Consider the following 57,401-nt stretch of genomic DNA (forward strand, 5'->3'; position numbering starts at 1 on the left):
CCCTCGATCACGTCGATGATGTCCGACACCTTCTTGGAGCTGGTGTTGATGGCGTCCATGGTGCCCACCACCTGCGCCATCACCGCGCCGCCCTGCTCGGCCACCTGGCGGGCCTGCGCGGCCAGGCCGCTGCCGGAGTGGGCACGCTCGGCGTTGAGCTTCACCGTCTCGGTGAGCTGGCTCATGCTGGCCGCGGTCTGCTGCAGCGAGGCGGCCTGCTGCTCGGTGCGGCGCGCCAGGTCCACGTTGCCGCCGTCGATCTGCTTGGAGGCCACGGCGATGGTGTCGGTGGAGCCCTTGATGCGCGTGACCAGGTCCGTGAGCGTGTCCTCCATGTTGCCCAGCGCGCCCAGGAGTCGGCCGAAGTCGCCGCCGCGCTCGGTCTTGAACTCCTGGCTCAGGTCGCCCGCGGCCACGGTCTCGGCGATGACGATGGCCTCGTCCAGCGGCCGCGTGATGGCGCGCACCAGCGCCACCGTGCAGCCCGTGCCCAGCAGCAGCCCGGCGCCGGCCAGCAGGCCCATCAGCCAGGTCAGCGAGGACACCTCGTCGTCGATGGCCGCCACGGCCGCGGTGCGGTCGTGCTCCAGCCCCTGGTGCATCACCCGGCCCACGTCGCGCAGGCCGCTGATGCCCAGCGCCGCCTGCGCCAGCATGAACAGCAGCAGCAACGTAAAGGCCAGCGGCAGCATGGTGCGGGTTTTCAGGTTGGTGAAGGTCACGCTTGTCTCCTGATTTCTTAATGAAAGCTGACACGGCGGTATCGGCGACGCGCCGCAGGAGTTGAGGTCACTCAAAAAGTTTCCCGATGGGGACAGGGCCCCAAGGCCGGGTCTGGCCCAAGCAATGGGACGCGCGGGCGCTTTCAGCCGCGCCGGCAGCCCGGCCCCGGCAGTTCGGCACATTCCTGAAACACCCGCACGGTGCAGCGGCGGCAGGTGTCGCAGTCCAGGCGGTGGGTGATGGCGGCGATGGCGCGGCGCTTGTCGGGGTAGACGTGGTCGGCACCGAGCTCGTCCAGGAAGCCGTCACGCCGCCACTGCGCCAGCACCGGCGGGCGCGGGCGGTGGAAGTACAGGTCGCCGCCCAGGGCACGGCGCGCGCGCAGCTCCTGGCGCCACAGCTCGGCGCCGGCCACGTCGATGAAATTCATGCTCTTGGCCATGACCAGCAGGTGCTTTTGCGGCTGGCCCGCGTCGCGCAGCGCCTGCAGCCGGTCGGCCACGTGGGCCGTGGCGCCGAAGTAGACCGAGCCCTCCATGCGCAGCAGCTTCAACTGCGGGCACTCCGGCAGCGCGTCCGCGGTGTGCTCGACGACCACGAAAGGCCGGTGCCCGTCCTCGCGCGGGAGGTTGAAACCCATGGTGCGCATGGCCGGGCGGGAGGTGCGGTGCAGGTACAGGCCCAGCGACAGCGCGCTGCCGATGAGCACGGCGATCTCCAGCCGCACGCTCACCGTGGCGGCCAGGGTGATCAGGGCCACGGCGAGCTCGGAACGGCTGGCGCGCCGCAGATGCCGCCAGCGCGGCAGGTCCAGCAAGGTGAATCCCACCAGCACCAGCAGCCCGGCGATGGCGGCGAAGGGAATGAGCGCCAGCAGCGGCGCCGACATCGCCACCAGCGGGATGACCAGCAGCGCCGAGAACACGGCGGCCAGCGGGCCGCGCGCGCCGGCCTCCAGGTTGGGCAGCGAGCGGTTGAGCGAGCCGCAGGACACGTAGCAGGAGAAGAAGCCGCCCGCGAGGTTGGACAGGCCCTGGCCCAGGAACTCGCGGTTGGCGTCTATGCGCTGCCCCGAGCGCGCGGCCACGACCTTGGCGATGGCGATGGACTGCGCCAGCGCCACCACCGTCAGCGCCGCGGCGATGCCCAGCAGCTGCGGCAATTGCTCCGGCGCCACCGCCGGCGGGTGAAAGGGCGGCAGCGCCGAGGGCAAGGCGCCCAGCAGCCGCACGTGCCAGGCGGCCGGCGCCAAGTGCGCCAGCAGCGCCGCCAGCGCCGTGCCCACGGCCAGGCCCGCGAGCATGAAGGGCGAGCCGCGGCGGTGGTGGCGCAGCCCCGCGGCCGTGCCCAGCGTGACCAGCGCCACCAGCAGCGCGCCGGGCTGCGGGGCCTGGGAGAAGGCCGCCTGCAGCACGGCGCCGGCACTTGGGCCCGGCGGCAGCGTGAGGCCCAGCGCGTCCTTGAGCGCGTGCACCACGATCAGCAGCGCCGCGCCCGCGGTGAAGCCCAGCAGCGCCGTGGGCGAGATGAAATTGGCCACCGAGCCCAGCCGCAGCGCGCCGGTGGCGAACTGCAGCAGCCCAACCAGCACCGTGACCGCCAGCGCCAGCTCCACGTAGGCCGGCGAGCCCACGGCGGCCAGCGGCGCCAGCATGGCGAACAGCGCCAGCGAGTTGGCGTTGGTGGGCCCGGAGACGACGTGGCGGCTGGAGCCCGCCAGCGCCGCGACGATGCAGGGCACCACCGCCGAATACAGGCCGTACTGCGGCGGCAGCCCGGCCAGCGTGGCGAAAGCGATGCCCTGCGGCAGCACCAGCACGGCACCCAGCAGGCCGGCCAGCGCGTCGGCGCGCAGGTCGTCCGTGGCGGGGAAAGCGGGCAGGCGGGAACGGACGGAAGCGGCGAAACGGCGTCGTTGAAGCATGGCAGGGCAAGGGTAGCGTGCGCTGCCACCGGGTTCGCACGGGGCCCGGGTGCGGCCCGGGCGCAGGCCCGGGGCGGTGCGGGGCCCGCGGCATCGACTCGCCACGGGGCCCCGGGCGCATCGCGGGCCGCCGCCCTGGCGCGACCTGCAGCAAGGCCAACGGGTGGAAGCGCGCGCAACCATGGGCCACCGGGGGCGCGCCATTCCCCCCCTATCAGCATTGACGCATTCGCACAAGCGCACCGTGGGCTGCGAACCACCCTGGCCGTATCGGATGTATCGGTTGCTGAGCCACCCGGTCCGGGGGAAACGGCTGGTTGCGCCCACCGCAGAAATGCAGCGGCTGGCAACAGGGCACCTTGGAAGCGGCTGGCCTACTGCGCCGCTTTTCAACTTCGCAGAGCTTCATGTTTGAAAAGCCACAGCGCCCTGCGCCCAGCGCGCAGGCCATGGATGCCGGGGCGTGGCCGGCGCGGCCGCCCTGCCGCGCCCTGCCGGCACCGTGCCGTGCCTGAGCCCGCGCATGGCGGCGCTCAGACGCAAGGGCCCTGGCGTGCTGGCACGCGTGCTGCGCTCGGCCCGGCATTGGGCGCTGGCCTTGTGGGCCGCCCGTGCGGCCCGCTTCGGACGGCGCCGCGCCCAGGCGGTGGACCTGCTGGCGCTGGCGCGCCGGGTGCATGAGCTGGAGCGGCAGCTCGGCCGCGCCCGCGTGCAGGATGCGGGCCGGCACCTGTCGCGCGCGCAACTGGAACAGCTTTGCCAGCGCACCGTGGAGGAGGTGCGAGGCCTGCTGGCCCCGCTGGACTGGTTGGGCGACACGCTTGGTCCGGCTTGGGCGCGCGAGCGGCTGCGCGCGCAGATGCGGCATTGGTCCTCGGACGCCGCCCTGCCCGCGGGCCGGCTGCGCGACGCCAGCGAGCTGCAGGCGCAACTGCTGGCGCTGTGCACGGCGCTGACGGTGTGCGCGCGGGTCAATGGGCAGGAGGGGCGGGCGTGAGTAAACGCCGCCAGCACGCCTTGTAGGCGTGCCCGCTGGCGGGCCGAACCGTGGCCTGGCTGCCATTCGGCCCGCCAGCGGTCCTCCTGCAGGCCGGCGGGAGGGGCCACCTTCGTTCAGCCGCAGGGCCTTTTCACTCCACCTGCGCAATGCGCAGCAAATTGGTCGTCCCCGGCGTGCCGAACGGCATCCCGGCCGTGACCACCACCGTCTGCCCAACTTGCGCGAAGCCCTGCTCGCGCGCGATGGCGCAGGCGCGCTCGGCCATGTCGGCCTGGTCGGAGACGGCGCCGCAGGCCACGGCGTGCACGCCCCAGGCCAGAGGCAACCGCCGCGCGGTGCTCTCGTTGGGCGTGAGGCCCAGGATGGGCGCGCGCGGGCGCTCGCGCGCCATGCGCAGCGCCGAGGCGCCGGTGCTGGTGAAGGCGGCAATGGCGGCCACGTCCAGCAGCGCGGCCACGCGGCGCGTGGCACAGCCGATGGCGTCGCCGGGCTCGGCGCGAGCGGGCGTGTGCGAGGCGTCCAGCGCCTGGCGGTGGTGCGGGTCGTCCTCGGCGGTGCGGATGATGCGGTCCATCATGCGCACGGCCTCCCCCGGGTAGCGGCCGGAAGCGGACTCGGCCGAGAGCATCACCGCGTCGGCGCCGTCGTAGATGGCGGTAGCCACGTCGGACGCCTCGGCCCGCGTGGGCACGGGCGAGCTGACCATGGACTCCAGCATCTGCGTGGCCACGATCACCGGCTTGCCGGCGCGGCGGCAGGCGCGGACGATGCGCCGCTGTATGGGCGGCACGGCCTCGGCGGGCAGCTCCACGCCCAAGTCGCCGCGCGCGACCATGAGGGCGTCGCAGCGCTCCACGATCTCGTCCAGGTGGTGGATGGCCAGGGGCTTCTCCAGCTTGGCCATGATGCCGGCGCGGCCCTGCACGATCTCGCGCAACTGCTCCACGTCCTGCGGCTGCTGGACGAAGGACATGGCCACCCAGTCCACCCCCAGGCTCAGGCCGAAGTCCAGGTCGGCCAGGTCCTTGGGCGTGAGCGCGGACAGCGGCAGCAGCACGTCCGGCACGTTGACGCCCTTGCGCTCGGAGACGGTGCCGCCCACCAGCACCTCGGTGTCGGCGTGCTGCACGTCGCAGGCCACCACGCGCAGCCGCACGCGGCCGTCGTCGATGAGCAGCTCCGAGCCCGGGCGCAGCGCGGCGAAGATTTCCGGGTGCGGCAGCGCCACGCGGCGCTGGCTGCCCGGCAGCTCGCGCTGCAGGTCCAGCGTGAAGCGCTCGCCCGCGGACAGCGTGATGGGGCCGTCGGCAAAGGTGCCTATGCGCAGCTTGGGGCCTTGCAGGTCCAGCAGCACGCCGATGGGGCGGCCCACCTCGCGCTCCATGGCGCGAATGGCCTGCAGCCGCTCGCGGTGGTCGGCCTGCGTGCCGTGGCTGAAGTTGAGCCGGAACACGTCCACGCCGGCATCGAAGAGCGCGCGCAGCGTCTGGGGGCTGCTGCTGGCGGGACCGACCGTGGCAACGATCTTGGCTTGGCGATGGCGGCGCATGGGGGCAAATCTCCTGGTGTCTCGTCTTGGCGGGGCTGGAGGGTTCCAGCGCCGCCATGGTCTGGACTTGTGCCCTCCAGAGGAACGCCAGCGGACAGATATGAGCTATTCCGGCGCCGAATCCACGGCCGGATGGCTGCGAATCCTGGGATTGATAAGCTTTATTATCAACACCTACAAAAAAATCAGCCAACTGCTGCGGCCTGACGCGGCAAAAAGGAAATTCATGGCGCGGCAAGCACTTGGCGGGAAATCTGGCGGGCATAAAAGGGGTGCAGCCGAAGACGTCCTGCCCGTGCATCGCGGCGATGGAGGCCCTGCCGTGGCGGCGGGGGCCGCTTCCGCGCCGGTGCCGGCATCCGCCCGCGCCGCGCGGCGGCGCAAGCTGCATGGTGGTCACTTCGCCTTCATGCGTGCATTGGTGCAGGGCCTGAACCTGCGCGAAAGCTGGGACCGTTACCTGCGCGCCGAAGGCGAAGCCACGGACCTGCGCACCGTGCGCGCCACCATCGCCTGGCTGCGCGACGAGTTCGCCGCCGCCGCGCGGCGCGAGGACAGGCACGGCGTGGCGCGGCTCGTCAGGCTGGACACGTCCAGGCTGTTCGACGCAGCCGCCCTGCCCTCGCTGGACAGCTTTGCCGAACAGCACGGGCTGCAGGACTTTTCCCAGCAGGAACAGGCCGAGGCCTATGCGGCGGCCTATGGCGCTCAAGGCCGCCGGCTGCGCCGGCGCGCCCGCCTGGTGGAAAAGCAGCTGGAGGCGCTGCGCTGGCTGGAAGCGCTGGTGGCCGAGCCGCCTCGCGCGGGCGACGCGCTGGCCGCGTGGCTCAACCCGGCGTTGGCGTCCCGCCTGGAAGCCGCCGACCTGTTCACCCTGCACCAACTGGCCGAGCGCATCAACGGACTGGGCCAAGGCTGGCATGGCGGGCTGCGCGGCATTGGCCGAACCAAGGCGCAGCGCATCGTGGAGTGGTTGCGCGCGCATGAAGACTCCACCGGGTTGCGCATCGGTGCCCACACCGCCCTGCCCCGATCGCACCTAGCCGAGCAGGCCTTGCACGGCGTGGTGATGGCGGCCACCGACATCCGGCCGCTGGAGAAGATCGTGGTGCCGGCCGAAATGGACGGCAGCCGCGGCCTGTACCGCCGGCCGCAGGCGCAATGCCTGCTGGCGGCGGGCAACGACTACGAAGCCATCCTGGCCTGGATCGGCGCCAAGCACGGCGCGACGCCGCAGCAGCAGGCGGCCGTGGTGGCGCGGCGGCGCTCGCGCGCCGCGGGCGATGCCTTGGCGGTGACCGGCACACGCGCGTCGCCGTCGCTATCTCCGTTGCCACCCGTGCTCTCCCACACCCAGCGCGCCTACCGCAAGGAGGCCGAACGCTTCCTGCTGTGGGCCCTGTTGGTGCGGGGCAAGGCCTTGTCCTCCATGACCCATGAGGACTGCGTGGCCTACCGCGGTTTCCTGGCCGACCCGCAGCCGCGCAGCCGCTGGTGCGGGCCGCGCGGGCGCGAGCGCTGGTCGCCGCTGTGGCGGCCGTTCGAAGGTCCGCTGTCGGCACGCGCCGTGGGCCAGGCACTGACCGTGCTGCGCAACCTCTACAACTTCCTCGTCCAGCAAAACTACCTGGTGGGCAATCCGTGGACGGGCGTGGCCGTGTCGCGTGGCGCCGCACCGCGCGTGGATGCCGGCCGCAGCCTGACCATGGCGCAATGGCGTTTCGTGCGGGAGCAATTGGAGCTGCAGCCGGCCAACGGCTCCACCCGCCGCCTGCGTGCCGCCCTGCTGCTGCTCTACGCCACGGGCCTGCGCCTGTCCGAAGCGGTGGCGGCCCGCGCGGGCGACCTGCATTGGGTGGAATACCCGGCCGACGGCGAGGACGCACAGGCCGAGGCCGGCTGGGTGCTGCGCGTGGTCGGCAAGGGCCAGCGCCAGCGCGAGGTGCCCCTGCCGCAACCGGTGGCTGACGTGCTGCTGGACTACCTGGCCTCGCGTGGGCTGGACCCCGACCCCGGCCACCCGGCAACACAAGACGCCTTCCTGCTGGGCTTGGCCAGTGACGCGGCCGAGCGCGCACCGCAGTTGCTCGGCGCTGGCATCGACCCGGCAGCCGGCATCGCGTCCAATACCCTTTACGACCAACTCAAGACCTTCTTTGGCCACTGCGCCGGGCTGCTGCGCGCCCAGGGCGACGAACGCGGCGCACAGCGCCTGTTTGCCGCCAGCACCCATTGGCTGCGCCACAGCCATGCTTCGCACGCCATCGCGCGCGGCATGCCCATAGAAATCGCGCAGCAGAACCTGGGGCATGCCTCGCTGGCGACGACCACCGTGTACGTCACGACCGAGCAGCGCCGGCGCATGAAGGCGATGAAGAAGTTCTGGCAAGACTGAGCTTGCGCAGCGCGCTCGACGGCAGAGCACGCAAAACCGAAAGGGGGGTGGGACGGTCCCACCCCCTGCCACCCAGCCGCTGGAATTGCATCGCGGCTCGGCTGTCTACGCGCGAATACTTTTCCGGCGTGGGGGTAGGACCGTCCCACCCCCTACGCCCACGGCCTGTGCATTGCAGTTTCCTTGAGGCTTCAAGCGGAGACGAAAAGCAAAAGAGGTGGGACCGTCCCACCCCTTCGTCTCAACAAGCCGTCCGCGCGGGCGCGGACCGCGCCCGCTCAGCCCACGAGCTTGCGCAGTGCCGCCTCCAAGGCCGGCCACTGGTCCGCGGGCAGCACACCTGCGCTCAGCTCCACCACGGTGCGACCTTTGGCGTCGCTGCGCAGCGTGGCGCTGCGGCCCTGGCCCAGGTCGATCTCGTGCACCGGGGGGTAGGACCGTCCCACCCCCTTGTCGCGCAGACAGGCCGTGAGCGTGGCATGAACTTCGGCGGCCGAAGGGTGGGGTTCGATCTGGTCAGCGGCACGGGCGGCGGCCAGCACGGCATCGGCGTCCTTTTCCAGCGCGCGCTGCAGGTCGGCCGCCCAGCGGAACTGGATGGCGTTGGGCGAGGGAAAGGCGCCGACGACTTCGGAGGGCAGCTGCGCAATGCGCACCGCCTTGCCGATGTCACTGACGCTGCGTCCAATGGCGTTGGCCAACTGGGTGTTGGAGGGAAACAGCCCTTCATCCAGCGCACGCAAATACATGCGCCCCTGCTCCCACGCCGAAAGGCTTTGCCGCCCGCGGTTCTCCCGCTCCATGTGGATGAACAGGTCGCGGTCCGGCAACTCCTGCACGATGGCCAGCACCGGCAGGCCCAGCTCCAGGCACGCACGGTGGCGGCGGTGGCCGAAGACGATCTCGTAGCGTGCCTCCACGCCGCCTTCGCCCGCACGCGGTGCCGGCAGCGGCCGCACCTTGATGGGCTGGACGTTGCCGCCCGCATCGCGAATCTCGCGCTTGAGCTCCTCGAATTCCGGCCCGGTGAAAGCGTCCGGATGCCGGTTGGCCCAGCGGCTGGGCACCACGCTGCGCGCATCCATGAGCTGTCCGCCGCGCTCGGACTCCAGTTTCTGCACTTCGCCCTGCAGCGCCTCTATGCGCTCCTCCAGCTTGGCAGTCTCGAACACGGTCGTGGCCAACAGGCCCACGCCGGTGCGCGGCGCGTTGGCCCGCGCCGTCACCGGCGCGGGGGAAGCAAGCTCCCCCTCCTTGCGCGCATCGGGCAACACGAAATGGATGCCGGACCCCTTCTTCTTCACAGGTGTTCCTTGCGAGGCCATGTCACGCTCCCAGTTGCTTGCGCCAGAAGGTCTGGGCTTGGTCTTCGATCAGCTCCACCAGCCGGTCATAGGCTTCGTAAGCACGCTTGAACGTGCGCGTGCTGGCATTGGCCGGGCTGCTGTCATACACGGTGCCGAACTCGGCGCTGGAGGTGCTGGCCGCCATGGACTTCGGTATCTCCACGGGCAACACCTTCTCGGCGTAGGCCGCGGCCATCCACTCGCGCACCACCAGGCTGGCCTGGTCGGTGGACTCCACCTTGGCCGGCAGGATGTCTATGAAGGCGAATTCCTTGCTGCCGCCGCGGTTCTTGACGAGCTGCGTGGTCAGGTCGGAGAACAGATCCCAGAACTGGGCGCTGGAAGCGAAGTCCAGCGCATTGGGCGGCAGCGGCATGATGATGCCGTCGCTGGCCATCAGCGCGTTGATGGTGGTGTAGGAGAGGGCGGGCGGCGTGTCGATGATGATCACGTCATAGTCCAGCCGCACCGGGTCTATGCCGTAGTTCAGCACGTTCCAGAACTCGAACTTCGGGTCCTTGCTCTGTTTGGCCGGCAGCACGAACTCGGCCGAGAACAGGAAGGACGCCGCCGCCACAAGGTCGATGCCGTCCCAGTAAGTCGGTCGAATGGCGTAGGCGATGTCGGCCTGGTCGCCAGTGAACAGCGGCAGCACCGTGTCATCCACGTTGACCTCCGAGTCCGGCAGCAGGCCGAACAGCGTGGTCAGGCTGCCCTGCGGATCGCAGTCGATCACCAGCACCCGATGCCCGCGCAGGTTCAGCCCTTGCGCCAGCGTCAGCGAAGTGGTGGTCTTGGTCACGCCGCCCTTGAAGTTGCCGATGGCGATGGTGACGGCCTCCGCGCCCTGTGGCCGAAGCTCCTCCTTGCGCACGTCCTTCACCCAGCGGCGCGCCTCCTCCAACGTGAACTCGCGCCGCGACCCCGTGCTGTTGAGCCGTCCGCTGGGCAGGTCACCCTTGCGCACGCGGTAGTCCACCTGCCCCTTGTCCAGCCCGGTCAGTGCCATGAGCTGCGTGGTGGAGAAGGTGGGAGGCTTCTTGCGCGCATCCGGCGCGAGCATGGCGCCCCGCACCTGGGCCACGATGGACTTCACCCGCTCGGCCTGCTCCGCAATGGCCTCCAGGCTGATGCTGCGCGCAGCGTTGCTCAAAAGTGATTCCACAAACAGTCCTTTCCCACGCGAATATTGCTGTAGCGGCCGATTCTATAGAGAACGCCGTTTTCGCAGTCACACGTGAAAGCCGCGTCTTGATCCAACAACGGCCCGGAGAATCCGGACACTTTCGGCTGTATGGAGTTCTTTTTTCCTCAACGTCATCCGATCTTTAGAAGAATTCAAAGATTCAAGACTTCGGGCCTGTGGGAAACCTTGAATTTTCTATATAAATCAACAACTTAATAAGTTTTACCGTCCGGCTTTACCCAAGCATCCGTCCGGGATGGCCTGCACATGCGTCCGGCATTGCGAGCCAACTGTCTGAGCTTGCGGGCAAGTGTCCCGGTTTTCCGGGCGTGGCTGTTCCATGCACCGAGTCCGCTTTGCCGGACGCGTGTTCCAAGGGCCAGCAGGCCCGTTTCTCAGTTGTGAACCGTGAAGTGTCCGGGTTTTCAGGCCTTCGCTGTCGGTCCGCAGGTAGCCAAGCGTCCGGCTTTTCCGGGGTTTCCTCAAGCTTGCGGCACTTGTAAATGTCCGGCTTTTCCGGGGGCTGGCTGAGCGGGCTCCACTTGCTGTCCGTTGAAACGAGGACAGCAGGGGGGCCGGTGTCCGTGCCATCTGTCCGAACGCGTGCGGACATATACTGCGCCATGGCCAAGAAGCTGACGTCGCTGAAGAAGGACGCTCCCGCCGGCATGCTGAACAAGCCGGTGGCGGCGCTGGCCATCGTTCCGCTGAACAAGAGCCTCACCGTCACCGCGCGCAAGGCCTACAACGTCATGCTGCACATCGCGCAGCGCCAGGGCGCGCAAGGTGCTGACGGCAGCACCGGCTTCAGTGCGCCGCTCAACGCCATCCTGCGCGGCTTCGGTGCCGGCTCCAACGTAGCCGTGGACGCCAAGCGCTACATCGAACAGATGATGTCCACCAAGATCGAGTGGCGCCCGCTGTCGCGCGGCGAGCAGTGGAGCCTGCTGCCGGCTGACGCGGCGGCGGCCAGCTTCGCCGAGGGCGGCGCGGCGGATACGCGCGACGAGCTGCGCATGTTCAACATGCTCTCCGAGGTGCGCCTGTACAAGAAGAACGGCGAGAACTGGGTCACGTGGTTCTACCCGCCCACCATCCAGCAGCAGATGCTGGGTCCGAACCGGTGGGCGCGACTGGAGCTGGAAACGATCGCGCAGCTGGGCACCTACACGGCCGTGGCGCTGTACGAAATCTGCGCCCGCTACCGCGACAACCCCGGCGGCGTCACCGCGCGCCAGCACTGGAGCTGGTGGGTGGCCGTGCTCAAGGGCTCCGAGCTGGCGCGCCAGCGCGAGTGGCGCAAGTTCAAGAACGAGTTCGTCAGCCCCGCCATACGCGACATCAACGAAATCAGCGACCTCGAAATCGAGCTGCTCGAATACAAGGAAGGCCGCGCCGTGGCCGAGGTGCAGTTCGCCGTGCGCCGCAAGCAGGCGCCGGAGGTGGCGGCTGCCCGCGCCGAGCAGCAGCCCGCCGACGTGACGCAGGTGGCGCGCGCACTGGCCCTGGGTCTGCGCGAAAGCGACGTCGATGCCTTCATGGAGCGCTACGGCGAAGCCGCCGTGGCCCGCGCGCTGGATGCCATGCAGCGCTACGCCGGTGCCGGTGCCAGCAAGCCCATCGTCAACAAGGCCGCCTACCTCAAGACCATCCTGGCCGGCCTGGAGAACGAGGCACATCCCACCGTGGCGCAGCCGGGCACCCCTGCGCCCGCGCCGGCCGCCGCTGCGCCGGGGCCGATGGCCGCAGCCCCACGGCCCGCCGCCGCGGTGCGGGAAGCCGGGCTGCAAAACCCGGCCACCGCCGCGCAGCAGGCGCAGTCGCGGGCGCTGGCCCAGGCGAGGGCGGTTTTTGAGGCCTTGCCGGAGGCCGAGCAGGCGGCCTGGATGGAGCGGCTGCGCGCCCACGTGGTGGCCGCCGGCACCGCCACGCCCACGCTCATGCGCCGGCTGGACGCGCGCCAGTGGCAGTCGCCCCTGGTCATGGCCAGCATGGTGCGCTTCTACATGGAGCAAAACGGCCTGGGCTGAAAGCCGCAGGCCCGGCGTGCGTTCGCCGCATGGGCGAACGCGCCGCGCTCAGTGCCGCGTCGGCTGATGCAGGAGCGCGTTGAGCTGGTCCACCAGCGGCGCCCAATCCGCGTCATCCAGGAATTCCTCCTTGAGGAACTGCGCCTGCGCCGGCGTCCAGAACGGCGCATCCGCCAGCCGCAGATCGTCCGGCAGCGGCCGGTGGCTCTCTATGAAGTGCTCTATGTCGCTTTGCTCGCTGGGCAGGCCGAGCTGGTCGAAGAGGTCTTTCAAGGCGTGGTTGGAGAGTTCCATGACAGTGTCCTTTCCCTTGGCTTGAACGGACTGTGGCGCCATGCGCCGCAATGGTTGGAGTGCCGCTGCGCGCCGGTCGGCGCGGTCGGTCCCGGCACGTGGCAAGTCTCGCGCCGCCCCCGGGGCGCCCAGGAAAGTCCCTCGCCGTGGCGCGGACAGCCGCGCGGGCAGGGTCTGCGCGTCCACAGCTTGGCGTGCCTGACGGCAAGGCCGGCGCAGGGGAGTGCGCCAAAGCGCGCACGCGCCGGCTCCAGCACTGGAGCGCGGCGCGTGCGCGCGATCTGGGGGAAAAGCGGCGAAGGGATTTACCGCGAAACAGGCCTTCCTCTCACAGCGCGGCCGGCGCTGCGCTGGCTGGGCAGGCTGGGCCATTCCACGTCGCGAGGCGGCCGGTCGCTGTAGCAGCGGCCCATGCGCTGCGCCGCGCCTTCGATGTAGCCGCGGTGCCAACTCCAGGCCTCCAGCGTGCCGTTGTCATAAGGCGGACGAGCCGGCTGCAGCCTTTTGCCGGCTTCAAATCCTTCTCTCCAGACTTCGATGTCCATGTCCTGCCCAAAAAACTGCAGCCCACTTTGGGCGACGGTCTTTCATCGGCGTCTGGTTGCGCCTGTTTACATCGGTAGCCGTGAATATTCCGCGTTATCCCTGACAAACAGACTTTTTTCTGCCGGCCCGCACCCGTTTTGTGGATAGGCGCGCCGGGCGGCGGACGGTGCTCAGTGTTCCTCGGACCAGTGAAACCCGTCGCGCGCCACCAGCGCGCTGGCGGCGGCCGGGCCCCAGCTCCCGGCGGCGTAGGGGCGCGGGCCCAGGCCGGCGGCATCGTCCTCGCGCCAGGCCTGCAGCACGGGCTCGACCCAGCGCCAGGCCTCCTCCTGCTCGTCGCTGCGAACGAACAGATTCAGCCGGCCGTGCAGGGCCTCCAGCAGCAGCCGTTCGTAGGCGCCCACGCGGTCCTCGAAAAAGGCCTTGTCGAAGTCCAGGTCCAGGCTCACCGGCGCCAGCGCCTCCGAGCCGGAGCTGCCCTTGGCCGCCAGCAGTTGCAGCTCCAGCCCGTCCTCCGGCTGCAGCTTGATCAGCAGGCGGTTGGCGCGGTGCGGCCCGGGAAAGATGGGGTGCGGCACTGCCCGGAAGTTCACGACGATGCAGGCCGCCCCCGCCGCGAGCCGCTTGCCGGTGCGCAAGTAAAAGGGCACGCCGGCCCAGCGCCAGTTGCGCACCTCGGTGCGCAGCGCCACGAAGGTCTCGCAGCGGCTGCCCGCGGGCACGTTGCGCTCGTCCAGGTAGCCCGGCACGGCGCGGCCTTCGCACACGCCGGCGCGGTACTGGCCGCGCACCACGTCGCGCCGCGCGCTCACGGCGTCGAAAGGTTTCAGCGCCTGCAGCACCTTGAGCTTTTCGTCGCGCAGCGCGTTGGCGTCGTGGCGCGCGGGCGGCTCCATGGCCAGCATGGTCAGCAACTGCAAGGCATGGTTCTGCACCATGTCGCGCAGGGCGCCGGTGCGGTCGTAGAAGTCGCCGCGCGTGCCCACGCCCAAGGACTCGGCCAGCGTGATCTCCATGCTGGCGACGCTCTCACGCCGCCACAGCGGCTCGAAGAGGGCGTTGCCAAAGCGCAGCGCGGTGAGGTTCTGCACGGCGGACTTGCCCAGGTAGTGGTCGATGCGCAGCGCCTGCGCTTCGCTGAAGGTGGCGCCCACGGCCTGGTTGATGGCGCGGGCGCTTTGCAGGTCATGGCCCAGCGGTTTTTCCAGCACCACGCGCACCTCCGGCCCGTTGAGGCCCACGGCGCCGAGCTGGCGGCAGATCTCGGGAAAGAGGTGCGGGCTGGTGGCCAGGTACAGCACCGCGCTGTCGGCAGCGCTGTTGCGGCCCTCGCCCGGCTGCGGCGCCTTGAGCCAGCGCCGCAGCCGCGCGTAGTGCGCGGGCAAGGACAAGTCCACCTGCAGGTAGTGCAGCAGCGCGGCGAAGCGCTTGAAATCCGCCGCGCCCGGCCGGGTTGGACCGGCCAGGTCCTGGAAGCGCTGCTGCAGCCACTGGCGGTAGCCATCGCCGTCCAGGGCCTCGCGGGCCACGGCCAGGATGCGCCCGCCAGCGGGCAGCTTGCCGTGGCGCCAGGCCTGGAACAGGGCCGGCATGAGCTTGCGCCAGGCCAGGTCGCCGGTGCCGCCGAAGATGACGAGGTCGAAGCTCATGGCCGTGTCCCCGCAGTGATCACCACCAGGCCTCGATCTGCACGCCGAACAGCGTGGCCGAGGTGCGCCCGCCGGCCGCGAAGCCGCCGGCGTTGGCCGCCGCGGCCGCGTCGTTCCACTTCACCCGCGTGGCGTACAGGCGCAGCTCGGGGCGGGAGAAGAACTCCGGCCCAAGCGCCAGGGCCGGGGCGATGGTCAGCTTGTGCAGCCGCTGCGTGGGCTGCCCGTCCACCGCGCGGCTGGTGGTGCCGGCCTCGGCCAGCAGCTTGAAATGGTCGGTCACGGCATAGGAGACACGGCCGCCCAGGGAGATGTCCTTGGTCACCACACCGTCGTTGGGCCCGCCATCCGCCTTGGCGTGCTGGTAGGCGGCGATGGTCTGGCCACCGAAGCGCCCCTGCTGCCAGCTCAGCGAGTCGATCACGCGCCAGCTCTTCTGGCCCGCGTTGGGCGTGGGCGGGTTGGTGACGGTGTTGACCACGCCGCCGGCGCCCACCACCAAGCTGGTCGTTGCCGGGTTGTCCAGCCCAAAGAACTGCCCGCTGAGCGCCGCATGCCCGTTGGCCGCCTGGACGAACAGCGCGTTCTTCAGGTTGGGAACGATGAAGTCCGCCTGGTTGTGCACCAGCGACACGCCCACGCCGTCGTGGCCATATTGGAAACCGCCGAACACCTTGGTGAAGGTCACGCGCAGCTTGCCGCCGGGGTTGAGCGCGTAGTCGGAGAGGTCCACGTTCAGGCGGCTGGCCTGGTTGGGGCGGCTTACGTGGTTGTTGATGCTGTCGCTGGTGAACAGGCCCACGCCCAGCTTCACCGGGCCCAACTGCATGCCGCGCATGCCCGCGCCCAGGTTGTCGCCGTAGTCGGCGAAGAACTTGTCCACGATGTGCACGTCCTGCAGGCGCAGGCGGCGTTGGCCGGCCCAGAACTCGGCCTCGGGCGCAAACGGCAGCCCGGAGAGCGTGCCGTAGGCCTCGTCGGTGCCGTGGTCGCCGTTCCAGACCGTGGGCATGTAGTAGGCGCCGAATTTCAGGCCGTTGCCCGCCTCGAAGGTCTTGCCTATGCCGAACTCCAGCCCGTGGTCGCCCTCGTTGCCCAGGCGGAACTTCTGCGCGTCGCCGCCCAAGGTGTAGCCGCCGCGCGGGGCGTCGCCGCTGCTGGAGTAGAAGCCGCCGCGGGTGTAGCCGTAAAGCTCCAGGCCCGCGACTTCCGCGGCCTGGGCTGCCGACAGGCAGGCCAGCGCCGCGGCGGCGGCGATGCTGGCCTGGCGCAGGCGCTGGGGGGCGTTGCTGGTGTTCATGTCCTTGTCTCCTCTGAGTAGGCGTCCGCTGGGGACGAGTTCGCCCGCCGCCTTGCCTTTGGGCGGATGGAGCGGGCCGTTGTTTGTTCTTTGGGCGAAGCCGTCCCCGCGCCGCGCGCTGGCGCGGCGTGTGGGCGTCTTGCGTTGGGCGGGCGGCGCGCGGGCCGCTTGAGCGTCAGGCCACGCGGGCCTCGGTGCGCGCGTCGAACAGGTGGGCGTGCTGGGGCTGCCAGCGCAGGTGCACGCTCTCGCCGGCCTGCGCGTGCAGCGTGCCGGGCACGCGGGCGGTGAGCATGCCCAGCGCCGTCTCCACCGTGGCGTAGGTGTCGGGGCCGGTGGGCTCGACGATGGCCAGCCGCCCCGGCACGCCGCTGTCGGCCAGGCTCAGGTGCTCGGGCCGCAGGCCGTACAGGATGCCGGCGCAACCGTTGGCGCGCAGTGCGGCCTGCTGGCCATCGGTGGTCGGCAAGGGGAGGCCGGCAGCGGTGGGTGCGTTGGCACCCTGCGCGGCGGACACGATGTTCATCACGGGCGAGCCGATGAACTCGGCCACGAAGCGGTTCGCCGGGCGCGCATAGATGTCCTCCGGCGTGCCGAACTGCTGCACCACGCCGTCCTTCATCACCGCGATGCGGTCGCCCAGCGTCATGGCTTCCACCTGGTCGTGCGTCACGTACACGGTGGTCGTGCGCGTGCGCTGGTGCAGCAGCTTGATTTCCGCGCGCATCTCCACGCGCAGCTTGGCGTCGAGGTTGGACAGCGGCTCGTCGAAGAGGAAGAGCCTGGGGTTGCGGGCCAGGGCGCGGCCCATGGCCACGCGCTGGCGCTGGCCGCCGGAGAGCTGGGCGGGCTTGCGGTCCAGCAGGTGGCCGAGCTGCAGCATCTGCGCCACGCGCTGGACGGTCGCGTCGCGCTCGGCCTTGGGCACCTTGCGGATCTCCAGGCCGAAGGCGATGTTCTGCGCCACGTTCATGTTCGGGTAGAGCGCGTAGCTCTGGAACACCATGGCGATGTCGCGGTCCTTGCTGGGCAGGTGCGTGACGTCGCGCTCGCCGATGTGGATGCTGCCGGCCGTGGGCGTGTCCAGCCCGGCGATCATGCCCAGCAGCGTGGACTTGCCGCAGCCGGACGGGCCCACGAGGATGAGGAACTCGCCGGCCTCGATCTCGATGTCGATGCCCTTGAGGATGCGGACGTTGCCCGCGTAAGTTTTCTCGACCTGGCGGATGGAGAGAGCGCCCATGGTGATCAGCCTTTCACCGCGCCGGCCGTCAGGCCGCGCACGAAGTATTTGCCCGCGATGACGTAGACCAGCAGCGTCGGCAGCGCCGCGATGAGCGCAGCCGCCATGTCCACGTTGTATTCCTTGACCGAGCTGGTCGTGTTGACGAGGTTGTTCAGGCCCACGGTGATGGGCTTGCTGTCGGCGCCGGAGAAGACGACGCCGTAGAGGAAATCGTTCCAGATCTGCGTGAACTGCCAGATCAGCGTCACGACCAGGATGGGCGTGCTCAGCGGCAGCACGATGCGCCAAAAGATCTGCCAGAACGAGGCGCCGTCCAGCATGGCCGCCTTGACCAGCTCGTCCGGCAGGCCCACGTAGTAGTTGCGGAAGAACAGGGTGGTGGAGGGCAGGCCGGCGAGCACGTGCACCAGCACCAGGCCGCTGATGGAGCTGGCCATCCCGAGCCAGCCCAGCACCTGGCTCATGGGCAGCAGCACCACCTGCATGGGCATGAACACGCCGAACAGCATGAGCGCGAACATCAGCTCGCTGCCGCGAAAGCGCCACTTGCTCAGCACGTAGCCGTTGAGCGCGCCCAAAGCGGTGGAGATCAGCACGGCCGGCACCACCAGCAGCACGGAGTTCAGGAAGAAGGGTTGCAGGCCGCTGCAGTCCGTGCCGGTGCAGGCGCTGCTCCAGGCGCGGCTCCACGCCTCCAGCGTGGGGCTGGTAGGCAGCGACAGCAGGTTGCCGTCGCGGATCTGGGCCATGTCCTTCAGCGAGGTCACGACCATCACGTACAGCGGCGCCAGGAACCAGGCGGCGAACACCAGCAGCACGGCCCACAGCACGAGGCGGTGCAGGTTGAGGCGCCGGCGCGACATCGCGGCGGGTGCGGCGGCACCGATCACGGAGGAGGAGGGCATGGTGGTGGCGAGGGGCGAAGTGCTCATCGCTTGCTCCTGAGCTCGGAGTACAGGTAGGGCACGACGATGGCGGCGATGGTGGCCAGCATCACGGTGGCGCTGGCGGCACCCAGGCCGATCTGGCCGCGCGTGAAGGCCATGGCGTACATGAAGGTGGCCGGGAGATCGGTCGCATAGCCCGGCCCGCCGGCGGTGAGCGCCATCACCAGATCAAAACTCTTGATGGCGAGGTGGCTGACCACCATCAGGGTGCTGAAGAACACCGGGCGCAGGCTGGGGACGATGATGCGCAGGTAGATGCGCGGCAGCGTGGCGCCGTCCACTTGGGCGGCCTTGATGATGGCGTCGTCGATGCCGCGCAGCGCGGCCAGGAACAGCGCCATCACGAAGCCCGCGGCCTGCCACACGCCGGCGATGGCGATGCAGTAGATGGCCTTGTCCGGGTCCACCAGCCAGCCGAAGCTGAAAGATTCCCAACCCCACTGCTGCACCGTGCGCTCCAGGCCCAGGCCGGGGTTGAGCATCCATTTCCACGCGGTGCCGGTGACGATGAAGGAGATCGCCATCGGGTAGAGGTAGACGGTGCGCAGCACGCCTTCGGCGCGCACCTTCTGGTCCAGCAGGATGGCCAGCAGCAGGCCAAGGCCCATGGCGCCGGCGATGAAGAGGCCGCCGAACACCGCCATGTTGGTCAGCGCCACGTGGAAGCGCTCGTTGTGGAACAGGGCCACGTACTGGTCCAGGCCCTGGAGCTCGTAGTTGGGCAGCAGCCGCGAGCCCGTGAGCGACAGGTAGCCGTTCCAGGCCATGAAGCCGTAGATGAACACGAAGGACAGCGCGAAGCCGGGCGCGATCACCAGCTTGGGCAGCCACGGCGTGCGCAGGTTGGAAGGGGCGGACATGCAAGCCTCTTGGTGGAGCCCAATGGATTCATTGGGCGTGAGAGGGCCCCACCCGGCGCGCGCGGCGCAGGTTTCACTTGCCGGCGCATTGGATGCCGGAGGCGGGTGGAGGCGCGGAGAACTCAGGCGGCCGCGTCAGGCGCGGCCGGCAGTGCTGGTCAACTGCTCTTGGCGGCGGCGGCCAGGCGCGACATGGCTTCCTTGGGCGTCATGCGGTCGTTGTTCCAGAACTGGCTCACGACGTCCTTGATGGCGCCTTCGACCGATGCCGGCACGGCCATGCCGTGGGCGATGCTGGGCACCAGGGTGCCGGCCTGGGCGCTGGCGGCGAAGTCCTTGGCGGAGGCCTTGGCGCAGTCGTCGAACTTGGAGAGGTCCATGTTCATGCGCACGGGGATGGAGCCCTTGTTGATGTTGAAGGCCTCCTGGAACTGCGGCGACATCACGGCCGCGGCCAGGTCCTTCTGGGCCTTGACCTTGTCGTCGCCCTTGACCTTGAACATGGCCAGCGAGTCCACGTTGAAGGTGAAGGCGCCCGCGCTGCCGGGGGCGGCCGTGCAGACGAAATCCTTGCCCGGCTGCTTGCCCGCGGCCATGAACTCGCCCTTGGCCCAATCGCCCATGAGCTGCATGCCGGCCTCGCCCTTGACCACCATGCCGGTGGCCAGGTTCCAGTCGCGGCCCGGGGCGTTCTTGTCGGTGTAGCCCTTGATGCGGCGGAAGGTGGTGAGCACCTTCTCCATGGTCGGCCCGTTGAGCGTGGCCGCGTCCAGCTGCACCAGCGCCTTGCGGTAGAAGTCCACGCCGCCCAGGCCGAGCGCGACGCTCTCGAAGATGGTGAAGTCCTGCCAGTTCTGGCCGCCGTGGGCCAGCGGGATCACGCCGGCCTTCTTCAGCGCCTCGGCCGTGGTGAAGAACTCGTCCCAGTTGGCCGGCAGCTTGGCGCCGGCCTTCTTGAGCACCTCGGGGTTGGCGTAGAGCCAGTTGACGCGGTGCACGTTGAGCGGGGCGGCGACGTAGCTGCCCTTGTATTTCATGACGTCGGCGATCTGCTTGGGCAGCAGGCTGTCCCACTTCTCGGCCTTGGCCACGTCGTCGATGCTGGCCAGCACGCCCTCGGCGGCCCATTCCTGCAGGGACGGCCCCTTGATCTGGCCGGCGGCCGGGGCGTTGCCCGACACCACGCGGGATTTCAGGACGGTCATCGCCGAGTCGCCGCCACCGCCGGCCACGGCGAAGTCGCGCCAGGTGTGGCCCTTGGCCTGCAGCATGGACTTCAGCGCCGCGGCGGCCTTGGCCTCGCTGCCGCTGGTCCAGTAGTGCAGCACCTCGACCTCGCCGGCGCGGGCCGCGCCGCAAAGCGCCATGGTGGCGGCAGTCGCCGCAACGGCCAGCAGGGCGCGGCGCGGGGTGGGGCGGTGGGTGGTCATGGGATGTCTCCTTGCGGGCGCCGGTTGTCGCATCCGGCTTGATGGTTGCACTGCACGCGGCCTGCTGCGGCTGCGTTGGACGCAAGTATTAATGTGGCGTTAATGTCTTAATATGAGGTTAAACCCTGAAGGCGCGCCGTGCCGGCGTGCAAGGCGGTGCGCGGGCCGTGAAGGGTGCAATGTGCCGTTAAGCTTCGGCCATGCGACTCCTGCTTGCGGAAGACGATGCCTTGCTGGCCGATGCGCTGTCGGCGCAACTGCGCCAGGCGGGCTTTGACGTCGAACACGTGGAAAACGGCGCGGTGGCGGAATACCTGCTGCTGCGGCAATCCTTTGACCTGGCCATCCTGGACCTGGGCCTGCCCATGCTGGACGGGCTGAGCGTGCTCAAGCGCGTGCACGCGGCCAAGCCCAGCTTCCCCGTGCTGGTGCTCACCGCGCTGGACGACTTGGAAAGCCGCGTCACGGTGCTCAACGCCGGGGCGGAGGACTACCTCACGAAACCCTTTGATTTTCCCGAGCTGGAAGCGCGGCTGCGCGTGCTGCTGCGGCGCTCGCAGGCCGCGTCGCAGGCCGCACCCGCGGCCAGCACGCTTGGGCGCCTGTTGCTGGAGCCGCAGGCCCGCCGCGCCAGCGTGGCAGGCGAGCCGCTGGAGCTCAGCCCGCGCGAGTGGACCTTGCTGGAGCAGTTGAGCACGCACCGGGACCAGGTGCTGACCAAGGAGCAGATCACGCAGGCCTGGAGCGGCGACGGCGGCGAGGCGGGCAGCGCGGGCGCCGCGGGCAATTCCATAGAGGTCTACATCCACCGCCTGCGCCGCAAGCTCGAAGGGTCGGGCCTGAGCATCCGCACCGTGCGCGGCCTGGGCTATCTGCTGGAAAGCGGCGAGGCGCCGCGCGGCTGAGCGCCGCATCCCGTACCGTTGTTTCACCGGGGCGCATCACCCGTGTTTTCCCCGCTCAAACGCCTGCTGCGTGGCCTCAACGCCGGGGGCCTGTCGCTGCAGCGGCAGTTGCTGCTGTGGCTGCTGCTGCCGCAACTGGTGCTGTGGATCGCGGGCGGCTTTGCCACCTACCGGCTGGCCGCGGGCTACGCCAACCGCGCCATCGACGACAGCCTCTCGCAGGCCACGCGCGCGCTGGCGCGGCAAATAAAACCGATGGAAAACGGCTTGCTGATCGACTTCCCGCGCGCCGCGCAGGACGTGCTGGAGGCCGACCCCGACGACCGCATCTACTACATGGTGAGCACGCCGCCGGGGCAGTTCATCCTGGGCAGCCGCACGCTGCCGCAGCCGCCCGCGCTGCAGGAGCCGCGCCTGAACGTGCCGTACTTCTACGACGGCCGCATGGCGGATGACGCCTCGTCGCCGCGCCCGGCGCAGCCCGTGCGCGTGGCGGCGCTGTACTTGTCCTACGCCACGGAAGACTCGCCGCGGCAGCTGATGCTGGTGCAGGTGGCGCGCAGCAGCGCCAACCGGGAAGAGCTGGCGCGCAGCATCCTGGTGGACACGCTGCTGCCGCTGTCCGCCCTGATCGTGCTCATGACCATGATCGTGTGGGCGGGCATACGCGCGGGCCTGGCGCCGCTGGCGCGGCTGCGCGGCGAGGTGGAAAGCCGCGCGCCCACGGACCTCGCGCCGCTGCACATCGAGCAGGCGCCGCGCGAGCTGCAGTCGCTGGCGCGCGCTTTGAACGAGCTGCTGGGCGCGGCGCGGCGCAACGTGGCGGCGCAAAAGCGCTTCATAGGCGACGCCGCCCACCAGTTGCGCACGCCACTGGCGGGGCTCAAGAGCCAGACGGAACTCGCGCTGCAGGGCTGTGCCGACGCCGAGCTGCGCTCGCGGCTGGAGCGCGTGCACCAGAGCGCCACGCGCAGCGCGCATCTGGTCAATCAACTGCTGACGCTGGCGCGGGCCGAGCCCGAATCCGCGCTGGTGCAGGACCGCAGCGCCTTCGACTTGCGGCAACTGGCGCGGGAGCTGACGGCGGAGCTGGTCCCGCGCGCCCTGCGCGCCGGCGTGGACCTGGGGCTGGACCCGGCGCTGGAGGAAGACGGCGACGCCGTGCCCGTGCGCGCCAATGCGCTGCTGCTGCGCGAGGCGCTGAGCAACCTCATCGACAACGCCATCCGCTACGCCGGGCGCGGCTCGGAAGTGACGGTGCGCGTGCGCCGCGAAGGCGGGCAGGCGGTGGCCGAGGTGGAGGACAACGGGCCGGGCATCCCGGCCGCGGAGCGCGAGCGCGTCTTTGAGCGTTTCGTGCGCGGCACGACCACGGGCGACGGTTGCGGCCTGGGGCTGGCCATCGTGAAAGAGATCATCGAGCGCCACGCCGGGCAGGTGGAGCTGGCGGACGGCGCCGTGGGCGGGTTGCGCGTGGTGGTGCGGCTGCCGCTGGACGCGGGCGCGGCGGCATAGCGCGGCGAGGCGGCACGCCTGCGGGTTTAACCCATGTTCATGTATTAATGAAGCATTAATAATTTAGGCATCGCGTTCACGTCGCTTGTTCCGATGCTTCCTATTCCCGCTCTTGCGCCGTCGCCTGCCGGTGCCGTCCTGCCGTCCGTTGAGCCGTCCGACTTGGGGCCGCTGCGCCTGGTGGGCGACGTGGGCGGCACCAATGCCCGTTTCGCGCTGGTGCGCGGTGCGCGCGGCCTGCCGCAGATGCAGCGCACGCTGGCAACGGCGGACCACCCGGACCTGGCCTCGGCGGTCGAAACCTATTTGGAAAGCCTGCACGGATTTCCGGAACGTCCTGTCGAAGCGGCCGTGGCCATCGCCTGTGCCGTGCAGGGCGACGGGCTGCGCATGACCAACAGCCGCTGGCAGTTCTCCATCGAGGCCACGCGGCAGCGCCTGGGCCTGCGGCGGCTGCTCATGCTCAACGACTGGGAGGCCATGGCGCACGCCGTGCCGGCGTTTCAGCCGCAAGACCTGCTGCACTTGGGCGGCGGCGCGCCGGACGCCTTGGCGCCTTGCGTGCTGCTTGGGCCGGGGACGGGCTTGGGCGTGTCTTCTCTCGTGCGCTCACGCGGCGGCGAATGGGTGGCCGTGGCGGGCGAGGGCGGGCACGCGACGCTGGCGCCCGGCGGCCCGCGCGAGGCGGACATTCTGCGCGCCACGTGGTCCGAGCACCTGCACGTCTCGGCCGAGCGGCTGATTTCCGGCATGGGGCTGGAAAACCTGTACCGCGCGATTGCCAGGCTGGACGGCGTGATGCCGCAGCCGCTCACCGCCGCCCAGGTGTGCGAGCGCGGGTTGGCGGGCACGGACGCGCAGTGCGCCGAGGCGGTGGACACGTTTTGCAGCCTGCTGGGCAGCGTGGCGGGCAACCTGGCGCTGACGCTGGGCGCGCGCGGCGGCGTGTATTTCGGCGGCGGCATCCTGGGCCGCTTCGGCGAGGACTATCTGCTTCGCCGCTCGCCGCTGCGCGCCGCCTTTGAAGCCAAGGGGCGGTTTGCGGGCTACCTGGAGCGCATTCCGACTTTCTTGATCCGCGCGCCGCAGCCGGCGCTGCTGGGCGCGGCGGCGGCGTTGGGGGAATGACGAAGTAGGGTGCGAGGCGCCTTGGCTTGCGAGATGCCAAGGCGCCCCAGCGCCCTCAATGCATGCGCACCTGCCCGTACTCCCCCATGTCCTTGGGCGGATGCCCGGTGACGGCGGAGCGGGCCATCTTCAAGAGCTGCACGGCCTTGCTTTCGTGCACGTCCCAGTACTCGGCGTGGGTGATGCGCACGCGCACCAGGGCCACGTCGGGGTCGTCCGGGCCGTTGGGGAACCAGGCCTCGGTGGCGGTGTTCCACAGCGTGCGCTTGCGCCCGGCGTCCTCCACCAGCTCGGCCGTGCCGGCCACGGAGACGTAGGTGTCGCTGGACGGGTCGGCGTAGGCCACGTTGACCTGTGCGTCGCGCTGCAGGTCGGCGCAGGGCTCGCTGCTGCGCGACATGAAGAACCACAGCACGTCGTCCGTGTCGGTGCCGCGGTTTTGCGTGGTCATGGGGCGCGAGTGCAGGTGGCCGTTCTCGTGCCGCGTGGTGAACATGCCGAAGCGCATGTCCTTGATCATCTTCCACAGCTTGGCGATGTTGGCCGGGTCGTGCCCGTCGTGCGAGGCGTGGTCGGTGTGCTGGTCCTGGCTCATGGTTGTGGTTTCCTGCTGGGGTGGGCCGCGGCCCGGGACTGGGTGATCGGCAAGGGCCATTCCCGGGCCCCGGGTCCTGCGCGGGGCGGCGCGGCCATCGCCCGCGTTCCTCGCCGGGCCGGGAGCCGGCGCGTAGCATCCCCGGCATGAAGTGGCTTCGCCCGTGGCTGTACGGCCTGGCGCTCGCGCTCGGCCTGGCCGGCGCGTGGCGCGCGCTGGCCGATGCGTCCGCCCCTGCCTCCGCGCCGGGGCCGGCGCCGGTGCTGCTGCTCACCGTCTCCGGCGCCATCGGCCCCGCGACGGCCCTGCGCTTCGAGCGCGCGCTCAAGCAGGCCGGGCAGGAGCGCGCCGCGATGCTGGTGCTGCAACTGGACACGCCGGGCGGCCTGGACAAGTCCATGCGCGACGTGATCAAGCGCCTGCTGGCCTCGCCCGTGCCGGTCGCGGTGTTCGTGGCCCCGCAGGGCGCGCGGGCGGCCAGCGCCGGCACCTACATCCTCTATGCGGCGCACGTGGCCGCCATGGCACCGGCGACGAACTTGGGCGCGGCCACGCCGGTGGCGGTCGGCCCCGGCGGGGCGGCGCCGCAGGCCGCCTCGGCGCCGCAGGACGCCATGGCCGCCAAGCGCGTCAACGACGCCGTGGCCTACATCCGCGGCCTGGCGCAACTGCGCGGGCGCAATGCCGATTGGGCCGAGCGCGCCGTGCGCGACGCCGCCAGCCTGGACGCGCGCCAGGCGCTGGCGCAGGGCGTCATCGACCTCGTCGCCGACGACCTGCCCACGCTGCTGCGCCGCCTGGACGGCCGCACCCTCGCCGTGGGCGAGCGCCGCGTGACCCTGGCCACCGCCCATGCGCCGGTCAAGGCCCTGCAGCCCGGCTGGCGCGACGAGCTGCTGGAGAGCTTGAGCGACCCCAGCGTGGCGCTGGCGCTGATGACCATTGGCCTCTACGGCCTGGTGTTCGAGTTCGCCAACCCCGGCTTCGTCCTGCCCGGCGTGGTGGGCGGCGTGTCGCTGCTGCTGGGCCTGTTTGGGCTGCAGATGCTGCCCATCAACCACGCCGGGCTGGCGCTGGTGCTGCTGGGCCTGGCGCTGCTGGCGGCCGAAGTTTTTGTGCCCAGCTTCGGCGTGCTCGGCTTGGGCGGCCTGGCCGCCTTCGGCCTGGGCGCGGCCCTGCTCACCGACGGCGACGTGCCCGGCCTGGCCATCCCCTGGCCACTGATCGCCGTGCTCATGCTGACCTCCGCCGCCTTCATCGGCGGCGTGGCGATGCTGGCGCTGCGCACGCGGCGGCGCCCGCAGGTGGGCGGCACGGCGGTGCTCATGGGCGAGCGGGGCGAATTGCTGGAAGTGCAGGGCGACGCCGGGTGGGCCCGCGTGGCCGGCACGCCCTGGCGGGTGCGCGGCGTGGCCGGCCTGCTGCCGGGCCAGGCGCTGCGCGTCACCGGCCAGGACGGCCTCACGCTGCTGGTGCGGCCCGCCCAAGTACCCAAGGACACGCCCAAGGATCACGACACACGAGGACAGAGGTGAGGACATGAGCGATCTGCTGCCCACGGGCTTTCTGGTGCTGCTGGGCTTTGCGCTGGTGGTGCTGCTGGTGAACTCGCTGCGCATCCTGCGCGAGTACGAGCGCGGCGTGGTGTTTCAACTGGGCCGCTTCTGGAGCGTGAAGGGGCCGGGGCTGGTCATCCTCATCCCGGGGCTGCAGCAGATGGTCAAGGTGGACCTGCGCGTGCGCGTCATCGACGTGCCGTCGCAGGACATCATCACCCGCGACAACGTCTCGGTGAAGGTCAACGCGGTGCTGTACTTCCAGGTGGTAAAGCCGGAGCGGGCCATCATCCAGGTCGAGAACTACCTGGGCGCCACCAGCCAGCTCGCGCAGACCACGCTGCGCGCCGTGCTGGGCAAGCACGAGCTGGACGAACTGCTGTCCGAACGCGAGCGGCTGAACCTGGACATCCAGAAGATCCTGGACGCCCAGACCGACAGTTGGGGCATCAAGGTCACCAACGTCGAGATCAAGCACGTGGACCTGGGTGAGTCCATGGTGCGCGCCATCGCCCGCCAGGCCGAGGCCGAGCGCGAGCGCCGCGCCAAGGTCATACACGCCGAGGGCGAATTGCAGGCCTCGCAGCAGCTCGCCCAGGCCGCCGAAATCCTGGGCCGCCAGCCGCAGGCGCTGCAGTTGCGCTACCTGGAAACGCTCACGGTGATCGCGGCGGACAAGAACTCCACCATCGTGTTCCCGCTGCCGGTGGACATCCTCGGTCCGCTGATCGAGGGCATGCGCCGCAGCGACAAGCCCCGCGACGCCGGCTGAGCTGCCCTTTCGTTGCCCCCGCCACCAACCCGCCCATCTGCCCATGACCGCATCGCCCAAGCTCTACCGCCACTTCGCCACCCAGGCCGAGATCGACGGCCAGTACAACCCCTCGCTGGGCGTGGACGACCCCGCGGCCGAGATGCGGCACTACGTGGAGGTCAGCCAACAGGCCCGCGAACGGTTGCCCTGCAGGCGGAACATTCCCTACGGCCCCACGCTGGCCGAGACGCTGGACATCTTCCCCGCCGCGCAGCCCAACGCGCCGGTGTTCGTGTTCATCCACGGCGGCTACTGGCGGGCCTTGAGCGCGGGCGACTTCAGCAGCGTGGCCCTGGGCCCGCAGGCATTGGGCATCACCACCGTGGTGGTGAATTACGCGCTGTGCCCGCAGGTCAGCATCGACGAGATCACCCGCCAGGCGCGCGCGGCCGTGGCCTGGGTGCTGCGCCACATCGGCTCCTACGGCGGCGACCCCACGCGCGTGGCCGTGGGCGGGCATTCCGCGGGTGGGCACCTGGCCGCCATGAGCCTGCTCGCGCCCTGGGCGCGCGACTACGGGCTGCCGGACGATCCGCTGGCCGGCGCGCTGCTGTTCAGCGGCCTCTACGAGCTGGAGCCCCTGCGCTGGAGCTACCTGCAGCCCATGATCCAGTTGGACGAGGGCGTCATCCGCCGCAACTCGCCCACGCGGCTGGTGCGGCCCTGCGCGACGCCCGCGTGGGTGACCTGGGGCGCCCTGGAGTCCAGCGAGTTCGCGCGGCAGTCCACGGCGTTTGCTGAACAGTGGCGGCGGGCGGGGAACGAGGTGGAGCTGTCCCCTATCGCCGATACGCACCACTTCACCGTGATCCACGGGTTGGAGGACGCGGCCAGCCCGGTGTGCCGATGGCTCGCCGCTCGGCTGGGCCTGTGATTTCGCACTGAGCGTCAGCCTCGGCGCTCCTGCCGCCCGCCGCGGGCGGCCTTCTCCCACCATCCGTGAAACCCCGGGGTGCCGCCCCCCAATCTCCGCTTGTTTGTCGCGATTTATGTATACAAAATAGGTGCACGATCTGCGGAAGGCACCACGCGTCGCCGCGGCATCGAAGCCGTCACGAGACCACTACAAGCGATGGAGACAGCATGAACACGATCGCCACCGGCGTCAGTGCCGCGGCCCAGGCGGGGCCCGCGCACACCGAGGAATCCAATGCGCTCATCAAGCCGGGTTACGACCCGCGGCTGACCAACGAGGACCTGGCGCCGCTGAAGCGCCAGACCTGGGGCCAATACAACATCTTTGCCTTCTGGATGTCCGACGTGCACAGCGTCGGCGGCTACATCACCGCGGGCAGCCTGTTCGCGCTGGGCCTCTCCAGCTGGCAGGTGCTGGTGGCGCTGCTGGTGGGCATCTGCATCGTCCAGTTCTTCTGCAACCTCGTGGCCAAACCCAGCCAGGTCACGGGCACGCCGTACCCCGTCATCTGCCGTGCCTCCTTCGGCGTGCTGGGCGCCAACATCCCCGCCGTCATCCGCGGCCTCATCGCCGTGGCCTGGTACGGCATCCAGACCTACCTCGCCTCCGCCGCCTTCATGGTGCTGGCATTGCACTTCTTCCCCCACCTCGCGCCCTACGCCGACGTGCAGCAGCACGGCTTCGTGGGCCTGTCCACGCTGGGCTGGGTCGCCTTCATGGTGATGTGGACGCTGCAGGCCTTCGTGTTCTGGCACGGCATGGAGTCCATCCGCAAGTTCATCGACTGGGCCGGCCCCGCCGTCTACGTCGTCATGGCCGTGCTGTGCGGCTGGCTGGTGTGGAAGGCCGGCTGGGACAACATCAACATGAACCTGGGCGGCGTGAAGTTCCAGGGCTGGGACGCGCTGCCGGTGATGCTCTCGGCCATCGCCCTGGTGGTGAGCTACTTCAGCGGCCCCATGCTCAACTTCGGCGACTTCTCTCGCTACGGCAAGCATTTCGACGCGGTGAAGAAGGGCAACTTCTGGGGCCTGCCGGTGAACTTCGTGTTCTTCTCGCTGCTCACCGTCGTCACCACCGCCGCCACGCTGCCGGTGTTCGGGGAGTTGATCACCGACCCCGTGCACACGGTCAGCAAGATCGACAGCACCACCGCCGTCGTCCTGGGCGCGCTGACCTTCATGGTCGCCACCATCGGCATCAACATCGTCGCCAACTTCGTCTCGCCGGCCTTCGACTTCTCCAACTGCAACCCGCAGAAGATCAGCTGGCGCACCGGCGGCATGATCGCCGCGGTCGGCTCCGTGTTCATCACGCCCTGGAACCTCTACAACAACCCCGAGGTCATCCACTACACGCTGGACATCCTGGGCGCCTTCATCGGCCCGCTGTTCGGCATCCTCATCGCCGACTACTACCTGGTGCAGAAGCAGCAGGTGCACGTCGATGACCTCTACACGCTCAGCCCCCAGGGCCGCTACTGGTACCAGAACGGCGTGAACCGCCGCGCGGTGATGGCCCTGGTGCCGTCCGCCCTGATCCCCATGCTGTGCGTGATCGTCCCCGACTGGCGCGGCGCCGCCAACTACGCCTGGTTCATAGGCACCGGCCTGGGTTTTATTTTTCACGCTCTGTTGAGCAGGCAATGCTGAGACCCGTGTGAGAAGCCGGGGCCGCCCCAGCTGCCCCGGCGCATCCAGCCCAACGACTACAAGCAAGCACCCCATGAGAGTAAAAATCATCAACCCCAACACGACGGCCGGCATGACGGCCAAGATCGGCGCGGCGGCCCGCGCCGTGGCGCGGCCGGGCACCGACATCGTCGCCGTCAACCCGGCCATGGGCCCCGTGTCCATAGAGAGCCATTACGACGAGGCCCTGGCCGTGCCGGGGCTGCTGCAGGAGATCGCCGCGGGCGAGCGCGCGGGCATGGACGGCTACGTCATCGCCTGCTTCGGCGACCCCGGGCTGCTTGCGGCGCGCGAGCTGGCGCGCGCGCCGGTGGTGGGCATCGCCGAGGCCGCCATGCACGTGGCCAGCCTCATCGGCGCCTCCTTCAGCGTGGTCACCACGCTGGATCGCACCCGCGGCCAGGCCTGGCACTTGGCCGAGCGCTACGGCATGAAGCGCTTCTGCGCCAACGTGCGCGCCTGCGAGCTGCCCGTGCTGGAGCTGGAGGTGCCCGGCTCCAACGCCCGCCAGCGCGTGCTGGACGAGTGCCGCCGCGCGCTGGCCGAGGACGGCTGCGACGTCATCGTCCTGGGCTGCGCCGGCATGGCCGACCTCTGCCGCGAGCTCTCCCAGGCCCTGGGCGTGCCGGTGGTGGACGGCGTGGCCGCGGCCGTGCAGCTCGTGGAGTCGCTGGCCGCGCTGGGCCTGCGCACCTCCAAGCGCGGCGAGCTGGCCGCGCCGATCGCCAAGCCGCTGCGCGGCCTGCTCGAAGGTTTCACCTTGCCCTCGCAAGACCCGCTGGCGGCCTGAGCGCCGTCAGGGTGGCCGGGCGGGGCCGCTGCCTAAAATTTAGGCCATGCCCACCAAGAAGCGATCCACCCCCGCCTCCGCTCCCGCCACGGACGAGGCCACCGCCGCCGGCGCCATCCCCCCCGAGGCCGACGGCGGCGACGCTGACGGCCCAAGCGCGGCCGCGGCCGGGCAGCGCAGCGTCAGCGCCGAGGAGATCGCGCAGGACATCGCCACCGCCATCGTCGAAAAGCGCCTGCCCCCCGGCACCCGGCTGCGCGAGGAGGCGCTGGGCAAGGTCTACGGCGTGAGCCGCACCAAGATACGCGCCGCGCTGCTCACGCTCTCGCGCGACAAGCTCATCCAGATCGTCCCGGACAAGGGTGCGCTGGTGAGCAAGCCCAGCGTGCAGGAGGCGCGCGAGGTGTTCGCGGTGCGCCGCGTGCTGGAGGCCGAGGTGGTGCGCCTCTTCGTGGCCCAGGCCCGCCCGCGCGACTTCGAGCGGCTGCAGCAGCACATCCACATCGAGCGCACGACGCTGGAGCCCCGCACCAGCGTGGGCAGCGCGCGCGAGAAGCTGCTGGGCGACTTCCACGTCGAGATGGCCGAGTGCACGGGCAACGTGACGCTCACGGAGCTGGTGCGCGAGATGGTGGCGCGCAGCTCGCTCATCGCCATGCTCTACCCCTCCACCAACGACCCGCACTGCTCCAGCGACGAGCACGAGGAGCTGCTGCGCGTGTGCCGCCGCGGCGACACCGCCGCGGCCGTGGCCTGCATGAACGAGCACCTGCAGCGCGTGGAAGCCAGCCTGCGCCTGGACGGCGGCGTGCCGGAGCGCCAGCTCGACCTGGTCAAGGCCCTGCTGAGCTGAGGCATTCCACGGGCCGTTGCAGGGGGGTAACGGGTACCAGGATGTGACGCAATCCGCGCCGGCCGTCACTTTTGTCAATGTGGCGGAAGGCTCAGGCGCTAGGCTGTCTTGTCCTGGCATTTTCCCGTGTCCATGCATCACGCCGCGCCCCTGCTGAGCCACCCCCTGGAGGACGACGAGCGTGGTGCCGCAGCCCCCGGCGGGGCGGTTTCCCCTGCACCCGACAGGTATCGGGCCATAGCGGATGCCCTGCCCACGCTGACCTTCGAGACCGATGCGGCGGGGCAGCGCCTGTGGTCCAGCGCGGGCTGGGAGCGCTACACGGGGCTGTCGGCGCAGGAGCTGTCCGGCCGCGGCTGGGTGCGCGTGGTGCACGCGCAGGACATGCGGGCCGGCCACGCCGACTGGCAGCGCAACCTGCAGGCCGGCCGCGCCCATGCCTCGCGGCGCCGGGTGCGCCGCTACGACGGCCAGTGGCGCTGGCACCTGGTCAACGTCGTTCCCCGGCTCGATGGCGACGGCACGCTGCGCGGCTGGCTGGGCAGCGCCGTGGACGTGGACGAGATGGTGCGCGCCGAGCAGGCGCTGGCCGCGCAGGAGCAGCGCGCCAGCTTCATGCTGGCCGTGAGCGAGTCGCTGCGCGACCTGGCGCAGCCGCAGGACATGATGGACGCCGCCACCGCCGCGCTGGGCCGGCACCTCCATGTCGCGCAGGTCGGCTACGGCGAGATCGACGGCGACCCGCCCTACATCACCGTGCACCACGACTGGAACGACGGGCGCATCCCGTCCGTGGTCGGCCGCTGGCGGCTGCCGGACTTCGGCGTCGCCTTCGTGGACGACATACGCGCCGGGCGCACCGTGGCCATCGCCGATGTGGAAGAGGACGACCGCACCCGCGCCCCCGCCGTGGTGGCCGCCTACGCCGGCATACACACGCGCAGCATCCTGGACGTGCCGCTTGTGAAACACGGGCGGCTGGTGGCGCTGCTGTTCATTCACCACCCCGAGCCGCGCGGCTGGAGCGACGTGGACATCGCGCTGGCCGAGCAGGTGTGCGAGCGGCTGTGGGGTGCGGTGGAGCGCGGGCGCGCCGAGCGCGCCCGCGACGCCAGCGAGGCGCACCTGCGTGCCGTGCTGGACGCGCTGCCCGTGGGCGTGGTGATCGCCGAGGCGCCGTCGGGTCGCATCGTCAAGGGCAACCGCAGCATTGAAGACATCCTGGGCCACCCGCTGCTCAACGTGGAGGGCGTGGCCGGCTACGCCGAGTACGGCGCCTTCCACGAGGACGGCCGCCCCGTGGCGCCCTCCGAGCAGCCGCTGGCGCGCGTGCTGGCCGGCGAGGAGCGGCCCGCGCTGGAGATGCGCTACCTGCGCCCGGGCGGCCACATGGCCTGGCTGCGCGCGCTGGGCGCGCCCATACGCGACGCCGATGGCACGCTCACCGGCGCGCTGGTGGTGGTGGACGACATCGACGCCAAGGTGCGTGCGCTGGAGTCGCTGCAGGAGCGCGAGCGCCAGCTCGCGCAGGCGCAACTGCGGCTGGACCTGGCGCTGTCCGCCGGCGACATGGGCGTGTGGGAGTGGTCGCCCGCGCAGGGGCGCTCGCACTGGAACCGGCAGATGTTCGAGCTGCTGGGCCTGAAGCCGACCGAAGACGGTTTTCTGCCCACGGCGGCCTTCATGGCCCGCGTGCACCCCGGGGACCGCCCGGCGCTGGAGGGGGCGCTGGCCAAAGCGCTGGCCACGCGCGGCGGCTTCGAGCAGGAGATGCGGCTGGCGCATGCCGACGGGCGCCAGGTGTGGCTGCTCAACCGCGGCGAGGTGGTGTGCGACGGCTGCGGCCACGTGGAGCGCATGGTGGGCGTGAGCCTGGACATCACGGCGCAGAAGGCCGCGCAGGCCGCGCTCACCGAGGCGCTGCAGGCCAAGGACACGCTGCTGTACGAGGTGCACCACCGCGTCAAGAACAACCTGCAGATCATCAATTCGCTGCTGTCGCTGCAGTTGCGCACGGTGCAGGACGAGGACGCGCGCCGCGCCATCGCCGAGGCCGGCGCCCGCGTGGGCGTGATGGCGCGGCTGCACCTGTCCCTGTACCAGTCCGGCCGCCTCGGCTCGCTGGACCTGGGCCACTGGCTGCGCCGCATGGCCGAGGACACCTTGCGCCTCCTGGGCGAGGGCAAGCACATCACGCTGGATTTCCAGTCCGGCGAGGCCGTGACCCTGGCCGTGGACCAGGCCGTGCCGCTGTCGCTGCTGCTGTCCGAGTTGCTGACCAACGCCGTGAAGTACGCCTTCCCGAGCGGCCGGGGCACGGTGCGGCTGCACGTGCATCGCAAAGATGGGGGCCTGCGCCTGCTGGTGGCGGATGACGGCGTCGGCCTGCCGGAAGGCTTCGAGCCCGCCGCCTCCAAGGGTCTGGGCATGCGCATCATCCACGCGCTGGCTCGGCAGATCGACGCGCAGCTCACGCTGCTGGAGCGCGGCGCGGGCACGGCCTTCCGCATCGACCTGCCGTTGCCGCCGGCCGCCTGAGGCCGGCGCCGCGTTGGCGCCCACGAGCCGGCAGGCGAAGATGCGGCCATTGCCGCAACGAACCGGGAGCCGCCATGAGTGAAACCGAACGCATCGTCGCCGAGGAGGGTGCGCAGCTGGATTTCAGCCGGGACATGAGCTACGGGGACTATTTGCACCTCGACGAAATCCTGAACGCGCAGCAGCCGCTGTCCCAATCCCACGACGAGCTCTTGTTCATCGTCCAGCACCAGACCAGCGAGTTGTGGATGAAGCTGCTGCTGCACGAGCTGGAAGCGGCCATCGATTGCGTGCGCCGCGATGAATTGAGCCCCGCTTTCAAGATGCTGGCGCGGGTGACGCGGATCATGGAGCAGCTCGTCAGTGCCTGGACGGTGCTCTCCACCATGACGCCGCCGGAATACAGCGCCATGCGGCCTTATTTGGCCAACTCCAGTGGGTTTCAAAGCGCCCAATACCGCTGCATTGAATTCGCGCTGGGCAACAAGAATGCGGCGATGCTGAAGCCGCATGCCCATAAACCTGATTTGTATGCACGGGTGGAGGCGGCCTGGCGCTCACCCTCGATTTACGACGAGACCCTGAAATTGATGGCGCGCCGCGGCCTGAACGTGCCGGCCTCGCACCTGGAGCGGGATTGGACGCAGCCTTATCAAGCCGATGCGGGCGTGGAGGCGGCGTGGCTGGAGGTCTATCGCGACCCTGAGCACCACTGGGAGCTGTACCAGCTCGGCGAGAAACTCACCGACCTGGAAGACGCGTTCCGGCTGTGGCGCTTCCGGCATGTCACCACGGTGGAACGCATCATCGGCCTGAAGCGCGGGACCGGCGGGACGGGGGGTGTGAGTTATTTGAGGAAAATGCTGGAGGTGGTGTTGTTTCCGGAGATTTGGCAGTTGAGGACGGATTTGTGAGATATGGGTACGCGCCGGTAGTGTATGAGTGGAAATATCTTGTGGGCTTGTGGCTGCAAAAGACGAAAATCAAGGCGTAGGAATAAAAATCCAATACTGCCGTTTCAGTATTTTATGAATAAACTGCAGCACAATATAAGGTAACGAAACCCCATCAACAATAAGTTGTGGGTCCGAACCTTGGCTTGAAACAGGATGCGAGCGCAGCGCACGGTGCCCAGCGAGCGCGGCCGGGCACGCGAAGGCCAAGCGGGCGGGGAAGCGTCCTACCCCTCCCTCAGTGCTTCCACTTGCTTGAAGCCTAAACAATTGATCCCTAAAGTTCCCGCTTCGGCCTCACGGCCCGCACCGGATGTTGGAGGGGCGGCGAATGAAGATCGTGTGCGTTGGCGGCGGCCCGGCCGGGCTGTACTTCGGACTGCTCATGAAGCGGCTCAACGCCGCCCATGACGTCACCGTCGTGGAGCGCAACCGCCCCTATGACACCTTCGGCTGGGGCGTCGTCTTCTCGGACGCCACCATGGACAACATGCGCCAGTGGGACGCCGAGTCCGCCGCCACCATCCAGCAGGCGTTCAACCACTGGGACGACATCGAGCTGCGCTTCAAGGGCCGCACCCTGCGCAGCGGCGGCCACGGCTTCGTCGGCATCGGGCGGAAAAAACTCCTGAACATCCTCCAGGCCCGCTGCGAAGAAGTGGGCGTGAAGCTGGTCTTCGAGCGCGAGGTGGAGTCCGACGCCGAGTTCCCGGACGCCGACCTGCTCATCGCCTGCGACGGCATCAACTCCCGGTTGCGCACCCGCCACGCGTCCACCTTCCAGCCGGAAATCGTCACCCGGCCCAACCGCTTCATCTGGCTGGGCACGAAACGGCTGTTCGACGCCTTCACCTTCGACTTCCAGCGCACCGAGCACGGCTGGTTCCAGGCCCACATCTACAAGTTCGACGCCGACACCTCCACCTTCATCGTCGAGTGCCCGGAACACGTCTGGCGCGCCCACGCCCTGGACCGCGCCGACACCGACGCCTCCATCGCCTTCTGCGAGCGCCTCTTCGCCGACACGCTGCAGGGCGAAAAGCTGCTCTCCAACGCCCGCCACCTGCGCGGCTCGGCCTGGCTGAATTTTCAAAGGGTGGCCTGCGCCCAATGGTGGCTGCACAACCCGCAGGGCGCTTACGTCGCGCTCATGGGCGACGCGGTGCACACGGCCCACTTCGCCATCGGCTCCGGCACCAAGCTGGCGCTGGAGGACGCCATCGAGCTGACCCGCCAGTTCCGCGATCTGGGCGACACCGTGGAGCACATCCCGCAAGCCCTGCAGCAGTGGCAGGAGACGCGCCGCGTCGAGGCGCTGCGCCTGCAGAACGCCGCCTGGAACGCCATGGAGTGGTTCGAGGTCTGCGGCGAGCGCTACTGCGACCACCTGGCGCCGGAGCAGTTCATGTACTCGCTGCTCACCCGCAGCCAGCGCATCAGCCACGAAAACCTGCGCCTGCGCGACAAGGCCTGGCTCGAAGGCTACGAGCGCTGGTTCGCTGCCCGTGCCGGCGTGGAGCGGTCGGCCGATCAGCCCGCCGTGCCGCCCATGTTCACGCCCTTCACGGTGCGCTCGATGACGCTGAAGAACCGGGTGGTGGTCTCGCCCATGGCCCAGTACTCGTGCACGGACGGCGTGCCAGGCCCGTACCACCTCGTCCACCTGGGTGCGCGCGCCCTGGGCGGCGCGGCGCTGATCTGCGCGGAGATGACCTGCACCAGTCCCGACGCCCGCATCACCCCCGGCTGCCCCGGGCTGTGGAACGACGAACAGGGCGAGGCCTGGAAGGCCATCGTGGACTGGGTGCACGCGAACAGCGATGCCAAGATCGCCATGCAACTCGGCCACGCCGGCGCCAAGGGGTCCACCCGCCGCGCCTGGGACGGCATCGACCTTCCCTTGCCCGCGGACGGCCCGGAACCCAACTGGCCGCTCATCAGCGCCTCGCCCCAGCAGTACCTCGCGGGCGTGAGCCCGTTCTCCCGCGCCATGACGCGCGAAGACATGGACCGCGTGCGCGAGGATTTCGTCGCCGCCACCCGCCGCGCCACCGCCGCCGGTTTCGACTGGCTGGAGCTGCACTGCGCGCACGGCTATTTGCTCTCCTCCTTCCTCTCGCCGCTGACCAACCGGCGCGAGGACGACTACGGCGGCCCGCTGGAGAACCGCCTGCGCTACCCGCTGGAGGTGTTCCGCGCCGTGCGCGAGGCGTGGCCTGCACACCTGCCCATGTCCGTGCGCATCTCCGCGCACGACTGGGTGCCCGGCGGCAACACGCCCGCGGAGGCCGTGGACATCGCCCGCGCCTTCAAGGCCGCGGGCGCGGACGTGATGGACGTCTCCTCCGGCCAGGTCAGCAAGGACGAGCACGTCACCTTCGGCCGCATGTTCCAGACGCCCTTTGCCGACCGCGTGCGGCAGGAGGCCGGCATCGCCACCATGGCCGTGGGCGCCATCAGCGAGGCCGACCACGTGAACTCCATCGTCGCCGCCGGCCGCGCCGACCTCTGCGCCGTCGCCCGCCCGCACCTCGCCAACCCGGCCTGGACGCTGCTGGAGGCGGCCAAGATCGGCTTCACGGAGATCGCCTGGCCCAAGCAGTACCTGGCGGCCAAGCGCCAGCTGGAATCCAACCTCGCCCGCGAGAAGGCCGCGGCGGCGCCAGGGAGCCGCCCGTGAGCGGCGCGCTGCCGCTGGCCGGGCGGCACGCGCTGGTGACGGGCGCGGCGCGCGGCATAGGCGCGGCCATCGCCCGCCGCCTGGCGGCCGACGGCGCCACGCTCACGCTGCTGGGCCGGCATGAGGACACACTGCAGGCGCTGGCCCGCGAGCTGCCGGGCGTCGCCCAGGCGCGCACGCTGGTGTGCGACGTGGCCGATGCGGCTTCCGTCGCCCGCGCCTGGCAGGCGCTGGAAGCGGCGGGCGCGGACGTGCACGTCCTTGTCAACAACGCCGGCCAGGCCGCCAGCGCGCCGCTGGTGAAAACCACCAATGAGCTTTGGCAGCGCATGCTGGCCGTCAACCTCACCGGCACTTTCAACTGCACCCGCGCCGCGCTGCCGGCCATGCTGCGCGGCGGGTGGGGGCGCATCGTCAACGTCGCCAGCACGGCAGGGCAGCGCGGCTACGCCTACGTGGGCGCCTACGCGGCGGCCAAGCACGGCGTCATCGGCCTCACGCGCTCGCTGGCGCTGGAGGTGGGCAGCAAGGGCGTCACCGTCAACGCCGTCTGCCCCGGCTTCACCGAAACGGACCTGCTCACCGACAGCATCGCCAAGGTCGTCGCCACCACGGGGCGCGACGCCGAGGCGGCGCGCCGTGAATTCACCCGCCACAACCCGCAGGGCCGGCTGGTGCGGCCGCAGGAAGTGGCGGACGCCGTGGCCTGGCTGTGCACAGCGGGCGCGGGCAGCGTCAACGGGCAGTCGCTGTCCATCAGCGGCGGGGAGGTGATGTGAGCGCGTCGCCACGGCCCGCAGGCACTCACGAGGGAGCCGCCATGAAGAATCCAGTCACCCAGGTCCGGGACTTCAAGCTGGTGCAGTCCCTGGGCGAGGACGCCATAGGCCGCGAGGCCCGCGCTGCGCCGGAGGACCACTCCGCCGTGCGGCTGTGGCTGCGGCTGCTCTCGTGCAGCACGCAGATCGAGCAGGCCGTGCGCGTGCGGCTGCGCCAGCGCTTCGGCACCACGCTGCCGCGCTTCGACTACCTCGCGCAACTGGAGCGCTGCCCCGAGGGCCTGCGCATGAGCGCGCTCTCGCGCTACCTCATGGTCACGGGCGGCAACGTCACGGGGCTGACCGATCAGCTCGTGGCCGACGGCTGGGTCGAGCGCGTGGCCGATGCGCAGGACCGCCGCTCGCTGCTGGTGCGCCTCACGCCCAAGGGCCGCGAGGAATTCCTGGCCATGGCCGCCGAGCACGAGGGCTGGCTCATAGACATGTTCCAGGGTTTCGAGCCTGCGCACCGCGACACGCTCTATGAGCTGTTGGGCCGGCTGCGCGTGCACCTGGCCGGCAAGGAGGCCGGCGACGGCGGCGAGCCGCTGCCGGAGCAGGACGACGTTTCCCCCCGCGCCGCCGCGCGCAAGGAGCGGTGATGAGTAAATCCCTCGATCCCGCCCTGGCCGCGGGCAACCGCCTGGCGCTTGCCGGCTACGACGCGCGCCACTTTCTGTGGGAAGCGCGCGAGGGCGTGGCCACCCTCACGCTCAACCGTCCAACGCGCAAGAACCCGCTGACCTTCGAGTCCTACGCCGAGCTGCGCGAGCTGTTCATCCGGCTGAAGTACGCGACCGACGTGCACGCCGTCGTCATCACCGGCGCCGGCGACAACTTCTGTTCCGGCGGCGACGTGCACGAAATCATCGGCCCGCTGGTGGATTTACCGGCACCGGAGCTGCTGATGTTCACGCGCATGACCGGCGAAGTGGTGAAGGCGCTGCGCGCGTGTCCGCAGCCCGTCATCGCGGCGGTGGACGGCGTGTGCGCGGGGGCGGGCGCCATCATCGCCATGGCCAGCGACCTGCGGCTGGGCACGGCCCGGTCCAAGACGGCTTTCCTCTTCAACCGCGTGGGCCTGGCCGGTTGCGACATGGGCGCCTGCGCGCTGCTGCCGCGCCTCATCGGCCAGGGGCGCGCGAGCGAGCTGCTGTTCACCGGGCGCAGCTTGGGCGGCGAGGAGGCCGAGCGCTGGGGCTTCTTCAATCGCCTCGTCGCCCCCGACGCCTTGCTGGCCGAGGCGCAGGCGCTGGCGCGCGAGCTGGTCCGCGGCCCTACCTTCGCCAACGGCATGACCAAGACCATGCTCCACCAGGAGTGGTCCATGGGCATCGACCAGGCCATAGAAGCCGAGGCCCAGGCGCAGGCCCTGTGCATGGCCACGCAGGATTTCAAGCGTGCCTACGAGGCTTTCGTGGCGCGCGAGAAGCCGGTGTTCCGCGGCGATTGAAGGGGTCTCCATGGCCGACACGCGTTACCTGGACTGGCCCTTCTTCGAGCCCCGCCACCGCGCCCTGGCGCGCGAGCTGGACGCCTGGGCCGCGCAGCACCTCGCCGGCGATCACGGCGCCGACGTGGACGCCGCCTGCCGCGCGCTGGTCCGGCAGCTCGGCGCGGCGGGCTGGCTGCGCCACGCGGTGGCCGGGCGCGCGCTGGGCGGCATCAGCGACGCCATAGACACCCGCGCCGTGTGCCTGCTGCGCGAGACGCTGGCCCGCCACAGCGGCCTGGCCGACTTCGCCTTCGCCATGCAGGGCCTGGGCTCCGGCGCCATCTCCCTGGCGGGCACCGAGGCCCAAAAAGCGCGCTGGCTGCCGGCGGTGGCGGCCGGGGAGGCGATCGCGGCCTTTGCGTTGTCGGAGCCGGACGCCGGGTCGGACGTGGCGGCCCTGTCCTGCGCGGCGCGGGCCGAAGGTGACGCCTATGTGCTCGACGGCGAGAAGACGTGGATCTCCAACGGCGGCATCGCCGACTTCTACGTGGTCTTCGCCCGCAGCGGCGAGGCCCCGGGCGCGCGCGGCATCTCGGCCTTCATCGTGGAGGCGGGCACGCCGGGTTTTCACATCGCCGAGCGGATAGAAGTGATGGCGCCGCACCCGCTGGCGCGTTTGAAGTTTGAAAACTGCCGCGTGCCGGCCTCGCAGCGCCTGGGCGCGGCGGGCGAGGGTTTCAAGCTCGCCATGCGCACCCTGGACGTGTTCCGCACCTCGGTTGCCGCCGCCGCGCTGGGCTTCGCGCGGCGCGCGCTGGATGAGGCTTTAACTCGCGCCACCACGCGGCCCCTGTTCGGCGGCGTGCTGGCCGATCTGCAACTCACGCAGTCGAAGCTGGCGCAGATGGCGCTGACGATTGAGAGCGCCGCGCTGCTCACCTACCGCGCCGCCTGGCAGCGCGACCAGGGCCGGAACGTCACGCGCGAAGCCGCCATGGCCAAGCTCGCCGCCACCGAGGGCGCGCAGCAGGTCATAGACGCCGCGGTGCAGCTCTGGGGCGGCCTGGGCGTGGTCAGCGGCGTGGCGGTGGAGCGGCTGTACCGCGAGATACGCGCGCTGCGCATCTACGAGGGCGCCTCGGAGGTGCAGCAACTCATCATCGCGCGGGAGCTGCTGCGCGAAGTCCGCGCCGTGCAGGCGCCCTGACGATTCAACTCCGCACCAGGAGATGTCCATGCCCAGTGCCCACCTAGACACCTTCGCCCGCGACCGGCTGCCGCCGCCGCCGCTCATGCCGGAGCTCGTCTTCGACCTGCCGGCGCTGGAGTTTCCCGCGCAACTGAACTGCGCCTGGGAGCTGCTGGACCGCCACGTGGCCGAGGGCCGCGGCGAGCGCGTGTGCCTGCGCGCGCCGGGCCTCATCTGGACCTACCGCGACCTGCAGGAGCAGGCCGACCGCATCGCCAACGTCCTCGTGCACGAGCTGGACCTCGTCCCCGGCAACCGCGTGCTGCTGCGCTCGGCCAACAACCCCATGCTGGCCGCCTGCTGGTTCGGCGTCATCAAGGCCGGGGGCATCGCCGTCACCACCATGCCGCTGCTGCGCGCCAAGGAGCTCAAGGACGTGCTGGACATCGCCCAGTGCAGCCATGCCCTGTGCGACACGGCGCTGGCGCGCGAGCTCATGGCCGCCGCCCAGCTCTGCCCGCAACTGCGCCACGTCCGCCACTTCAACACCAACGCCCGCGACCCGCAGGGGCTGGAGCAGGCCATGCAGCGCCAGCCCCGCGCCTTCGCCAACGTCGACACCGCCGCGGACGACACCTGCCTGCTGGCCTTCACCTCCGGCACCACCGGCGTGCCCAAGGCCACCATGCACTTCCACCGCGACCTGCTGGCCGTGTGCCGCTGCTGGCCGCCGCACATGCTCCGCGCGCAAGCGGACGACGTCTTCATCGGCAGCCCGCCGCTGGCCTTCACCTTCGGCCTGGGCGGGCTGCTGCTCTTTCCCCTGTCCATAGGCGCCAGCACCGTGCTGCTGGAGAAGGCGGCGCCGGCGCAGTTGCTGGACGGCATCCGCGACTTCGGCGCCACGGTGCTGTTCACCGCGCCCACCTCCTACCGCGCGCTGGCCGCGCACGGCGAGGCGCTGCGCGGCACGCGGCTGCGCAAGTGCGTCTCGGCCGGCGAGGCGCTGCCCGCGGCCACGCGGCTGCAGTGGCGCGAAGCCGCGGGGCTGGAGATCATCGACGGCATAGGCACCACCGAGCTGCTGCACATCTTCATCTCGGCCGACGAGGCCCACGCCCGCCCCGGCGCCACGGGCGTCGTCGTCCCGGGCTACCGCGCCGAGATCGTGGACGACGAGGACCAGCCCGTGCCCGCCGGCACCGTGGGCCGCTTGCGCGTGAAGGGCCCCACCGGCTGCCGCTACCTCGCCGACGCCCGCCAGGCCAGCTATGTGCGCAACGGCTGGAACTACACGGGCGACGCCTACTCGCAGGACGCCGACGGCTATTTCCACTTCCACGCCCGCACCGACGACCTCATCGTCAGCGCCGGCTACAACATCGCCGCACCGGAGGTGGAAGCGGCGCTGTTGAGCCACCCCGCCGTGGCCGAGTGCGGCGTCATCGGCGTGCCGGACGCCGAGCGCGGACAGCTCGTGAAAGCCTTCGTGGTGCTGCAGCCGGGCTTTCAGGCCGACGCGGCCATGGTCCGCGCGCTGCAGGACTTCGTGAAGCAGGCCATCGCGCCCTACAAGTACCCGCGCGCCGTCGCCTTCCTGGAGACGCTGCCGCGCACCGCCACCGGCAAGCTGCAGCGCTTCCGCCTGGGGCGCGCCGAATGAACCCCTCACAGGAGCCGGCCATGTCCGCACTGCTTCCCCCCGGCTGGCCGCGTCCCAGGGGCTACGCCAACGGCGTGTCCGCGCGCGGCCGCATGGTCTTCGTGGCCGGCATGGTCGGCTGGGATGAGCGGCAGCAATTCCCCAGCGACGATTTCGCGGTCCAGGCCACACAGGCGCTGCGCAACATCGTGGCCGTGCTGCAGGCCGGCGGCGCGCAGCCCTCGCACCTCGCGCGCATGACCTGGTATGTCACCGACAAGCGCGAGTACCTCGCCGCGCTGCCGGCCATAGGCGCGGCCTTTCGCGAGCTCATAGGCCACTACGACATCGCCATGACGGCGGTGCAGGTCGTGGCGCTCATCGAGGACAAAGCCAAGGTGGAGCTGGAAGCCACGGCCGTGGTTCCCGACTGACCCGCATCCGTGTTGCTGCAGCGCAGCGAGCATCGCGAGCCTCGGGGGCCGTTGCCTGCGCATGGGTTGAAGCCTGGGCCCTACGGCTTCGATAGTGCAGGCCCACATCGCGAGCCAGTGCATCGCGCTGTACCCCCACCGAGGAGACAAGCATGAGCCAGCAGTCCAGCAAAGCGGCCCCGCGCCGCGGTTTCATCAAGAATGCCGTGGCCGCCACCGTCGGCACCGGCGCCATGGCCGCGCCCATGGTGTCGCGGGCGCAGACCACCACGCTGCGCTTCCAGAGCACGTGGCCGGCCAAGGACATCTTTCACGAGTACGCCAACGACTTCTCCAAGAAGGTGAACGACATGGCCGGCAGCCGCCTCAAGATCGAGGTGCTGCCCGCGGGCGCGGTGGTGCCGGCCTTCCAGATGCTGGACGCCGTGAGCAAGGGCACGCTGGACGGCGGCCATGGCGTCATCGCCTACTGGTACGGCAAGAACTCGGCGCTGGCCCTGTGGGGGTCGGGCCCCGCCTTCGGCATGGACCCCAACATGGTGCTGGCCTGGCACTACTACGGCGGGGGAAAGGCCCTGGCGGAGGAGATCTACAAGAGCCTCAACCTGGACGTGGTCTCCTTCATGTACGGACCCATGCCCACGCAACCATTGGGCTGGTTCAAGAAGCCCGTGGCCAAGGCCGAGGACATGAAGGGCCTGAAGTTCCGCACCGTCGGCCTGGCCGTGGACGTGTTCACCGAGCTGGGCGCGGCGGTCAACCCGCTGCCCGGCGGCGAGATCGTCCCGGCGCTGGACCGCGGCCTCATCGACGCGGCCGAGTTCAACAACGCCTCCTCCGACCGCGCCCTGGGCTTCCCCGACGTGGCCAAGAACTGCATGCTGCAAAGCTTCCACCAAAGCGGCGAGCAGTTCGAGATCCTCTTCAACGGCGCCAAGTACAAGGCGCTGCCCGCGGAGCTCAAGGCCATCATCGACTACGCCGTGCAGGCCTCCAGCGCCGACATGAGCTGGAAGGCCGTGGAGCGCAACTCGCGCGACTACGAGGAGCTCAAGAAGGCCGGCGTGAAGTTCTACAAGACGCCGGACGCCATCCTGCGCGCGCAGCTCGCCGCCTGGGACAAGGTCATCGAGAAGAAGTCCGCCGAGAACCCGATGTTCAAGCGCGTGCTGGACTCGCAGCGCGCCTTCGCGCAGCGCGCCGGCCAGTGGCAGGGCGACTACCTCGTGGACTTCAGGATGGCCTACAACCACTACTTCGGCCGCGGCGCCGGGCAGACCCAGCCCAAGAAGACCTGAGCCCGGCCTTCTCCTCATGAGGCAGTAACAGTCCGGGGCGCCTGCAGCAGGCGCCCCTTCCTTTTGTGGCAAGCGAAGGGGATGCGATGCAAAAGGCATTGCTGGCGGTGGACCGGTTCTCCACCTTCGTGGGCAAGGCCTTCGCCTGGACGGCGGTGGGCCTGACGCTGCTCATCAGCTGGGAGGTGTTCAGCCGTTACGTGCTCAACAGGCCGCATGCCTGGGTGCTGGACGCGCAGATCATGCTCTACGGCACGCTGTTCATGACGGCCGGCGCCTACACGCTGTCCAAGAACGGCCACGTGCGCGGCGACGTGCTCTACGGCTTCTTCAGCCCGCGCACGCAGGCGGCCATAGACCTCACGCTGTACCTGCTGTTCTTCCTGCCCGGCGTGGTGGCGCTCACGTGGGCGGGCTGGCAGTTCGCGCACGAGTCGCTGGCCATACGCGAGCAGACCTTCTCGGCCGACGCGCTGCCGCTGTACCCGTTCAAGTTCGTCATCCCGCTGGCCGGCGCCATCCTGCTGCTGCAGGGCGTGGTGGAGATCGTGCGCTGCGTGCTGTGCCTGCGCGAAGGGTGCTGGCCCCGGCGCGACGGCGACGTGGAGGAGGTGGACGTGGACAAGCTGCGCGAGATGGTGCACGTCCAGGCCGACGGCGCTGCCGCGGCGGATGCCGCCGTGCTGCCGCCGGCGCAACGCCAGGAGGGCGCGTGATGAAGCTGCGCAAGGAACTGTGGTTCGGCTTCGGCCTGATGGCGCTCATCGGGGCCGGCGCCGTGGCCATGCTGGTGGGGGCCGAGCGCATCACCAACGGCCACATCGGCCTGCTGATGCTGTCGCTGGTGGTGGTGGCCATCATGCTGGGCTTTCCGACCGCCTTCACGCTCATGGGCATGGGCATGGTCTTCACCTGGCTGGCCTACGAGCGCGACACGGCCAAGACGCTGGACCTCATGGTGCAGTCGGCCTACAAGGTGATGAGCAACGACGTGCTCATCTCCATCCCGCTCTTCGTCTTCATGGGCTACCTGGTGGAGCGGGCCAACCTGATAGAGAAGCTGTTCAAGAGCCTGCACCTGGCGCTGGCGCGGCTGCCCGGGGCGCTGGCGGTGGCCACCCTCGTGACCTGCACCCTCTTCGCCACGGCCACGGGCATCGTGGGCGCGGTGGTGACGCTCATGGGGCTGCTGGCGCTGCCGGCCATGCTGCGCGCGGGCTACTCGGTGCCGCTGTCGGCCGGGGTCATCACGGCCGGTGGTTGCCTGGGCATCCTCATCCCGCCTTCGGTGCTGCTCATCGTCTACGGCGCCACGGCCGGCGTGTCGGTGGTGCAGCTCTACGCGGGCGCCTTCTTTCCGGGGCTGATGCTGGCGGGGCTGTACATCCTCTACACCATCCTGGTGGCCAAGCTCAAACCGACGCTGGCGCCGCCGCTGTCCGCGCAGGAGCGCGCCGTGGCGCTGCCCGCGCCGCTGCTGCAGGCCGGCGCCGCGCCGCACGCCCACGTGCTGCCCGGGCTGCTGGCCGCGCTCAAGGGCCGGCGCGCGCATGGCGTGCCCACGGGCTACCTGCTTGGGCAAAGCCTGGTGGCGGCGCTGCCGGCGCTGGTGTTCGTGGCGGCGGCCCTGGTGAGCCATGACGTCGTGACGCGGCCGCAGGCGGCGGAGGCCGGATCGGGGCTGACGGAGATCGGTGCAGAGCCCTCCGAGCGCAGTGCCGGCGGCGGCCTGGCCGAGCCGCCGCCGGATGGCGCGCTGCAGGAGCCCCCGGCCGAGGGCGGCTTGCAGGAACCGCCCTCCGGCGGCGCCTTGCAGGAGCCTCCCGGCAGCGGTGCCGGCGGGCTGCAGGAGCCGCCGGGCGCCGCGGGGGGAGCGGACGCGTCCTCCGGCTCAGCCGGCCTGGCCGAGCCGCCCGGCGCGGCGGTGTCGGCGGGCGAGGGGGCCGACGCCGCCGCTCCCCGGTCCGCGCCTGCCGGCTTCTGGATCACCTTGGGCGTGCTGGCCGTGGTGCTGCTGCTGTTCTATGCGCTCTTGAGCTTCGCGCGGCTGGAGGTGTTCAAGATGCTGCTGGGCAGCTTTTTCCCGCTGCTCCTCCTCATCCTGGCCGTGCTGGGCTCCATCGTGTTCGGCCTGGCCACGCCGACCGAAGCCGCGGCCGTGGGCGCGTTGGGCGGCGCGCTGCTGGCGGCGGCCTACGGGCGGCTGAACCTGCAGGTGGTCAAGGAGTCGGTCTTCCTCACGGCCAAGACCAGCGCCATGGTGTGCTGGCTGTTCGTGGGCTCGGCCATCTTCTCGGCGGCCTTTGCGCTGCTCGGCGGCCAGGAACTGGTGGAGCAGTGGGTGATGGGGCTCAACCTCAGCCGCACGGAGTTCATGCTGCTGTCGCAGGTGATCATCTTCATCCTGGGCTGGCCGCTGGAGTGGACGGAGATCATCGTGATCTTCATGCCCATCTTCATCCCGCTGCTGGACAACTTCGGCGTGGACCCGCTGTTCTTCGGCCTGCTGGTGGCGCTGAACCTGCAGACGGCTTTCCTGAGCCCGCCCGTGGCCATGAGCGCCTTCTACCTGAAGGGCGTGGCGCCGCGGCACGTGACGCTCAACCAGATCTTCGCGGGCATGCTGCCCTTCATGGGCATACAGATCGTGGCCATCTTCCTGCTCTACCTCTTCCCCGGCATCGGCCTGTGGCTGCCGCGGCAGCTCTACGGCGGCTGAGGCGGGGCGCCGCGGGCAGCGGCTTGCCGGCGGACGGCTTGCGCATCCGTCCGCCGGCCCCATCTCGGCAAGGTGGCGACGCCGCGGCGCCTGGCGCGGACCCCAATGCATATGCCGTCCGCATATGTATAAAAAGACAGTAGTCTGAAGCCGTCGTCGATCAACCCCGGGAAGTCCTTGTGATGTGCAACCTGGCCGAACCCCTGCAGTGGGCTGGTGAGCCCGGCCGGCCCGCGGCCGACGCGCCGGCCGTGGGCCCGTTGCCGGCGCAAGCCTCGCGGCATCCGTTGCCGCAGCTTTCGGCGCACGAAGCGCGTTGCCTGCTGCAGCGCATCGCCGCGCTGCGCGAGCAGGCGCAACTGGCCGTGCTGGGTGCGGACGCCGCGCGCGATGCCGTGCCGGCCTGTGCGCTGCAAGGCATCTGCCAGGCGCTGCACGAGGCGGAAGCAGCGATCGCGCACGCCCAGGAGCTGGCGGCGCGGGCCCTGCACTGAACCCGGCCCGCCTTCAAACCCCTCGCCTCACCCCCCGCTGCAGCAGCGCGAACACCGCTTCCACCACCAGCGCCAGCGCCGCGGCCGGCACGGCGCCGGCCAGGGTTTGGACGTGGTCGTTGATGGCCAGGCCCGTGACGATGCGCTCTCCCAGCCCGCCAGCGCCCACGAAGGCCGCCACGGTGGCCGTGCCCACGTTGATCACGGCCGCCGTCTTGATGCCCGCCAGCATCACGGGTGCCGCCAGCGGCAGCTCCACCGAGCGCAGCACCTGCGCCGGCTTCAGGCCCAGCGCCGCGCCGGCCAGGCGCAGCCCCTGCGGCACGCCCGCCAGCCCCTCGTGCGTGTTGCGGACGATGGGCAGCAGCGCATAGACGAACAGCGCCAGCAAGGCTGGGACGAAACCTATCGTGCCCACCAGCGCGATCAAGAAGGCCAGCAGCGCCAGCGACGGCACCGTTTGCAGCACGCCCACCGCGCCCAGCACCAGCCCGGAGAGCGCCTTCACCCGGTGGGCCAGCACGCCCAGCGGCACGCCCACCACCACGGCCATCGCCACCGAGCCGAACACCATGGCCAGGTGCTGCAGCAGCAGCCGGCCCAGGTCCGGCGCCAGCAGCCGCGCCATGAAGCCCGGGGGCGACGCGGGCGCGCCGGCCGGCGCCGAGGCGGCGGCGGCGCTGCCGCGGTCCAGGAACTCGCGCGCCACGTCGGCGAAGGCGCGGCCGTCCACCTCGGCCTGGGCGTTCATGGCCGTCATGGCCGCTTCGTCGATGCGGCCCTGCAGCGCCGCGGCCAGCGGCCGCTCGTCCAGCGAGGCGCGCATCAGCAGCACCGCGTCGTAGCGGGGGAAGAAATTGCGGTCGTCGCGCAGCACGCGCAGGTGCAGCCGCTCGATCTGAGCGTCGGTGGTGTAGACGTCCACCACGTCCACCTGCTTGCGCGCCAGCGCCTGGTAGGCCAGGCCATGGTCCAGGCCGGCGCCGGGCGCCATGCGCAGCCCGTAGGCGCGGCTCAGCCCCGGCCAGCCGTCGGCGCGCTGCAGGAACTCGTGCGACAGGCCCAGGCGCAGCGCGCCCGCCTGCGCGGGCGGCAGCGCGGCCAGGTCGGACAGGGAGGCCACGCCCAGCCGCTGTGCGTCGTCCTCGCGCAGGGCCAGGGCGTAGGTGTTGTTGAAGCCCAGCGGCACGGCCGCCTTCAGGCCGCGCGGCGCCAGCCGGGCGTTGAGCTGCTCCAGCGAAACGGCGGCCTGCGTTCCTTCCAGCTTCAGCAGCTCGCGCGTGATGGTGCCCGTGTACTCCGGATAGACGTCCACGGCGCCGCTGGACAGCGCCTGCTCCAGGATGGCCGTGTTGCCCAGGCCCTGCCGGTGCTCCGCCGCGATGCCGGCGCGCCGCAGCGACTGCGTGACCAGCTCGCCCAGCAGGTAGCTTTCCGTGAAGCGCTTGGAGCCCACGGCCACTTCGGCGTGGGCTTCCGGAGCCTGCCCGGCGCGCGACGCCGCGCCTGCCGGCTGCTGCGCGTGCGCCGCGCCGGCCAGCAGCACCAGCGCCAGTGCCGCCAGTGCACGTGCGGCGGCCCGCAGGTTCAACTTGCGCCGGCGCTGCTGCCCTGCTCCAGCAGGTGCCGTTTCACGGCCTCCGCGTCGTTGCCCGCGGCGCGCACCGCGTCCTCCAGCTGGGAGATGGTCACGCCGAAGTAATCGACCCAACGCCGCATCGCGGCTTCGTCGTTGAGGTCGATGGAGTCTCCGGGGCGGGTGGGTTCGGTGTGGGTAGCCATGGCCCATGGCGGCAAGCGCCATGCCCCGTGCGGCATGGGCCAGGCCGCCGATGAAGAAAATTGCAGCCCGGCGACGGTTCGGCCCGCGGGCAGGCCTCCTGCAGGGGCTGCGCTGCGTTGTTTCAGTACATGGAGCGTTGAGGCCCTGCCGGGTGATGGTTCCAGCGGCAACAACCCGTCCCCCTTCAATCCCACCGCCAGGTCCACACCAGGTCCACGCCCGTCGTCTCCCCGGTCAGCAGCCGCAAGGTAAAGCGTTGGGCGATCTTGTAGACCAGGTCGAAACCGCCGCCCGTGGCGTCCAGGCTTTGCCGGTAGCCCACGTAAAAGCGTTCGGAGAGCTGCTTGCCGACGCCCACCACCGCGTCCGACAGCCCGCCGGAAGCGCCGCGCGAGACGGAAAAGGCGTCCAGCCCAAGCCGCTGCGCCAGGCCGGGGCCGCTGCTGCCCTTGTTGCCCGCCAGCAGCGCCAGCGCCGCGCGCTGCAGCAGCGCGGTCTGGTCGCCCGCCAGGTCCGTGGACGCCTTGCCCAGCGTCAGCCACGAGAGCTTGTCGATGTCCGAGAGCGCCGGCGTGGACACCAGCGCCACGCGCGGGTTCTGCGCCGAGCCGGTCACGCCCACGCCCACGCGCACCTCGTCCAGGTCCGTGCGCAGCGCCTCGATGTCCAGCGTCGGGTTGGCCACCGGCCCGGTGAAGGTCACCAGGCCGCGCGTGATGTCCAGCTTGGCGCCGTAGGCGTCGAACACGCCGCCCACGGTGCGCACCGTGCCCACCACCGCCACCTGGTCGTTGGGCGCGGTCACGCGCAGCTCGCCGGCCAGCAGCGTGTTGATGCCCTTGCCGCGCACGCGCAGGTCGCTGCCCAGGTCCACGCGCAGGTCCAGGTCCATCTTCATGGGCGTTTGCGGCTGCCCGGTGCCCGGGGCGGGCTTGCGCGCCATGGCGGGGTCGTCCACCACCACCACGTCGTCCGACAGCGCGGGGGCACTGCTGCGGCCCAGGTCGATGAGGCCCCGGTCCACCTTGAAGCCGCCGCGCAGCGACAAATCCTTGCCCTGCAGCCGCGCCTGCGCCCGGCCGCTGACGTCCACGCGGCGGTCCACGCGGCCCAGGGCCTGGAAGCGGTCCAGCACCAGCGCCACGTCCACGCCGGGCTGCTCGCCCAAGCGCGCGCCGCCCTGCAACTGCGCCGTGCCGTCGCCCGCGCGCAGGACGAAACGTTCGATGCGCACCTGCTCGCCGTCCAGCGCCACGCGCATCTCGCCGTCGCGCACGCGCACGCCCTCCACGAAGTTCGTGACGCCCAACTGGTTGCCCAGCAGCGTGCCGGCGACTTCCGGCGCACCCAGGCGGCCGCCCACGCGGGCGCGCGCGTCCACCGTGCCGGCCAGGCGCCAGCCCACGGGCAGCCACGGGTCCCACACGCCCAGGTCGGCCACGCGCAGCTCCACGTTGCCCTGCACGGGCGTGGCGGCGCTGGGCCAGACCTCGCCCGGCGCCGTGCGCGCGCTGGCGCCGGCCGAGAGCACGCCGATCTGCTGGCCGGCCACGCCCGCCCCGGCATTCCACTGGTTGCCATTGGCGCGCAGCGAGAGTTGCAGGGCCGATAAGCCCATGGCGCGGCGGCTGCCGCCCGCGGCCAGGCTCAGGTCGCCGCGGCGGCGCTCCACCAGCACGTCGGCCTGCAGCGTGGGTGCCGTGCGCACCACGGCGCGGCCGCTGATCTCCAGGTCGCCCTGCCAGCCCATGTCCGGCTGCAGCCGCGACAGCAGCGGCGCCACGGCCAGCGGCTCCAGGTTGACGGCAGCGTCCAGTTGGGCCGGCGCGCCCCCCGCGCCGGCCTGCCAGCGCACGGCGCTCCACTGCACGCCCGCGCCCAACACCGTGGCGCGGCCGGGCTGCACGTTCAGGCTGGCGGGGCGGCTGCCCTCGGCCATCCGGAACGCCAGCTCCACGTCGGCCGCCTGCAGCAGCGCGTCGGCGGCGCCGGCGCGGCGCGCGTCCACGCGCGTGATGCGGCCCTGCCAGCCCGCCAGCGTGGCGGGCAACGCGCCGCTGCCGCTCTGGATCAGGCCGCCCTGCGCCTCCAGCGCGAAGCGGGTGCGCGTGCCCGCGGCGCCCGGCGGCGGCGGTTGCAGCAGGTCCGTCCACTCCGGCGGCTGCGCGGCGGCTTCGCCCTGCAGCGCCAGGCGGTGGGCGCGGGTGGTGCCGTCCAGGCGCACATCCACCGCCGGCACGCGCAGCCACTGCCCGCTGCCGGCCAAGGCCAGGTCGGCCAGTTGAAGGTTCAGCTCCAGCGGGGCATCGCCCACCGTGGCCAGGCGCCAGCGGGCCTGGCCGCTGCGCAGGCGCAGGGTGGGCAGCGACAAGCCGTCGGCGCTGGCCTGGCCCTGGCTGCGCAGCGCGGGCCAGCGGCCGTCCAGCGTGAAATTGGCCTTGGCGGCGCCGGCCACGGCCAGCGGGCGCACGGGTGCGGACGCGGCCGCCTTCGCCGCGCCTGCCTTGGCGCCGGCTTGGGCGGTTCTCGTCGCAGCCGGCTTGTTGCCCGCCTTACCTCTGGTGGTGGCCGCGGGCGCCGGGGCCGGCAGCAGCGCGGCCAGCGGGTTGAGGCGCTGCAGCGCGGGGGCGTCCACCGTGGCTTCCCAGTGGTCCGCCTGCGGGTTGCGCGCCAGCAGGCCTTGGGCGTGGGCGGCGTTGCCGTCCACTTGGGCGTCCAGGGCGGCTTGCAGGCCGGCGCTGGTTCCGCGCAGCGAGGCTGCACCCTGCAGCGGCACGTCGGCCAGGCGGCTGGGCGGGATGCCCACGTCGGCGCGGCCTTCCAGCCTCGCCAGCCAGGCCAGCAGGTCGCCGCCTGGGCCGGCCGCCGGCAGCGTCATGGCCGCGTCCACGCGCGCGGCCAGCTGGCTGGGCAAGCGGCGCAGCGGTGCGTCGGCCGGGCCGCTCCACCAGGGGCGCAGGTCCAGGTCGTCCAGGGCGGCCTTGGTGTCCAGTTGCCAGGGCGCGCCGGCCGCCGCCTGGCGCATGCGGCCCTGGGCCGAGAGGCGGGCCGTGCCGGCGCTGCCCTGCAGCCGGCGCAGCGCCACCACGGTGGCGGCGGCTTCGGACTGCCAGCCGGCCTCCAGGTCCAGCTTCAAGGCCTCGGTGCCGCCGGGCGCCGCCATCTCGCCCGCGAGTTGGCCGGTGAGGTCTATAGAGCGCGGGCCCGCCGCGGGGGCAGCGGGTGCGGACGCGGCGGAGGCCGGCGCCGCCGGCGCGGCGGCCACGCCGAAACCGCGCCCCGTGGCGTCCAGCCGCCCGCCCAACGTGAGCGCAGGCGCGCGCGCGTCCAGCCGCGCCGGGCGCAGCTCTTCCAGCAGGGCTTGCAGCGTGAACACGTCGCCCTGGGTGCGGCCCTGGGCGTTGATGCGGCCGGCCGGCGCCTCGGCGCTGCCCAGCAGCAGTTGTGCGTCGTTGAGCTGCAGGTGCCCAAGGTCGGCGGGGTTGATCAGCGCGTCCAGCTTGGCTTGGCGCACGGGCACGCGGCCGGCGTCCCAGGTGCCGGCCGCGGCGTTGTCCAGCTCCAGGCGGGCCTGGAGCTGGTTTTGCGGGCTGGGCTGGATGACGGCCTGGCCGCTGAGCGCCGTGCGCGGCGCCGTGGGCAGCAGCACCTGCAGGTCCAGCGCCTGCACGCGGGCCTGCAGCCGCGACAGCGGGAACCCTGCAAAGGGCGTGACCGTGGCCATGGCGTTGAGCGACTGCGGCGGCTCGGTGCGGGCCTGCAGCGCCGCTTCCAGCGACAGCGTGGCCAGCGGCCCGCGCAACTGCACGGCCGCGCCCAGCGAGGGGAGCTGGCCGGCGGCGGGTTGCGACAGGCGCAGGTCGGCCTGCACCGGCATGGGCGCGTCGGCGCCCACCTGGGCCTGGCCTTCGACCTTGAGCGGCCCGCGGCTGACGGCGAAGTTCTCCACCCGGTGCCGGCGTCCGCCGTCCTCGCCCACGTGCAGCGCCGCCTGCAGCGCACGCAGCGGCTCGCCGGCCAGGGCGGCGGCGTGGAATTCGTCGATGCGCAGCGCGCCCACTTCCAGCGCCACGGGCAGCCGCAACTGCTGCGGCGGGGGCGATTTCGGGGGCGGCGGCTCCTGGGCCTGCGGCAGCGTCAGAAAGCCCTGGCGTGCCGTCAGCGCGTCGAAGGCGACCTGGGCGTAGGGGCCGGACAGGCGCAGCCGGTTCACGCGCAGATTCGTCCAGGCCGGCTCCACCAGGCGCAGCTCGCCGCCGACGCCAAAGCGCACGGTGATGGCGTCCGCGCCGAAGTCGCCGAGCAGCGTGCCGCGCGGCCGCGTGACTTCCACGCCCGGCAACTGGCCCAGCGCCCAGGCCGTGCCGCGCTCGGTGCGCAGGCTCCACCAGGCGGCGCCGGCAACGGCCAGCACCAGCGCCAGCAGCAGCAGGGCAAGGACGATGAGCGCGCGGCGCAGCCGGTGCGGGCGTTGGGGTGGCGGCGTGTGGCCGGGCGTGGAGGGGGGCGGCGCGGGCGGATTCGTGGCGGCCATGGATTCAACGCTCATTCAGAAACTTGCCCCCGCCGTCACGTGCACTCGGAAACGCGCGTCGTCCACGCCGTAGGCCAGGTCCAGCCGCAGCGGCCCAACGGGGCTGCGGTAGTGCAGGCCCACGCCCACGCCCACGGCGGGCTTGATGTCGGAAAAACGCTCGGCCGCGTTGCCGGCGTCAATGAAGGCCGCGCCCAACAGCGCCGGCATGCGGCGCGAGATGGGGTGGGTGATCTCGGCGCTGGCCGTGAGCAGCGAACGGCCGCTGGTGACCACGCCGTTCACCTCCGGCCCCAGGCTGCGGTAGGCGTAGCCGCGCACCGAGTCCTCGCCGCCGGCACGGAACAGCAGCGGGTCCGGCACGCCGATGGCTTGCCGCGCGAAGACCTGGCCCACGTCCAGCCGCAGCCGCGCGTTCCAGCCGTTGCCAAAGGGGCGGAAGGCCAGCAGCCGCGTGTAGAGGCGGCCAAAGGGGCCGCTCTCGGCCTCGTCGCTGCGGGCGTAGCCCAGGGCGGTCTGCAGGATGACGGCCTGCCCGCGCGTGGGCAGCAGCCGGCTGTCCACGTCGCGCCAGGTCCAGTCGGCGTTGGCGGTGAGGGCCTGCGAGGTGACGCGGCCCAGGGGCGAGTCCACGCGCGAGTAGGTGCCTTCGCCGTAGTACATGCGGTCGAGCTTGTTGCGGCTTTGGCTGCGGCCCACGCGCAGCCGGGCCGAGAGGCGGTCCTCGTCCTCCACCTTGAGCTGCTCGACGTTGCCGGCCACCAGGTCCTGCCACATGCGCTCCTTGGCATAGGACCGCAAGTCCCACTCCCAGAGCTTGCGCTGGCTGCCGAGCTCGAAGTTGTTGCGCGCCGTCCAGTTCAGGCCGAAGGGGCGGCGGTGGAAGTGCTCCAGCGTGAAGCGCGGCCCCGTGTCGCTGCTGTAGCCCAGGCCCAGCGTGGCGTTCTGTTCGCGCTGCTCGCGCACGCGCACGGTGACGGGCGTGGCGTCGGCGACTGAAGGGTTGGTGTCGATGGAGACGGCCGCGCCCTCGTACAGGCCGGACAGGCGCAGGCGGTCCTGGTAGTCCAGCAGCTTTTGCTCGCTGTAGGGCTCGCCCGGCTGGAAGTCGGCCAGGTTGCGTATCGCCTGCTCGCCGTAGCGCTGCACGCCTTCGAGCTTCAGGCCCCCCAGGTGGAAGAGCGGGCCGCTGTCGGCTTGGGCGGTGAGCGCGGCGGCCTGCTCGCGCGAGCGTATGGCGGCCTGCGTGTCGGTCCAGGTGGCGGCCGGGTAGCCGTTGGCTTGCAGCTGGGTGATGGCGCCGTTCTTGGCGGCGGTCCAGTCGTCCTGGCGGAAGGCGTCGCCGGGCTTCAAGGGCCAGTCCTTCTGTACCTTCTCCCGCAGCCGTTGGGCGGGGCGCTCGCCCGCGTCGGCGCGCTGCTGCAGGTTGCCCTTCACTTGCACGTCCACGCTTTGCACGGTGGTGCGCGGGCCGGGGTCGATGCTCACCACCACGCGAGGCAGCTTCCCTTCGGCCGGCGCGGGCTCCAGGCGCGCCTGCACCTGGGCATTGAAATAGCCCTCGGTGCGCAACAGGGTGCGGGCCTGCTCGGGGGCTTGGGCGACGAGGCGGGCGAGCTCCTCGTCGGTGAGGCCCTGGTCGGCCGGGACGGTGCGAAAGCGCGCCAGGTCCAGGTTGTCGCCCACCAGGGCGCGCAGCTCGCGCGGGCCTTCAACCTCGATGTCGTAGCGCGGCGGCCCTTCGGCGGGCGGCTCGCCGCGCGCGGCGGCGGCCTCCTGGTCCGACTTGGGTTTCAGAACCGAGCAGCCGCCCAACAGCGCGGCCAGGGCCAGGACGATGGCAAAAGCAAGGGGACGCGGGCGCGTGGGCGGCATTGACGGCTTGTGGAGAGGACAGGCCGCACGCAGGGGCAATCACCGTACCGGCCTCGCCGGACGGGGGCGGCACGCGGTCTGGAGCCGGCGAAAAAATGGGCGGGATCCCGCAATCCCGCCCAAAGCACCGACGAAGGAATGCCGTGGTCCGCTGCGAATCGGCGTGAGCCGCCGCGCGGCGCGGCAAACCTTGGTGGAGACGACAGCAAGCGCAGGGCTCAAGGCGGGCGGTGCAGGGCCGGGAAGATCGCGGCCGGGCCTGGGACTTGTCCGGGGTGGGCGGCGGCACAGCGGTGCCGGCACGCCGCCCCCGCCTGGAAAGGACGTCGGAACCGGGGCCGCGGCCCTCAGCGCGACGGGATGCTGCCCGGCACCGTGCCCCCGGGCACCGTGGTGGAGGGCAAGGTGGCGGAGGGCAGCGTGGCGCTGGGCACCGTGCCGCCCAAGGCCGGCGGCACGGGCGCGGCGGGCAAGGGCGGCGTGGTGGCGCCGCTCAGCGGCGGGGGCGGCGCCACCGTCCCCGGCGGTGTGGTACCTGCTGTGGCGGCCGGCACCGTCGTGCTCGGCACGGTGCTGCCGGGCACGGGCGTGGTGCCCGGCGCCGTTGGGCTGAGGAGGGTGGTGCCGGGAATGGTGGTGCCCGGCAAGGTGGTGGACGGGATGGTGGGACTGGGCGCCGTCGGCGTGGCGGGCAAGGCGGGGTTGGTGGTCGCCCCCATGCCGGTGACGGCGCCGGCGCTGCCGGAGGCCGGCCCAACGCCGCTGCCGTTGAGCGGGGCGCTCTGGTAGGCGGGGAACTGGGGCTGCGCGGGCGCCTGCGGCAGCGGCTGGGTCTGCGCCTGCGACAGCGCAGCGGCGCCGGCCAGCGCGGCGGCGGCAAGGGAAGGGCGAAGGGCAAGGCGGGCCATGGCGGTCTCCTGGAACCTGGGAGGGGCGCGGGCCCTTGCCCGGGAGCGGGCCGGGGCCCATGCAGGGTGCTCAGCAAGGCCAGGGCCCGCGGCGGCGCGGAAGGGCTGCAAGCGTTTGCCAGCCGCAGGCACCGGACTATTCCCGGGCTCGCCGGATGCGCTCCCGGTTCGCACCGCGCGCCGGCTTGCGCACCATGACGGGCATTGGCTGGCGCCGGGCCGCAGACCGGCGTGCCGGCCCTCTTTATGAGGTTCCAGCCGCCACGCCCCCGCGGCGGCCGGCACCCTCCAGGCCCAAGAACATGAACCACGCCGTTGCCTTCGATCCCGCCGAGCTGCGTCGCCGCCTGGGCGAGCTGCACCGGGAGCAGCCCCTGCTGGATCCGGCCGCGCCCGCCATGCGCATCGGCATCGCCGACGCCGAGGGCGAGTTGCTGCACGTGGTGGAGACGTCCAGCCTGTCGCAGGCCGTGAAGGTGTTCGAGCTGTTGGGCGACTTGGGCCTGGAGCCGTGCGAGGGCCGCCACCGCAGCCCCGACGGGCGCCGCCTCACGCGGCTGTATTCGCCGGCCCGCGATTGAATATTTTCCGCGGGCTCCTTGGGGCGGCCGGCCGGGCCCGGCCGCAATAAGCCTGCGGCGAACGAAAGAAATTGCCGATTCAGCCCTGCGGGCGGCGCCTCACCGCGGGACGGTGAAATTCCTTGCCCACCACGGCGCGGGCATAGAGATATTCATGCAGCGTGCAGGTTTCCAGTCGATCCATGTCCACGTGGCCGCCTTCGTCGCAGGGGAAGGACATGTCCCGGTGCGGGCCTTGCAGGGACTGGAAGCACAGCTCAAATCCGTCCTGATGCGAGCAAGAGGCCTTCATGACGGTTTCCCGGTTGTTCTCCGCCAAAAAGCCGGGGCGG

Annotated in this window: 45 protein-coding genes and 1 pseudogene; 26 read left to right on the top strand and 20 right to left on the bottom strand. The window is 70.8% G+C overall.

Features of this window, described 5'->3' with window-relative positions; all coding sequences use genetic code 11:
- Together ALA01S_RS13400 and ALA01S_RS13405 are read right to left on the bottom strand one after the other, a co-directional pair.
- A pseudogene (locus ALA01S_RS13400) lies at nt 1–722 on the bottom strand (methyl-accepting chemotaxis protein); the annotation flags it as partial.
- Between the two features lie 143 nt (nt 723–865).
- Complete coding sequence (locus ALA01S_RS13405; protein ID WP_084267521.1) at nt 866–2,647, bottom strand: SulP family inorganic anion transporter; 1,782 nt, start codon at nt 2,645–2,647, stop codon at nt 866–868.
- 523 nt (nt 2,648–3,170) lie between these two features.
- Here ALA01S_RS13405 and ALA01S_RS13410 point away from each other — a divergent pair.
- Nucleotides 3,171–3,644 carry a hypothetical protein gene (locus tag ALA01S_RS13410; RefSeq protein ID WP_157118984.1) on the top strand — a complete coding sequence of 158 codons (474 nt, stop codon included), beginning with the start codon at nt 3,171–3,173 and terminating at the stop codon, nt 3,642–3,644.
- A gap of 133 nt (nt 3,645–3,777) precedes the next feature.
- On the opposite strand, the gene pyk is transcribed toward ALA01S_RS13410, so the two are convergent.
- Entirely contained in the window at nt 3,778–5,196 is a 1,419-nt protein-coding gene (gene pyk, locus ALA01S_RS13415) for a pyruvate kinase (RefSeq protein WP_066337215.1), read from the bottom strand.
- 409 nt (nt 5,197–5,605) lie between these two features.
- Between pyk and ALA01S_RS13420 the strand changes: the two genes are divergently transcribed.
- A complete protein-coding gene (locus ALA01S_RS13420; RefSeq protein ID WP_066337271.1) occupies nt 5,606–7,591 on the top strand; it encodes a site-specific integrase in 1,986 nt (661 codons plus the stop codon).
- A gap of 278 nt (nt 7,592–7,869) precedes the next feature.
- Here the strand turns inward: ALA01S_RS13420 and ALA01S_RS13425 are convergent, their stop codons facing one another.
- Nucleotides 7,870–8,916, bottom strand: a complete 1,047-nt coding sequence (locus ALA01S_RS13425) for a ParB/RepB/Spo0J family partition protein (protein WP_084267523.1) — start codon at nt 8,914–8,916, stop codon at nt 7,870–7,872.
- Between the two features lies 1 nt (nt 8,917).
- The gene (locus tag ALA01S_RS13430) at nt 8,918–10,090 is read right to left on the bottom strand and encodes an AAA family ATPase (protein WP_238455789.1); all 1,173 of its coding nucleotides are present in this window, start codon (nt 10,088–10,090) and stop codon (nt 8,918–8,920) included.
- 656 nt (nt 10,091–10,746) lie between these two features.
- On the opposite strand from ALA01S_RS13430, the gene ALA01S_RS13435 reads away from it, so the two are divergent.
- The gene (locus ALA01S_RS13435) at nt 10,747–12,153 is read left to right on the top strand and encodes a replication initiation protein (RefSeq protein WP_066337218.1); all 1,407 of its coding nucleotides are present in this window, start codon (nt 10,747–10,749) and stop codon (nt 12,151–12,153) included.
- A 48-nt stretch (nt 12,154–12,201) separates the two neighbouring features.
- Here the strand turns inward: ALA01S_RS13435 and ALA01S_RS13440 are convergent, their stop codons facing one another.
- The 8 genes from ALA01S_RS13440 to ALA01S_RS13470 all read right to left on the bottom strand — a co-directional run bounded on the left by ALA01S_RS13440 (nt 12,202) and on the right by ALA01S_RS13470 (nt 20,425).
- Entirely contained in the window at nt 12,202–12,447 is a 246-nt protein-coding gene (locus ALA01S_RS13440; protein WP_066337220.1) for a DUF2789 domain-containing protein, read from the bottom strand.
- 305 nt (nt 12,448–12,752) lie between these two features.
- Nucleotides 12,753–12,992 carry a hypothetical protein gene (locus tag ALA01S_RS32965; RefSeq protein ID WP_157118985.1) on the bottom strand — a complete coding sequence of 80 codons (240 nt, stop codon included), beginning with the start codon at nt 12,990–12,992 and terminating at the stop codon, nt 12,753–12,755.
- A gap of 171 nt (nt 12,993–13,163) precedes the next feature.
- Complete coding sequence (gene zwf, locus ALA01S_RS13445; protein WP_066337222.1) at nt 13,164–14,642, bottom strand: glucose-6-phosphate dehydrogenase; 1,479 nt, start codon at nt 14,640–14,642, stop codon at nt 13,164–13,166.
- A 19-nt stretch (nt 14,643–14,661) separates the two neighbouring features.
- Complete coding sequence (locus ALA01S_RS13450; RefSeq protein WP_084267525.1) at nt 14,662–15,942, bottom strand: carbohydrate porin; 1,281 nt, start codon at nt 15,940–15,942, stop codon at nt 14,662–14,664.
- A 175-nt stretch (nt 15,943–16,117) separates the two neighbouring features.
- Nucleotides 16,118–17,185, bottom strand: a complete 1,068-nt coding sequence (locus ALA01S_RS13455) for an ABC transporter ATP-binding protein (RefSeq protein ID WP_066337224.1) — start codon at nt 17,183–17,185, stop codon at nt 16,118–16,120.
- A gap of 5 nt (nt 17,186–17,190) precedes the next feature.
- Nucleotides 17,191–18,051, bottom strand: coding sequence for a carbohydrate ABC transporter permease (locus ALA01S_RS13460; protein WP_066337274.1), 861 nt, complete (start codon nt 18,049–18,051; stop codon nt 17,191–17,193).
- A 65-nt stretch (nt 18,052–18,116) separates the two neighbouring features.
- Entirely contained in the window at nt 18,117–18,995 is an 879-nt protein-coding gene (locus ALA01S_RS13465; RefSeq protein WP_066337227.1) for a carbohydrate ABC transporter permease, read from the bottom strand.
- A gap of 158 nt (nt 18,996–19,153) precedes the next feature.
- Entirely contained in the window at nt 19,154–20,425 is a 1,272-nt protein-coding gene (locus ALA01S_RS13470; protein WP_066337228.1) for an ABC transporter substrate-binding protein, read from the bottom strand.
- 200 nt (nt 20,426–20,625) lie between these two features.
- On the opposite strand from ALA01S_RS13470, the gene ALA01S_RS13475 reads away from it, so the two are divergent.
- The 3 genes from ALA01S_RS13475 to glk all read left to right on the top strand — a co-directional run bounded on the left by ALA01S_RS13475 (nt 20,626) and on the right by glk (nt 23,973).
- Complete coding sequence (locus ALA01S_RS13475; RefSeq protein WP_066337230.1) at nt 20,626–21,330, top strand: response regulator transcription factor; 705 nt, start codon at nt 20,626–20,628, stop codon at nt 21,328–21,330.
- Between the two features lie 42 nt (nt 21,331–21,372).
- Nucleotides 21,373–22,845, top strand: coding sequence for a sensor histidine kinase (locus ALA01S_RS13480; RefSeq protein WP_238455790.1), 1,473 nt, complete (start codon nt 21,373–21,375; stop codon nt 22,843–22,845).
- A gap of 162 nt (nt 22,846–23,007) precedes the next feature.
- Nucleotides 23,008–23,973: a glucokinase gene (gene glk, locus ALA01S_RS13485; RefSeq protein WP_238455791.1), complete on the top strand. Its 966-nt coding sequence runs from the start codon at nt 23,008–23,010 to the stop codon at nt 23,971–23,973.
- Between the two features lie 55 nt (nt 23,974–24,028).
- On the opposite strand, the gene ALA01S_RS13490 is transcribed toward glk, so the two are convergent.
- Nucleotides 24,029–24,568 carry a pyridoxamine 5'-phosphate oxidase family protein gene (locus ALA01S_RS13490; RefSeq protein ID WP_084267527.1) on the bottom strand — a complete coding sequence of 180 codons (540 nt, stop codon included), beginning with the start codon at nt 24,566–24,568 and terminating at the stop codon, nt 24,029–24,031.
- A gap of 146 nt (nt 24,569–24,714) precedes the next feature.
- Here ALA01S_RS13490 and ALA01S_RS13495 point away from each other — a divergent pair, with 146 nt between their 5' ends.
- From ALA01S_RS13495 to ALA01S_RS13585, 19 genes are all read left to right on the top strand, one after another.
- Entirely contained in the window at nt 24,715–26,103 is a 1,389-nt protein-coding gene (locus tag ALA01S_RS13495) for an NfeD family protein (protein ID WP_066337231.1), read from the top strand.
- 4 nt (nt 26,104–26,107) lie between these two features.
- Complete coding sequence (locus ALA01S_RS13500) at nt 26,108–26,896, top strand: slipin family protein (protein WP_066337232.1); 789 nt, start codon at nt 26,108–26,110, stop codon at nt 26,894–26,896.
- 43 nt (nt 26,897–26,939) lie between these two features.
- Complete coding sequence (locus ALA01S_RS13505; RefSeq protein ID WP_066337233.1) at nt 26,940–27,812, top strand: alpha/beta hydrolase; 873 nt, start codon at nt 26,940–26,942, stop codon at nt 27,810–27,812.
- Between the two features lie 209 nt (nt 27,813–28,021).
- Nucleotides 28,022–29,506 (top strand): NCS1 family nucleobase:cation symporter-1, encoded by a 1,485-nt coding sequence (locus ALA01S_RS13510; RefSeq protein ID WP_066337235.1) that lies wholly within the window; start codon nt 28,022–28,024, stop codon nt 29,504–29,506.
- A 73-nt stretch (nt 29,507–29,579) separates the two neighbouring features.
- On the top strand, nt 29,580–30,335 hold the full coding sequence (locus tag ALA01S_RS13515) for an aspartate/glutamate racemase family protein (protein ID WP_066337237.1): 756 nt from the start codon (nt 29,580–29,582) through the stop codon (nt 30,333–30,335).
- A gap of 46 nt (nt 30,336–30,381) precedes the next feature.
- Nucleotides 30,382–31,188: a GntR family transcriptional regulator gene (locus tag ALA01S_RS13520; RefSeq protein ID WP_084267528.1), complete on the top strand. Its 807-nt coding sequence runs from the start codon at nt 30,382–30,384 to the stop codon at nt 31,186–31,188.
- Nucleotides 31,189–31,320: 132 nt separating this feature from the next.
- Complete coding sequence (locus tag ALA01S_RS13525) at nt 31,321–33,726, top strand: PAS domain S-box protein (RefSeq protein WP_238455793.1); 2,406 nt, start codon at nt 31,321–31,323, stop codon at nt 33,724–33,726.
- A 74-nt stretch (nt 33,727–33,800) separates the two neighbouring features.
- A complete protein-coding gene (gene kynA, locus ALA01S_RS13530; RefSeq protein WP_066337241.1) occupies nt 33,801–34,640 on the top strand; it encodes a tryptophan 2,3-dioxygenase in 840 nt (279 codons plus the stop codon).
- Between the two features lie 370 nt (nt 34,641–35,010).
- Entirely contained in the window at nt 35,011–37,359 is a 2,349-nt protein-coding gene (locus tag ALA01S_RS13535) for a bifunctional salicylyl-CoA 5-hydroxylase/oxidoreductase (protein ID WP_066337242.1), read from the top strand.
- Nucleotides 37,356–38,138, top strand: a complete 783-nt coding sequence (locus ALA01S_RS13540) for an SDR family NAD(P)-dependent oxidoreductase (protein ID WP_066337243.1) — start codon at nt 37,356–37,358, stop codon at nt 38,136–38,138. Before ALA01S_RS13535 ends, ALA01S_RS13540 begins: the two co-directional genes overlap by 4 nt.
- Before the next feature lie 41 nt (nt 38,139–38,179).
- Nucleotides 38,180–38,779 carry a MarR family winged helix-turn-helix transcriptional regulator gene (locus ALA01S_RS13545; RefSeq protein ID WP_084267529.1) on the top strand — a complete coding sequence of 200 codons (600 nt, stop codon included), beginning with the start codon at nt 38,180–38,182 and terminating at the stop codon, nt 38,777–38,779.
- Nucleotides 38,779–39,630, top strand: a complete 852-nt coding sequence (locus ALA01S_RS13550) for an enoyl-CoA hydratase family protein (protein ID WP_066337244.1) — start codon at nt 38,779–38,781, stop codon at nt 39,628–39,630. Before ALA01S_RS13545 ends, ALA01S_RS13550 begins: the two co-directional genes overlap by 1 nt.
- 10 nt (nt 39,631–39,640) lie before the next feature.
- Nucleotides 39,641–40,819, top strand: a complete 1,179-nt coding sequence (locus tag ALA01S_RS13555) for an acyl-CoA dehydrogenase family protein (protein ID WP_066337246.1) — start codon at nt 39,641–39,643, stop codon at nt 40,817–40,819.
- Nucleotides 40,820–40,847: 28 nt separating this feature from the next.
- A complete protein-coding gene (locus ALA01S_RS13560) occupies nt 40,848–42,464 on the top strand; it encodes an AMP-binding protein (RefSeq protein ID WP_066337282.1) in 1,617 nt (538 codons plus the stop codon).
- Between the two features lie 20 nt (nt 42,465–42,484).
- Nucleotides 42,485–42,877, top strand: a complete 393-nt coding sequence (locus ALA01S_RS13565) for a RidA family protein (protein WP_066337248.1) — start codon at nt 42,485–42,487, stop codon at nt 42,875–42,877.
- A 152-nt stretch (nt 42,878–43,029) separates the two neighbouring features.
- Entirely contained in the window at nt 43,030–44,175 is a 1,146-nt protein-coding gene (locus ALA01S_RS13570) for a TRAP transporter substrate-binding protein (protein WP_066337249.1), read from the top strand.
- An 86-nt stretch (nt 44,176–44,261) separates the two neighbouring features.
- The gene (locus ALA01S_RS13575; protein ID WP_066337250.1) at nt 44,262–44,891 is read left to right on the top strand and encodes a TRAP transporter small permease subunit; all 630 of its coding nucleotides are present in this window, start codon (nt 44,262–44,264) and stop codon (nt 44,889–44,891) included.
- Nucleotides 44,891–46,894: a TRAP transporter large permease subunit gene (locus ALA01S_RS13580; RefSeq protein ID WP_066337252.1), complete on the top strand. Its 2,004-nt coding sequence runs from the start codon at nt 44,891–44,893 to the stop codon at nt 46,892–46,894. The genes ALA01S_RS13575 and ALA01S_RS13580 overlap by 1 nt, the downstream gene beginning before the upstream one ends.
- Nucleotides 46,895–47,076: 182 nt before the next feature.
- Entirely contained in the window at nt 47,077–47,388 is a 312-nt protein-coding gene (locus tag ALA01S_RS13585; RefSeq protein WP_066337254.1) for a hypothetical protein, read from the top strand.
- Nucleotides 47,389–47,401: 13 nt separating this feature from the next.
- Here ALA01S_RS13585 and ALA01S_RS13590 read toward each other — a convergent pair whose 3' ends face one another.
- From ALA01S_RS13590 to ALA01S_RS32975, 5 genes are all read right to left on the bottom strand, one after another.
- Nucleotides 47,402–48,979, bottom strand: a complete 1,578-nt coding sequence (locus tag ALA01S_RS13590; RefSeq protein ID WP_238455792.1) for a glycine betaine ABC transporter substrate-binding protein — start codon at nt 48,977–48,979, stop codon at nt 47,402–47,404.
- Nucleotides 48,976–49,170, bottom strand: a complete 195-nt coding sequence (locus tag ALA01S_RS33955) for a DUF3606 domain-containing protein (RefSeq protein ID WP_066337255.1) — start codon at nt 49,168–49,170, stop codon at nt 48,976–48,978. Before ALA01S_RS33955 ends, ALA01S_RS13590 begins: the two co-directional genes overlap by 4 nt.
- A 185-nt stretch (nt 49,171–49,355) precedes the next feature.
- Nucleotides 49,356–53,720: a translocation/assembly module TamB domain-containing protein gene (locus tag ALA01S_RS13600; RefSeq protein ID WP_157118988.1), complete on the bottom strand. Its 4,365-nt coding sequence runs from the start codon at nt 53,718–53,720 to the stop codon at nt 49,356–49,358.
- Entirely contained in the window at nt 53,721–55,580 is a 1,860-nt protein-coding gene (locus ALA01S_RS13605; protein ID WP_066337261.1) for an autotransporter assembly complex protein TamA, read from the bottom strand. It lies immediately after the preceding gene.
- Nucleotides 55,581–55,927: 347 nt separating this feature from the next.
- Nucleotides 55,928–56,488: a hypothetical protein gene (locus ALA01S_RS32975; RefSeq protein ID WP_157118989.1), complete on the bottom strand. Its 561-nt coding sequence runs from the start codon at nt 56,486–56,488 to the stop codon at nt 55,928–55,930.
- A gap of 302 nt (nt 56,489–56,790) precedes the next feature.
- Between ALA01S_RS32975 and ALA01S_RS13615 the strand changes: the two genes are divergently transcribed.
- Nucleotides 56,791–57,069, top strand: coding sequence for a hypothetical protein (locus ALA01S_RS13615; protein ID WP_066337263.1), 279 nt, complete (start codon nt 56,791–56,793; stop codon nt 57,067–57,069).
- 79 nt (nt 57,070–57,148) lie between these two features.
- Here ALA01S_RS13615 and ALA01S_RS13620 read toward each other — a convergent pair whose 3' ends face one another.
- Nucleotides 57,149–57,361: a hypothetical protein gene (locus ALA01S_RS13620; RefSeq protein WP_066337286.1), complete on the bottom strand. Its 213-nt coding sequence runs from the start codon at nt 57,359–57,361 to the stop codon at nt 57,149–57,151.
- Nucleotides 57,362–57,401 lie beyond the last annotated feature (40 nt).

It is taken from the genome of Azohydromonas lata NBRC 102462 (assembly GCF_001571085.1).
GTDB classification, from domain to species: Bacteria; Pseudomonadota; Gammaproteobacteria; order Burkholderiales; family Burkholderiaceae_C; genus Azohydromonas; species Azohydromonas lata.

Bases quoted from the DNA above. Each gene is read 5' to 3' on its own strand.
- ALA01S_RS13405 (WP_084267521.1), bottom strand. From the start codon at position 2,647: ATGCTTCAACGACGCCGTTTCGCCGCTTCCGTCCGTTCCCGCCTGCCC.
- ALA01S_RS13410 (WP_157118984.1), top strand. From the start codon at position 3,171: ATGGCGGCGCTCAGACGCAAGGGCCCTGGCGTGCTGGCACGCGTGCTG.
- pyk (WP_066337215.1), bottom strand. From the start codon at position 5,196: ATGCGCCGCCATCGCCAAGCCAAGATCGTTGCCACGGTCGGTCCCGCC.
- ALA01S_RS13420 (WP_066337271.1), top strand. From the start codon at position 5,606: ATGCGTGCATTGGTGCAGGGCCTGAACCTGCGCGAAAGCTGGGACCGT.
- ALA01S_RS13425 (WP_084267523.1), bottom strand. From the start codon at position 8,916: ATGGCCTCGCAAGGAACACCTGTGAAGAAGAAGGGGTCCGGCATCCAT.
- ALA01S_RS13435 (WP_066337218.1), top strand. From the start codon at position 10,747: ATGGCCAAGAAGCTGACGTCGCTGAAGAAGGACGCTCCCGCCGGCATG.
- ALA01S_RS13440 (WP_066337220.1), bottom strand. From the start codon at position 12,447: ATGGAACTCTCCAACCACGCCTTGAAAGACCTCTTCGACCAGCTCGGC.
- ALA01S_RS32965 (WP_157118985.1), bottom strand. From the start codon at position 12,992: ATGGACATCGAAGTCTGGAGAGAAGGATTTGAAGCCGGCAAAAGGCTG.
- zwf (WP_066337222.1), bottom strand. From the start codon at position 14,642: ATGAGCTTCGACCTCGTCATCTTCGGCGGCACCGGCGACCTGGCCTGG.
- ALA01S_RS13450 (WP_084267525.1), bottom strand. From the start codon at position 15,942: ATGAACACCAGCAACGCCCCCCAGCGCCTGCGCCAGGCCAGCATCGCC.
- ALA01S_RS13455 (WP_066337224.1), bottom strand. From the start codon at position 17,185: ATGGGCGCTCTCTCCATCCGCCAGGTCGAGAAAACTTACGCGGGCAAC.
- ALA01S_RS13460 (WP_066337274.1), bottom strand. From the start codon at position 18,051: ATGTCGCGCCGGCGCCTCAACCTGCACCGCCTCGTGCTGTGGGCCGTG.
- ALA01S_RS13465 (WP_066337227.1), bottom strand. From the start codon at position 18,995: ATGTCCGCCCCTTCCAACCTGCGCACGCCGTGGCTGCCCAAGCTGGTG.
- ALA01S_RS13470 (WP_066337228.1), bottom strand. From the start codon at position 20,425: ATGACCACCCACCGCCCCACCCCGCGCCGCGCCCTGCTGGCCGTTGCG.
- ALA01S_RS13475 (WP_066337230.1), top strand. From the start codon at position 20,626: ATGCGACTCCTGCTTGCGGAAGACGATGCCTTGCTGGCCGATGCGCTG.
- ALA01S_RS13490 (WP_084267527.1), bottom strand. From the start codon at position 24,568: ATGAGCCAGGACCAGCACACCGACCACGCCTCGCACGACGGGCACGAC.
- ALA01S_RS13495 (WP_066337231.1), top strand. From the start codon at position 24,715: ATGAAGTGGCTTCGCCCGTGGCTGTACGGCCTGGCGCTCGCGCTCGGC.
- ALA01S_RS13500 (WP_066337232.1), top strand. From the start codon at position 26,108: ATGAGCGATCTGCTGCCCACGGGCTTTCTGGTGCTGCTGGGCTTTGCG.
- ALA01S_RS13505 (WP_066337233.1), top strand. From the start codon at position 26,940: ATGACCGCATCGCCCAAGCTCTACCGCCACTTCGCCACCCAGGCCGAG.
- ALA01S_RS13510 (WP_066337235.1), top strand. From the start codon at position 28,022: ATGAACACGATCGCCACCGGCGTCAGTGCCGCGGCCCAGGCGGGGCCC.
- ALA01S_RS13515 (WP_066337237.1), top strand. From the start codon at position 29,580: ATGAGAGTAAAAATCATCAACCCCAACACGACGGCCGGCATGACGGCC.
- ALA01S_RS13520 (WP_084267528.1), top strand. From the start codon at position 30,382: ATGCCCACCAAGAAGCGATCCACCCCCGCCTCCGCTCCCGCCACGGAC.
- ALA01S_RS13525 (WP_238455793.1), top strand. From the start codon at position 31,321: ATGCATCACGCCGCGCCCCTGCTGAGCCACCCCCTGGAGGACGACGAG.
- kynA (WP_066337241.1), top strand. From the start codon at position 33,801: ATGAGTGAAACCGAACGCATCGTCGCCGAGGAGGGTGCGCAGCTGGAT.
- ALA01S_RS13535 (WP_066337242.1), top strand. From the start codon at position 35,011: ATGAAGATCGTGTGCGTTGGCGGCGGCCCGGCCGGGCTGTACTTCGGA.
- ALA01S_RS13545 (WP_084267529.1), top strand. From the start codon at position 38,180: ATGAAGAATCCAGTCACCCAGGTCCGGGACTTCAAGCTGGTGCAGTCC.
- ALA01S_RS13550 (WP_066337244.1), top strand. From the start codon at position 38,779: ATGAGTAAATCCCTCGATCCCGCCCTGGCCGCGGGCAACCGCCTGGCG.
- ALA01S_RS13555 (WP_066337246.1), top strand. From the start codon at position 39,641: ATGGCCGACACGCGTTACCTGGACTGGCCCTTCTTCGAGCCCCGCCAC.
- ALA01S_RS13560 (WP_066337282.1), top strand. From the start codon at position 40,848: ATGCCCAGTGCCCACCTAGACACCTTCGCCCGCGACCGGCTGCCGCCG.
- ALA01S_RS13565 (WP_066337248.1), top strand. From the start codon at position 42,485: ATGTCCGCACTGCTTCCCCCCGGCTGGCCGCGTCCCAGGGGCTACGCC.
- ALA01S_RS13570 (WP_066337249.1), top strand. From the start codon at position 43,030: ATGAGCCAGCAGTCCAGCAAAGCGGCCCCGCGCCGCGGTTTCATCAAG.
- ALA01S_RS13575 (WP_066337250.1), top strand. From the start codon at position 44,262: ATGCAAAAGGCATTGCTGGCGGTGGACCGGTTCTCCACCTTCGTGGGC.
- ALA01S_RS13580 (WP_066337252.1), top strand. From the start codon at position 44,891: ATGAAGCTGCGCAAGGAACTGTGGTTCGGCTTCGGCCTGATGGCGCTC.
- ALA01S_RS13585 (WP_066337254.1), top strand. From the start codon at position 47,077: ATGTGCAACCTGGCCGAACCCCTGCAGTGGGCTGGTGAGCCCGGCCGG.
- ALA01S_RS33955 (WP_066337255.1), bottom strand. From the start codon at position 49,170: ATGGCTACCCACACCGAACCCACCCGCCCCGGAGACTCCATCGACCTC.
- ALA01S_RS13600 (WP_157118988.1), bottom strand. From the start codon at position 53,720: ATGAGCGTTGAATCCATGGCCGCCACGAATCCGCCCGCGCCGCCCCCC.
- ALA01S_RS13605 (WP_066337261.1), bottom strand. From the start codon at position 55,580: ATGCCGCCCACGCGCCCGCGTCCCCTTGCTTTTGCCATCGTCCTGGCC.
- ALA01S_RS32975 (WP_157118989.1), bottom strand. From the start codon at position 56,488: ATGGCCCGCCTTGCCCTTCGCCCTTCCCTTGCCGCCGCCGCGCTGGCC.
- ALA01S_RS13615 (WP_066337263.1), top strand. From the start codon at position 56,791: ATGAACCACGCCGTTGCCTTCGATCCCGCCGAGCTGCGTCGCCGCCTG.
- ALA01S_RS13620 (WP_066337286.1), bottom strand. From the start codon at position 57,361: ATGAAGGCCTCTTGCTCGCATCAGGACGGATTTGAGCTGTGCTTCCAG.